Origin of the sequence: Variovorax sp. J22G73 (genome assembly GCF_030317035.1) — a bacterium.
Taxonomy (GTDB): Bacteria; Pseudomonadota; Gammaproteobacteria; order Burkholderiales; family Burkholderiaceae_C; genus Variovorax.
Genome location: NZ_JASZYK010000002.1, coordinates 840,124 through 895,593 on the forward strand (window position 1 = coordinate 840,124; position 55,470 = coordinate 895,593).

Below are 55,470 nucleotides of genomic sequence, written 5' to 3' on the forward strand. Positions count from 1 at the left end.
GTAGAAGGCCAGGTAGCTGTGCGGCGGCACCAGCTCGGCGTCGTGGTAGCTCGCGTAGTCGGCGGCACCTGATCCATTGGCGGCACCAAGCCCGCCAAGCCCACCAAGAGCGCGCGCGGGCTGGATGCCGACGAACACGCGGCCCAGCCGCAGCCCGGCGATCATGAAGCGGCCCTGGCGCACCATCGGGTCTTGCGCGGGCGTGCCCCAGCGCGCGTCGATGGCGGCGGCCATGCCCTCGGGCAGCGCCGCGAGCCGCGCGCTGTAGTCGGCCAGCGCGTAGCTCTGCCACGCGGGGCGCGCGGCCCATTGGTCGGGGTCGTTGGCAATGCCTTGCTGCAGCTTGCGCATGAGCGCGTCGCCGTCTTCGGGCACCGCATTCGCGGCGCCCAGCGCGTAGCCTTCGGCCTGCATCGCGCGCAGCAGGCCGACGACCGACGCGGGCGTGTCCAGCCCCACGCCGCTGCCGATGCGGCCTTCGCTGCCCGGGTAGTTCGCCAGGATGAGCGCCACGCGCTTGTCTTCGGCGCGCAGGCTGCGCAGCCTGCACCAGCGCCGCGCGAGCTCGGCCACGAAGGCGACGCGGTCGGGCTCGGGCTGGTAGTTGACCACCTCGGTCTGCGTGAGCTCGCAGCGGTGCGACAGCCCCTTGAAGCTGATGGCGCGCGTGACGATGCGCCCGTCCATCTCGGGCAGCGCGATCTGCATCGCGATGTCGCGCGGGCGCAGGCCCTGGCTGTCGGCCAGCCAGTCTTCGCGGTTGCCGCCGCTCACGATCACCTGCAGCACGGGCGCGTCGCCCGCCAGCGCGACGGCCTCGGCTTCGGCTTCGTCTCCATCGTCATCTTGCATGCCTTGCATGCCCTGCCCCAGCGCGGCGAACGCGGTGGTGTTCAGCACCAGCTGCACGTCGTGCGCGGCGCACAGCCCGCGAAAGGTCGACAGGCACAGAGGGTCCTTCAGCGAATCGAGCGCGACGGGCAGCGGGTTGAGCCCCTCGGCGCTCAGCGCGGCGGCCATCGCATCGAAAGCCACGGTGTTGCCCGACAGCAGGTGCGAGCGGTAGAACACCAGCGCCACCACCGGCGCATCCGCATGCCAGCCGGCGCGCAGGTCGTCGATGCCGGCCACGGTGTGCGCCGCGCCCATGCCGCCCATGGCGTGCGGCACGTGCAGCGCCACCTGCGGCAGGCTGCGCGGCGGCAGCGGCGCCTCGCCATGGCCCAGCCCGTGGAACGCCACCGAGCGCAGGAACTGCATCGCGTTGCCCGCGCCGCCGCTGCGGGTGTACTGCCACAGCTGGCGGCTCACGTCGCGCGGCACGGTGCCGCGCGCGAGCAGGTCTTCGTCTTCCTGCAGGTCGCCGGAGAACATGGCGAGCTGCTGGCCCTTGCGCTTGGCGAGCTTCTCGAGCTGCTGCAGCCCATAGGCCCATGCGGACTCGGCCCCCAGGTGGTCGACCACCACCACGCGCGCGTGCTGCAGCACCTCGTCGATGTACAGGTCGAGCGAGGCCGGCTGCTTCAGGTACATGAGGTTGGCCAGCCGCAGCGACGGGTAGCCGGGGTCGGTGGCCGCCAGCGCCGTGCGCGCCGCGGCAAGCAGCGCCAGCGTGGTGTCGGCCGAGCTGAGCACCACGATGTCGCCCGGCGTCTGGTCGAGCCGGGTGACGACGCTGTCGTCTTCGACGAAGCGGCCGGGCTGGGTGCTCAGCAGGTGCATGCGGTCAGGTAGTCAGGTGGCAGGTGGTCGGCTTTGAGGCCGTCAGGCAGCCACCGCGCTCACCTCGTCCAGCGCCTTGCGCAGCACCGCCTCGTCCAGGTCTTCGCCGATGAATACCAGCCGCGTGCGCTGCGCCTCGCCGTCGCGCCAGCGGCGGTCGAAGTGGTGGTCGAAGCGGCGGCCCACGCCCTGCACCAGCAGGCGCATCGGCTTGCCCGGAATGGCGACGAAGCCCTTCACGCGGTAGATGGTGTGCTGCTCGACCAGCGTGTTCAGCACGGCCAGCAGGCTGTCGCGGTCCACCGGCGGCAGCTCGATGACGAGCGAGTCGAACTCGTCGTGGTCGTGCTCTTCCTCGTGGTCGTGGTGGCTTTCGCGCAGGTGGATGGTGGCTTCGGCCGCGCGGCCCTGGCCCAGCAGCAGCGCGAGCGGCAGCCGGCCTTCGGTGGCGGCGACGATCTTGACCTCGGGTGGCAGCTCTTCGCGCACCAGCGCCTCGACCTGCGCGCGCGTGGCGTCGTCCATCAGGTCGGTCTTGTTGAGCACCACCAGGTCGGCGGCCGAGAGCTGGTCTTCGAACAGCTCGTGCAGCGGCGACTCGTGGTCGAGGTTGGGGTCGGCGCGGCGGGCCTCGTCGACCGCGGCGGGGTTCTCGGCGAACTGGCCCGAGGCCGCGGCGGGGCCGTCGACCACGGTGACCACCGAATCGACGGTGAAGATGTTGGCGATGTCCGGCCACTGGAAGGCCTGCACCAGCGGCTTGGGCAGGGCCAGGCCCGAGGTTTCGATGATCACCGCGTCGATGTCGCCGCGGCGCTCGGCCAGTTGCAGCATCACGGGCAGGAACTCTTCCTGCACGGTGCAGCAGACGCAGCCGTTGGCCAGCTCGTACAGCGCGCCTTCGCGCTCGTTGCCTTCGTCGTCGCAGCCGATGCCGCAGCCGCGGAGAATTTCTCCGTCGATGCCGAGCTCGCCGAACTCGTTGACGATCACCGCGATGCGGCGGCCCTCGGCGTTGCCGAGGATGTGGCGCAGCAGCGTGGTCTTGCCGCTGCCGAGGAAGCCCGTGACGATGGTGACGGGGATCTTGGCGTTGCTTGCTTGTGTCATGGGAGAAGGTCTTTCAGGTGGCTCGGGTCGCGGAGAGTCGCTGCGGCCGCCGCGATGAATGGCGAGAGCGCCCGCGGCAGTCGCCGGGGGCGCCCTCGAGAAGAGGAACGGTCAGCTTCGAAGGGTCAGACCGCGCTGTACAGCCGGCGCTCGACAAACGCCGAGCCCTGCAGGCGACGCCAGCCCTTGGCCGCGGCCAGCACGCCCAGGTCGACCAGCGGCTCGACCAGCACGACCGTCATGTAGGCGGCGCCGAAGCTGGCGATCTGGCCCAGGTTTTCAAGCCCCATGCCACGACCGTACAGCGCCCAGAAGCCGACCCACACCACGATGCCGCCCTGGTAGGCCACCGACAGCTTGAAGGCCTGCTGGTAGCTCAGGTCCACATAGGCCACGTTCTTCGGGATGATGCGGCGCGCCAGCGCGGCGGTGGCGAACAGCGGCACCAGCAAGGTGGTGACGTTCATGCCGAACTGGGGAATGTCCTGCGGCTCGAAGAACAGGCCCTGGATGAGCAGGCCGCCCGCCAGCCCGATGGCCGCGGGCGCCAGGCCGAACACCAGCAGCAGCGTGGTGCCCAGGATCAGGTGCACCTCCGACACGCCCACCGGGTGGTGCGGCAGCACCTCGAAGAAGCAGAACACCAGCGCCACGGCAATGGCCGAGCGCAGCGCCAGGCCGGCAAGGCCCTCTTTCACGGCGGTGTCGAAGGCCACCTTGCCCGTGTAGGCGAGCGCAGCGGCCGCCGTGGCGTAGCTGAGAAAAATCTTGGTTCCGTCGACGAGACCGGGTTCGATGTGCATCACGCACCTCCTGTAATGCACCGCAGTGCGAAAGTTGATTGTTCGTTCATGGGCTGGCTTGCGCAAGCCCCTTCGAGGCGGCGGCCGGCCCGGGCTTGCGCCGCAGCCGGCGCCAGCCGATCACCACGCCGCTGGCCGAGGCCACCGTGCCGACGATGGACAGCAGCCACACCACCAGGTCCCAGGCCGGCCGGTGCTGGATGAGCCAGGGAAAGTCCAGGCTGTGCGCCGCGTTGAAGAGCCAGCGGCGCAGGCGCGAATTGGCGTCGTTGCTGCCCGCGACCTGGCCGCTGGCGGGGTCTATGTAGACCCAGCTGCGCGCCGGGTCGTCGAACTCCACGCGCCACACGGGCAGCACGCGCTCGCGGTGGTGGCCGTACCAGTGGAAGTCTTCGCGGGTCTGCAGCACGGCCTGCGTCACGGGGGCGCCGGGCCGCAGGCGCGCGGCGGCGCGCCGTATTTCTTCCTTGCCGAACGACGCGGGCGCGCCCGTGGTGGCATCGACCACGCGCACGCGCGCCCTGGCGTCGCGCAGCTGCAGCAGCGGCTTGCCGTCGAACCACAGCAGCACGGCCTCGCGCGCGGGGGCGTCGCCCGTTTCCGTCGGCAACACGGCCGGCCGCCACGCCAGCGCCGGCGTGCCGGCCCCGGTGTAGCGCGCCATGGCCGCCGCGTCGAGCGGCCCGCGCTGGAACCAGCCGTTGGGGTTCATCGACAGCCAGCCGCTGATGATCCAGGTGAGCACGAAGAAGCCGCCGACCAGCCCGGCGATGTGGTGCCAGGCCATCCAGCCCGAATAAGGCGTGACCGCGCCGTTGCGAAACCGCCGCCGCAGGCGCACCCGCAGGATGCCGATGACGATGCCCGTCACCGCCGACACGATGCACGCCGCCGACAGCCACACCACCACCTCGTGCCACAGCGGCGGGTCGGCGCGCAGCGGCGTGAAGTAGATCCAGTGCGGCACCGAGCCCAGCCAGTTCCAGAAGCGCTCCGAGCGCGTGGTGTCGCGCACCACCTCTCCATTGCGCTGCGACACGTACAGCTCGGTGCCGGCCGCGTCGTTCAGCGCGATGCGGTGCAGCGGGCGCAGCGGGTTCAGGCCCTGCGGCACGGTCCACTGGTCGCGCTCCAGCGTCTCGGCCCAGCGCGCGTTCGCGTCGTCCGGGTGGCCGGAGAAGGCGCGCGCGATGACCTCGGCCTGCGCGGCATCGACCGGGCCGGGCACGTGGCCGTCGCGCGCCGACACCGTGTGCCGCCCGCCGCGCGCATCGACGATGCGCCACACCGGCCCCGCGTCGCTGCCGGCCTGCATCTCCAGCCCGATGCGACGCGGCTGCAGGGCGCGCACGTCCTCCGGCAGCACCTGCAGCGCGGCCATGGGCGACACCTGCGCCTGCTCGAAGCGCAAGGGCGCGAGCCCGGCCAGCCGCTCTTCGTCGGTGAGGTTCGGGTAGCCCACGTACATCATCACCACGCCCGAGACGAACCACATGACGAACAGCAGGCAGCCGCCGATGCCCAGCCACCGGTGCGTCCAGTAGAGCCAGTGCCGGATGCGCGGCCAGGCGCGGCGCCAGATGGATGTCATGCGGAAGCCATTCGGTCGTCGCTCAGAAGTTGACCAGCGCCGACAGCTCGAACGAGCGCGGCCGGCCCAGCAGCCACTGGTTGCCGCTGTTGGAGAACGACACCGGGTACTTGCGGTCGGCCAAGTTGTAGGCGCGCAGCGCCAGCTTGAGCGACGGGCTGGCCTGCCAGCTCACCGAGGCGTCGGCCACGGTGTACGAGCCGATCTTGCGCGTGTTGGCCGTATCGACCTGGCGCGGGCCCACGTAGCGCACGCCGAAAGCGGCCTCCCACTGCGGGCGAAAGCGCCAGCCGAGCCACAGGTTCGCCGCCTCTTCGGGCACGCCCGTGGGCGTGTTGCCCGCGCGCGAGACCAGCCTGCCGTTCACCACCTCGTTGAAATCGTCGTAGCGTGCGCGCAGCTTGGCCACGTTGGCCTCCAGGTTCAGCGTGGGCGTGAGCGCCAGGTCGAGCGTGGCCTCGATGCCTTCGGACGACTGCTGGCCGACCTGCTGCGTCTTGCTCGGGTCGTTCGCGTCGCGCGACAGCAGCTTGTTCTTCTCGATGCGGTAGGCGGCCACCGTCCAGGCGCTGCGGCTGTCGGCCAGCTGGCGCTTGTAGCCGACCTCCACCTGCCTGCCCGTGCTGAGCTCGAAGGGCACCTGCGTGGCCGAGGTGCTGATGAGCGAGGTCAGCGGGTCCGCCGCGCGCGCCACCTGGGCGTAGAACGACTGCGTGGCATCGGGCGCGTACACCACGCCGAGGCGGCCGGTGGCGTACTCGAAGGTCTTGCCCAGGCTGTTGGCGGCGTTCTGCAGGTCGGCGCGCGCGACCTTGGCGTGGTCCCAGCGCAGGCTGCCCACCACGGACCACTGCTCGTTGAAGGCCAGCTTGTCTTCGGTGAAAAAGGCGTAGGTGTCGGTCTTGGTCTTGTAGCGCGGCAGGTAGGCCACGGGCGAAGCGTAGTAGCCGGGGTTGAAGGTGAACGGGTCCACCACCGAGCGGCCGCCGAAGGGCGTGTCGCTGGTGTTCAGGAAGTCGATGCGGTTCACATCAAAGCCCGCCAGCACCTGGTTGGCCAGGCCGAACAGCCGGTGCTTCACGGTCACGTCGGTGCGGTTGCCGACCTGCTCCTGGTCGTGGCCGATTTCGAGGTAGTCGCCGCGCGTCACGCGGCGCGTGGTGGCGTTGAAGGTGTAGGTCTCGCTGTTGCGCCAGTGGCGCTTGCTCTCCAGGCGGTAGAGCTGGTTGCGCACCGTCACGGCGTCGTTGGGCGTCCATTGCGCGTCGAGCCGGGTCCACTTGTCGCGGTACTTGATCTCGGCGTCGTCGAGGTTGTAGTTCTGGCGCAGCGTCTGGCTGCCCAGGCGCCCGTCGATCAGCGGCACGCCGTAGTAGCGCTGCGGCGTCTGCCGGCCTTCGTCGTGCGACAGCGTGAACTGCAGCTGCGGCGACACGTCGAGCCGCACGGCCGCGCCCACGGCCAGGCTCTCGGCCTCGCCGCGCTGCATGAAGCCGTCGGTGGCGCGGTGGCTGATGTCGAAGCGGTACGAGAGCTTGTCGTTGATGGCACCGCCGCTGCCGAAGGCGACCTGGCGCGTGGCGTCGGAGCCCAGCGTGACGAGCGCCTCGTTCTGGATGGGGCCGCGCGTGGGCTTCTTGGGCACCACGTTGATGGCGCCGCCGATGGCGCCCTCGCCGTACATCACCGAGGCCGCGCCGCGCAGCACCTCGATGCGGTCGACCGACCAGGTGTCGAAGGGAAAGGTGACGGTGCCCGCGCCTGCGTACAGGCGCGTGCCGTCGAACAGCTGCATGACCGAGCCGTGGCCCGTGAAGCCGCGCGCGGCCATGGCGGTGCCGCCGTTGCCCGGCGCGGGCGAACCGGTGATGCCGGTGGCGCGGGTGGCCGCATCGACGACCGACACGTCGCCGCGCGCGCGGATGGTGTCGCCCGTCAGCACCTCGATGCTGGCCGGTGTTTCCAGCGGCGTGAGGCCGAGCCGGCTGCCGGTGGCCGTGGGCTCGTCGATGGCCAGCGGCGCGTGGCGGTCGGCCTCGACGCGCACCGGGTTCAGGCTTTGGGCGCCGGTTGCTTCCGTTTGCGCAAAAGACGCGCCGGGAGCGAAAGCCAGACCCAGGCCCAGCCCCAATGAAATGCCCGAAATGTGCGAAAGGCGCGCCCGATGAAGCTGCGCACCCCTTCCCGCGCGATGCCGCGCCTGTGTCGTTCGACCCATGTGACCTCTCCTCCGGCCTGCGTCCCCGCAGGCTCCCGACCGATGAAGGACGCAGCAGGGGAAAGGCGAAAGGGCTGCCACGGTGCGCGCGAGCGCCAAGCGGCGGGCCCGGACACGCACTCCCGCTGCGTCCGAAGGCGGTTGCGAAGGCCGGTATCCGGGCTTGCGGAGCGTCGTGGCGTGCCGAGTGAAGGCACACCGCGACCGAAACCCTCGCCTTCCCACGCCGAAGCGCAGTGACTGCCGAGCCCTCGATGAAGGGGCGCGTGCGTGAGGGTTTCCAGATCCGCTGACCGTTGCGGGGGCAGCGCAGGCATTGCCGCGTCATCGACGACGCGGCGCACCTGCTTCCCGTTTAACCCCTGGAGCCATGCGACATGGCGGGAGGGGCACCTTCGAACCGTGGTCTGGTGCGGTTAAGAAAAATTAACACACCAAAACCGGCGGAATTATAGGGAGCCGGGCTTTCCTTCGGGCCCGAACAGGCGCCGCATGACCGCCACGCCGGCCACCAGCGCATTGGAGTAGCTGGTGTAGGGCTCGAGCGCGGCTTCGAGCGGAAGGTAGACGTGGGCGGGGGCGCCGGCTGTGCCCGGTGTGCCCGGTGTGCCCGGCGTGCCAGGAATGGGCGAGGCACCTGGCGCCGAGCCATCGTCCACCGCCTCCATCAGCACCCAATAGAACTCGCCCGCCTCCAGCTCATGGACGGTGAGCGCGATGTTTCTGGGGTTGGGCATGGGCGTGAAGGTGGGCTGCTGTACGTTGAATGGCTGGAGGACAGGTGCGGTTGACAGCTTCCGGGCTTCTCCTACAGAGCGGGCCCGTGGCGCGGCCTAAGGTTTTACACACGGGGCGCCTGCGGTGACTGTGCGGTGACTGCGGCGGCTCCTCTCTCGCTAAAACCAACCCAGGAGGCAGCATGAAACCCTTCAGCCTTGACCCGAGCATGCGGGCGACCATCGGCGGCGCGTTCTACCCGACCGGCTATTCGATGGTGATGTTCCCCAAGCCCGAAGACGCCACCCGCGTCGGCCAGCAGCTGATCGACGGCGGCGTGAGCCGCGACGACATCTTCCTGCTGCCGCCGCAGGCCGTGCTCTCGCAGATTTCGCCGACGGTCGAACAGGCCGACGACCCGCTGCCTTCCGCCGGCACCGAAGGCGCCACCGTGCGCGCCTACACCAAGCTGGCGCGCGAAGGCCATGCGGCGCTGCTGGTGAAGACCGACGACAGCGACGCCGCCGAGCGGCTGATGGTGGCGGTGCGCACCGTGCCTTACGCCATTGCGCAACGCTACCGGGCGCTGGTCATCGAAGACCTCTGAGGCCCTGGAGATCGAAGAGCGGCGCGGCGCCTGGGTCAACGCGAGGCTCAGGCCGGCACGGCCATGGCGACGGCACGCTGCACCACGTCGCGGGCCATGGCCTGCGCGAGTTCGTGTTCGCCGAGGAACACGGTGGCCGATGTTTCCTGCGTCAGCAGCCGGGCCTCGTGCTCGTTGTGGCTGCGAATGACGGTCTGGATGGTGGGGTTCAGCGTGCGCGCGGTTTCCATCATCTGGCGCACGTTCATGGCGTCGGGCGTGGCCACCACCAGCACGCGGGCGCGCGCGATGTGGGCCTGGATGAGCACGGCGGGGTCGGCCGCGTCGCCCCACACCGCGGGCGTGCCCGCCTCGCGCAGCTTCTCGACCAGCTCGCGGTTCTGCTCGGCGACCACGTAGGGAATGTCGTGCGCGTCGAGCTCCTGCGCAATGCGGCGCCCGACCCGGCCGTAGCCCACCAGCACCACCTGGCGGGACAGGTACTTGGCCTCGGTGGTCATCGGCAGTTCGGCCAGCGGGTCGTCGCGCGACTCCAGCCCGCGCGCGAACGACGAATGGGCGTGCAGCCATTTCTGCATCGGCGTGATCAGGCTGAACCACAGCGGGTTGGTGGCAATGGAGATGAGCGCGCCCGCCAGTACCAGGCTCTGCCCTTCCACCGGCAGCAGGCCGAGCGACACGCCCAGCCCGGCGAGGATGAACGAGAACTCCCCGATCTGCGCCAGGCTGGCGCTGACCGTGAGCGCCGTGCCCAGCGGGTAGCGAAACACCAGCACCAGCGCGCAGGCCGCAATCGACTTGCCCAGCACGATGACCAGCACCACCGCCAGCACCTGCAGCGGCCGCTCGATGAGCACCGAGGGGTCGAACAGCATGCCCACCGACACGAAGAACAGCACGGCGAAGGCGTCGCGCAGCGGCAATGATTCTTGCGCGGCGCGGTGGCTGAACTCCGACTCGCGCATCACCATGCCGGCGAAGAAGGCGCCCAGCGCGAACGACACGCCGAACAGCGCGGCAGACGCAAAGGCGATGCTCACGGCCGCGGCCACCACGCACAGCGTGAACAGCTCGCGCGAGCCGGTGCGCGTGACCTGCCAGAGAATCCACGGGAACACGCGGCGCCCGACCACGAGCATCAGCGCCACGAAGCCGCCGACCTGCAGCAGCGTGAGGCCCAGCGTTTGCCACAGCGGATCGGCCGGGCCGGCCTGGGCGTTGTGGCCGCCGAGCGTGCCGGCCAGCGGCGGCATGAGCACGAGCACCAGCACCATGGCCAGGTCTTCGACGACGAGCCAGCCGATGGCGATGCGCCCGGTGAAGGAATCGAGAATGCCCAGGCTTTCGAGCGCGCGCAGCAGCACGACGGTGCTGGCGACCGACAGCGCGAGCCCGAACACCAGCGCGGCCCCGGGGCTCCAGCCCCACCACATGGCGAGGCCGCCGCCGAGCAGCGTGGCCACGGCGATCTGCGCGAGCGCGCCGGGCAGCGCGATCTTGCGCACGGCCAGGAGGTCGTCGAGCGAAAAATGCAGGCCCACGCCGAACATGAGCAGCATGACGCCGATTTCGGCGAGCTGCGCGGCGATGCCGGCGTCGGCCACGAAGCCGGGGGTGAACGGTCCGATGATCACGCCGGCCAGCAGGTAGCCGACCAGCGCCGGCAGCCGCAGCTTGGCCGCCAGGAACCCGAACACGAGTGCCAGCCCGAGGCCGGCGGCGATCGTGTTGATGAGGGAAACGCTGTGGGGCATCGCCGCATTTTGCAGGAACGATGCCTACCCCTTCGTGTCAGCCGGCCATCTGTTGCGCGTTCCTGGCGCTTGTGTTTCGGGGGTGGTTGTTCGGAGCGTATGAACAGGCCGCCGGGTGGCGGCCGATCAACGACCGCCTTGGACCTCAGCCCGACATCTTGCTGGTGCGGGCCCCCTCGATCAGCTCGGGCTCCTGCGCCTCCACCCAGGTCTCGTTGTTCAAGGCGGCCTGCAGCCGGGCCTCGTCGAGTTCGTTGGTCCACTTGGCCACCACGATGGTCGCCACGCCGTTGCCGATCAGGTTGGTCAGGGCGCGCGCCTCGGACATGAAGCGGTCGATGCCCAATATCAGCGCCAGCCCCGCCACCGGCACATGCCCCACCGCCGACAGCGTGGCCGCCAGCACGATGAAGCCGCTGCCCGTCACGCCGGCCGCGCCCTTCGAGGTGAGCAGCAGCACGGCCAGCAGCGTGATCTCCTGCACCAGCGTCATGTGCGTGTTGGTGGCCTGGGCGATGAACACCGCGGCCATCGTCAGGTAGATGGAGGTGCCGTCGAGGTTGAACGAGTAGCCCGTGGGAATCACCAGGCCCACCGTCGTCTTGTTCGCGCCGGCGTTCTCCATCTTCTCCATCATGCGCGGCAGCACCGACTCGCTGGACGAGGTGCCCAGCACGATGAGCAGCTCTTCCTTGATGTACTTGATGAACTTCCAGATGCTGAAGCCATGGAACCTGGCGATCAGCCCCAGCACCACGAAGATGAACAGCAGGCAGGTCAGGTAGAAGGTGCCCATCAGCTTGCCCAGGGAAAACAGGCTGCCCAGGCCGTACTTGCCGATGGTGAACGCCATGGCGCCGAAGGCACCGATGGGCGCCAGCTTCATGATGTAGTTGACGATGCCGAAGAGCACGTGCGAGCCCTTCTCGATCACGTCGAACACCAGCGTGCCGCGGCCACCGAAACGGTGCAGCGCAAAGCCGAACAGCACCGCGATGAGCAGCACCTGCAGGATCTCGCCCTTGGCGAAGGCGTCGACCAGCGTGTTGGGAATGATGTTCAGGATGAAGTCGACCGTGCCGGTCATCTTGCCGGGGCCGGTGTACGAGGCGATCGACTTGGTGTCCAGCGTGGCCGGGTCGACGTTCATGCCCGCGCCGGGCTGCAGCAGGTTCACCAGCACCAGGCCGACCACCAGCGCGATGCTGCTGACCACCTCGAAGTACAGCAGCGCCAGGCCCCCGGTCTTGCCGACCTTCTTCATGTCTTCCATGCCGGCGATGCCCACCACCACCGTGCAGAAGATGATGGGCGCGATGATCATCTTGATCAGCTTGATGAAGCCGTCGCCCAAGGGCTTCATGGCCTCGCCGACCGTCGGGTAGAAGTGGCCCAGCAGCACGCCGATGATCACCGCGGTGATCACCTGCACGTAGAGGGAGCGATAGATCGGGAGTTTCTTGGCAGGATTGGCGGGTGTACTTGTTGTGTTTTCCATGGTGCCTCCGGAGGGGTTTGAAACTGTAGGAGCGTGCGGGCCACTTTCCATTCGTAGAAGCCACATTCCGTGAACAAAAAAACCCGCCGAGGCGGGTTTCTTGTTCAGGTGAAGGTCAGCATGCTCAGTGCATGTGCAGGCCGCCGTTGACCGAGAAGTCGGCCCCCGTGCTGTAGCCGCCTTCGTCGGTCGCGAGCCACGAGATGATCGAGGCGATTTCGCTCGGCTCGCCCAGGCGCTTGACCGGGATGGTGGCCACGATCTTGTCGAGCACTTCCTGGCGGATGGCCTTGACCATGTCGGTGCCGATGTAGCCCGGGCTCACGGTGTTCACGGTGACGCCCTTGGCCGCCAGCTCCTGCGCCAGCGCCATGGTGAAGCCGTGCATGCCGGCCTTGGCCGCCGAGTAGTTGGTCTGGCCCGCCTGGCCCTTGGCGCCGTTGACCGAGCTGATGTTGATGATGCGGCCCCAGCCCTTTTCGACCATGTCGCCCACCACCTGCTTGGTGACGTTGAACATGCTGTTCAGGTTGGTCTCGATGACCGCGCTCCAGTCTTCAGGCGTCATCTTCAGGAACATGCGGTCGCGCGTGATCCCGGCGTTGTTGACCAGCACGTCGATGGCGCCATGCGCGGCCTTGGCGGCGGAGAAGGCTTCGACGGTGGATTGCCAGTCGCCGACGTTGCCGACCGACGCGTGGAATTCGAAGCCCTGGGCTTTCTGTTCGGCCAGCCACTTGCCGTGGTCGCGGGTGGGGCCGCAACCGGCGACGACGGTGAACCCGTCCTTGTGCAGACGTTGGCAGATGGCTGTTCCGATGCCACCCATGCCCCCGGTGACATATGCAACTTTCTTGCTCATGAGATTTCCTTTATGTACGTAGCAAAAGCCTGAACGGCCGCCTTCACTCTAGCGAGTTTCAGGCCACGGCTCTCTGAGGAAAACACTGAGCCAGGCTTGCAACCAGCTGTCACGAAGCGGCCTTTGCGAGCAGGCTCTATCCTCGCAGCAGTCCGTGTCACCGTGCCCCGCGCGGGGCTTCCTCGCATAGGAGTTCGAAAGTATGAGTTTCGGCATCATCGTGTTTCCCGACGTCGAGGAACTCGACTTCGTCGGCCCCTGGGAAATGCTGACCATGTGGAGCAAATTGGCCGGCGGCCCCAGCCCCTGCCTGATCGTGGCCGAGAAGCGCGAGCCGGTGGCCTGCGCCAAGGGCCTGTCGATCAACCCGCATGTGTCCTTTGCCGAATGCCCGCCGCTGGACTGGCTGCTGGTGCCCGGCGGCATGGGCACCCGGCGCGAGGTCGACAACCCCGCCATGACCCGCTTCCTGGCCGACCAGGCGCCCGGCTGCAAGGCGCTGCTGTCGGTGTGCACCGGCGCCTTCGTGCTGCACGCGGCCGGCCTGCTCTCGGGCAAGACCGCGACCACGCACTGGGGCTCCCTCGACCGGCTGCGCGCGCTGGGCGATGTGAAGGTGGTCGAGCAGCGCTTCGTGCGGGACGGCAACGTCTGGACCTCGGCCGGGGTATCGGCCGGTACCGACCTGATGCTGGCCTTCATCGCCCACACCGCGGGCGAGGAAGCCGCGGCCAAGGTGCAGCTGCAGGCCGAGTACTACCCGGCGGACACGGTGTACGGCAGCACGGCCAGCCACGAGCGCGCGCCCGCCTACGTGAAGCGCCCGGGCAACCCGGCGCGCACGCCATGAGCGCCCCCGCGGTGCTGGAACCCCTGGCCGTGCTGGCCGCGCGCGTCGGCGAGACGCTGCGCGCGCGCGGACAGACCGTGGCGGTGGTCGAGTCTTCGGCCGGCGGCCTGGTGTCGGCCGCCCTGCTCGCGGTGCCGGGCGCCTCGGCCTACTTCCGCGGCGGCGCGGTCGTGTATTCGCGCCGCGCCGGCCGGGCCCTGCTGGGCCTGACCGCCGAGGACATGACCGGCCTGCGCGGCGAGACCGAGCCCTACGCCCGCCTGGTCGCCGGCCGCGTGCGCGACACGCACCACACGAGCTGGGGCATCGCCGAGAGCGGCGCGGCCGGCCCGGTGGGCAGCCCGTACGGCGACGCGCCGGGGCATGTGTGCCTGGCCATCGTGGGCGCGGTCACGGTGAGCCGCACCATCGAAAACGGCGACACCGACCGGCCGCGCAACATGGACGTGTTCGCGCGGCAACTGCTCGCGCTGTTCGAAGAGACGCTGGCGGCCTCCCCGTCCTCGTCCGCTCCCTCCTCCTCGTCTTCCTTCTAGTTCAGCCGCAGCCCTTCGCCTGCCCACTCCTGCACGCGGCGCTGGCAGGCGGCGATCCATGCGCTGCGCGCCTTGCCCTTGCGCTCGGGCACGGTCGCCACCAGGCCATCGGGATGGCGCAATCCCGCCGCATAGCGCTTTTTCGCGTCTTCATTGGCCGGCGCGAAAGCGTAGTGCGTGCGCGAGAACTCGTCGAACTGCGCATCCCACGCATGGAACACGAGGTTGTACTGCGGGTCTTCGGCGTCCTCGTCGTAGCCCACGAGGTCCTGCTTCAGCGGCTTGCGCCCGCCGAGGCCCGGCACCGGCGAGCGCAGCGCGGTCCAGGCCATGCGGCCGTCGGGCGAGAAACGCACGACCAGCAGGCCGGGCTCCCACTCCACGCACCAGAGCAGGTCGTCGCCGTCCAGCACATAGCTGAACCGCGCGCCGGTGTGCAGGATCATGGCCGGGCCGTCGAGGTAGGTCGCGTCGTCGAGCGGCTGCAGGGTGGGCAGCACGCGCTCGCGAAGAAAGCGCGCGTCGTCCTCGGGCACCGGCGCCGTGTGCATCACTTCGCGGCCCCGCTTGTCCTCGACGAAGATGGCGTACTGGTATTGCGCCGGGCTGTTCTGCACCATGTCCCCCTCCCGAAAAAGGCGCCAGTTTAGTGGCGCCTTTTTCGGCTCTACGGCGCCTGACCGGCGCGCCAGCTCAGTCCGCCTGCACGCCCGCCGCGCGAATCACCTTGCCCCACTTGTCGACCTCCGCCGCCAGGTGCGTGCGCAGGCTCTCGGGCGTCTGCTTGTCCAGCGGCACGATTTCCGAGCTGAGCTCGGCCAGCCGGTGCTTGACCATGTCGTCCTGCAGCGCGGCGCGCAAGGCCACGTTGAGCTTGTCGATCACCGCCGGCGGCGTGCCCTTGGGCGCGTACACGCCGTGCCACACGCGCACGTCGAAGCCCTTCAGGCCCTGCTCGTCCAGCGTGGGAATGGTGGGCATGCTCGACAGCCGCCTGGGCGTGGTCACGCCGAACACCTTCACGCGGTTGCCGTCCTTGATGACCGGCGCGGTCTGCGTGGTCTGGTCGCACAGCAGGTCGACCTGCCCGCCCATCAGGTCGTTCAGCGCCGGGCCGGCGCCCTTGTAGGGCACGGTGGTGAGCTGCACGCCGATCTGGTTCATGAACAGCAGCCCGCACAGCTGCGACACCGCGCCCACGCCCGCGTTGGCCAGCGTGACCTTGTCCTTGTTCGCCTTCACGTAGGCCAGCAGCTCGGGGTAGGTGCTGGCCGGAAAGTCCTTGCGCGACAGCAGCGTCATCGGCACGTCGAGCACCTGGCCGACGTACTCGAAGTCTTTCAGCGGGTCGTAGTTGAGCTTCTTGTACAGCGCGGGCGCGGTGGCCATGCCCATGTGGTGGATGAGGATGGTGTAGCCGTTGGGCGCCGCGCGGGCCACCCGGGTGGGCGCGATGGTGCCGCCCGCGCCCACGGTGTTTTCCACGATCACCGTCTGCCCCAGCGACTTGCCCATGGGAATGGCCAGCATGCGGGCCACCACGTCGGTCGGCCCGCCAGCCGAGTACGGCACCACCATGGTGATTGGCTTGTCGGGCCAGGCCGGCTGCGCGCCGGCCGGTGCCTGCACGGCCAGCAGGCAGGCGCCCACCGTGGCGGCGATCAGGGCGTTGGACTTCCGGGTCTTCTTCGTTGCGCTCATCTCTTTGTCTCCTTGGGTTATGTGTCTTCGGTTGTCTCTGCTTGCGGGTATTCGGGGCCTGTTCAGGGCGCGCAAGGGGCCGCGTGCGCGGCCTGCGCCAGCAGCCGTTCGGCCAGCCGCACGACCGGCGCGTCGACCATCTTTCCGTCGAGGCTGACCACGCCGCCGCCCGATGCGCGAACGGCCTCGACCACGCGGCGTGCCCAGGCCAGTTCGTCGGCGCCGGGGCCCAGCGCGGCATGCACCGGCGCGACCTGGTCCGGGTGGATGCACAACTTGGCGCCGAAGCCGCCGCGCCGGGCGCGCGCGGTGTCGGCGGCCAGCCGTGCGGCGTCGCGCCAGTCGGCGGTCACGCCGTCGATGGGCGCGGGCAGCCCGGCGCGGCGCGAGGCCATCCGCAGTGCCAGGCGCACGGGCACCAGCTCGGCCTCGTCGGCGTCGCAGGCCAGGCCCAGGTCGGCCTGGAAGTCGAGGTTCCCGAAAGCAAGGCGCAGCACCTGCGGCGCGGCGGCGAGTTCATCGGCCGCGTCCAGCCCCGCCACGGATTCGACCAGCGGCACCAGCACGCCCTTGGCGCCGACGGCCTCGGCAAGCCGCGACAGGTCGCTCGCGCGCTCGGCCTTGGGCAGCACGACACCGGCGACCAGCCCCTGCGCCGCCAGCATGCCGACCTGCGCGCAGTCGTCGCCGTGCCACGGCGTGCCGGCGGCGTTGATGCGCACCAGCAGGCGCGCACGCTGCTGCGAAGCCAGCGCGGCGAACGACGCCGCAAGCCCCGCGCGCGCCGACGCCTTGCGCTCGGGCGCCACCGCGTCTTCCAGGTCGACGATGACGCCGCCCGCCCCCGTGGCCAGCGCGCGGGCGTGGCGCTCGGGCCGGTCGGCGGGCACGAAGAGAAAGGTGCGAGCGAGGGCGAGTGCAGTCGCGGATTCGTGCGTCACAGGCGCCCCGCTCATACCGCCTTCGCCTCGCGCAGCGCCGCGATGTCGGCGTCGCTCTTGCCCAGCCCGCGCAGGATGGCGTCGGTGTGCTCGCCCACGGCCGGCACCGGGTCCATGCGGTAGTCGAAGGCGCTCTGGCGCCCGGCCGGCAGCAGCGCCGGAATGTCGCCCGCGGGCGACCCCACCTGCCGCCAGCGGTCGCGCGCCCGCAGCTGCGGGTGCGCCCACAGGCCGGCCATGTCGTTCATGCGCGCATTGGCGATCTGCGCGGTGTCGAGCCGCTGCAGCACCTGCGCCGTGTCGAGCGCGCCGAAGGTCGCCACGATGAGTTCGCGCAGCGCCTCGCGGTTCTCGTTGCGCCGTGCGTTGCTGTCGAAGCGCGCGTCGCTTGCGAGCCCCGGCTGCAGCAGCACCTTCTCGCAGAACAGGCGCCACTCGCGCTCGTTCTGCAGGCCCAGCATCACCGTGCCGCCGTCGCCCGCGGGGAACGGGCCGTAGGGGTAGATGGTGGCGTGCGAGGCGGCGCTGCGCGGCGGCGGCGTGGCGCCTTCGTAGGCGTAGTACATCGGGTAGCCCATCCACTCGGCCAGCGACTCGAGCATCGACACGTCGATGTGCGAGCCCTTGCCCGTTTTGCCGCGCTGCAGCAGCGCGGCCAGGATGCCGGTGTACGCGTACATGCCCGCGGCGATGTCGGCGATGGAGTTGCCCGACTTGCACGGGTCCTCAGGCGTGCCCGTGACCGACAGGAAGCCCGCCTCGCTCTGTATGAGCAGGTCGTAGGCCTTCTTGTCGCGGTACGGGCCGTCGTCGCCGTAGCCCGAGATGTCGCACACGATGAGCCGCGGGTGCTTCGCCTGCAGCGCCTCGGCGCCCAGCCCCATGCGCGCCGCGGCGCCGGGCGCGAGGTTCTGCACCAGCACGTCGACGTCGGCCAGCAGCGCCTGCAGCACCTCGAGCGCGGCGGGCTGCTTCAGGTCGAGCGTGAGGCTTTCCTTCGAGCGATTCACCCACACGAAGTGCGAGGCCTCGCCGTTCACGCGCGCGTCGTAGGCACGGGCGAAGTCGCCCGCGCCGGGGCGCTCCACCTTGATCACGCGCGCGCCCAGGTCGGCGAGCTGGCGGGTGCAGAACGGCGCGGCAATGGCGTGTTCGAGCGAGACGACGGTGATGCCGTCCAGGGGTCGGGTCATGGGTGTTCTTTCGTCGCTCAGGCCAGCACCGCGGTGGCCTGCATGGTGAGCCAGCCGTCGGCGTCTTCGCCCCACAGGCTGAAGGTCTTGCCATCGGCGCCTGCCTCGGCCGGCTTGCCGTGCACGCGAAACGGCGCGGTGTCGAAGGTCGGGCGCACCGCGCGGAACTCGAAGCGCGCAAGCTGCGCGCCCGGCACGTTGCGCCGCAGCAGGTCGAGCAGCAGCGTCGCGATGAGCGGGCCGTGCACGATCAGCCCCGGATAGCCCTCGACCTGCGTCACGTAGCGGCGGTCGTAGTGGATGCGATGCCCGTTGAAGGTGAGCGCCGAGTAGCGGAACAGCAGCACGTCGTCGGGCACGATGTCGCGGCTGAAGGCCCCGTCCTTGGGCAAGGGGATGGGCGCGGGCGTGGGCGGCGGCCCGGCGTCGCCCGCCCCGCTCCGTGGGGCGGCGGCGCGGTAGACGATGTCGTGCTCTTCCGTCAGCGCCAGCCCGCGTTCGTTGCGCACCTCGTGGCGCACCAGCACGAACACCAGTTCGCCGGTGCGCCCGGCCTTGTGCGTGACCGAGGCGATGGTCGAGGTGCGCTCCACCTTGTCGCCCACCCGCAGCGGGTTGCCCGGCTCCCACGCGAGCCGCCCGCCGGCCCACATGCGGCGCGGCAGCGGCACGGGCGGCAGGAAGCCGCCGCGCTTCGCGTGGCCGTCCTCGCCGATTTCCGACTGCCGCGCGTGCGGCAAAAAGAAGAGCCAGTGCCACAGCGCGGGCAGCGGCGTGCCGGGCGCAGGCGGTGCGTCGTCGCGGTCTAGCGTGGCGGAAAGCGCGCGCACGGGCGCGGCGGTGATGTCGTCGGCCAGCGTTTCGCTGCGGCCTTGCCAGGCTTGCAGCCTGGCGAGCGCGTCGCTGTCGACCAGGGGTCGGGTGGTGTCGTTCATCGGCGTCTTTGGTTTCTTCATTCAGTCGACCGCGGCACCGGAGGCCTTGACGATGCGCGCCCACTTGGCGAGGTCGTCCTGCAGCAGCGCCGAGAACTGTTCGGGGGTGGTGGGCGCGGCAATCTCCACGCCCTGCTGGTCGAGCTTGTCGCGCAGGTCTTTCGAGGCCAGCGCCTTGCGCGTGGCCTCCTGCAGGGTGGCCAGCACCTCGGGCGGCACGCCGGCGGGGGCGAACAGGCCGATCCACAGCGTGCCGTTGTAGCCGGGCACGGCCTCGGCGATGGTGGGCACGTCGGGCAGCACGGCGGAGCGCTTGTCGCCGCTCACGGCCAGCGCGCGCAGCTTGCCGGCCTTGATGTGCGCCAGCGCCGAGGGCAGGCTCGCGAACACGATCGGCAGCTGGCCGCCCAGCACGTCGTTCAGCGCTGGCGCCACGCCCTTGTATGGCACGTGCTGCAGCGAAATGCCCGCCATGCTGTTGAGCATTTCGCCCAGCAGGTGGTTCAGCGTGCCGTTGCCGGCGGAGGCGTACTGGTAGTTGGCGCCCTTCTGCCGCGCCAGCTTCAGGAACTCAGCGAAGTTCTTCGCCGGGAACGAGGGGTTCACCAGCAGCACGTTGGGCACCGCGCCGACGAGGCCGACCGGCTTGAAGTCCTTTACCGGGTCGAAGCCCGGGTTCTTGTACAAGGCCGGGTTGATCGCCTGGCTGCTGCTGATGGTCATGAGCAGCGTGTAGCCGTCCTTCGGGCCCTTGGCCACCAGCTGCGTGCCGATGTTGCCGCCCGCGCCGGGGCGGTTGTCGACCACCACGCTGGCGTTGTGCATCACCTCACCGAGCTTCTGGCCGACCAGGCGGCCGACGATGTCATTGGTGCCGCCGGCGGCCTGCGGGACCACGAGGGTCACGGGGCGCGAGGGATAGGTGTCGGCGTGTGCCGGGCCGGTGCAGGCCAGGGTGGCTGCCGCGGCGAACGCAAGCAGCGCGCGTGCGCGAAATCTCATGTGGGGTGTCTCCATGGCCGCATGGTCGTTCGCCCTCCCCGCCCGCGCAATCTGCGAATTCGGAACCCAGCCTTCTGCAATTCCGAAGGCTGGGGCCTTTCCGGCGCCTACCATCGGCCATGCTTTTCGACCTCACCGACCTGCGCCTGTACGTGGCCACCGCCGAGCTCGGCAACCTCACGCGCGCCGCCGAGCGCCAGCACCTGTCGCTGGCCGCGGCCAGCGCGCGCATCAAGGCGCTGGAGGCGCAGGCCGGCCTGCAGCTGCTGCAGCGCGAAGCACGCGGCGTGCGGCTGCTGCCGCCGGGCGAGGCCTTTCTGCACCATGCGCGGCTGGTGCTGCACCAGACCGAGCAGCTGCGCGACGACCTGCTCGAATACGGCGGCGGCCTGCGCGGCCACCTGCGCGTGTTCGCGAACACCACGGCCGTGACCGACTTCCTGCCCGAGATCCTGCCGGGCTTCCTGGCGCGCAACCCGCGCATCAACGTCGACCTTCAGGAAAAACCGAATGCTCAGATCCCGCGCGGTGTGCGCGAGGGGCGCGCCGACATCGGCATCGTCGCGGGCGCGGTCGACACGCTGGGGCTGGAGTCGATCCACTTCAGCACCGACCGGCTGGTGCTGGTCACCGCGCGCAAGCACCGCTTCGCGAAGCGCCGGCGCATCGCGTTCGCCGAGACGCTCGACGAAGACGCCATCGGCATGCAGCAGGGCAGCACGCTGCAGGCCTTCCTGGCGCAGATCACCGACAACCTGGGCAGGCGGCAGAAGCTGCGCATCCAGCTCGGCAGCTTCGACGCCATGTGCCGGATGATCGGCAGCGGCGTGGGCATCGGGGTGGTGCCGGAGTCGGCCGCGCGGCGCAACCAGGAGAGCATGCAGCTCGCGCTCATCGAGCTGGCCGACGCGTGGTGCGTGCGCGAGCGGTACCTGCTGGTGCGCAGCCGCGCGGCCTTGCCGGTGTACGCGCAGGCACTGGTCGACACGCTGTGCAGGCACTACGCGGTGCCGGAGGCCGGGCCTGACGCGGCGCGATGAAAAGCGCCTGGGTAGGCCGTTTTTCAGCAGTTGTTATGCAAGTGTGTACAAGCCGGGTTAATCCCCATTTTCTGTGTACAACTTTGGGGGCAACTCAGGCGGAGCTTTGTAAAACGAACGCAAGTGGTTGTTTTATAAAGGGATTCCACACTTTGCCCAAAATTTAAGCGGTGAACAAGTTTCAAGGGCCTGAACGCCGTCGAATCAGGTCAAACCCTAGGTTTTGGCCAATTTTTCGATGCCCAGGCCTCGGTATCGGGCCAAAAACACGGGTTGACCCGTGTAGTCCCCACTTTCTGTGCACAACTTTGGGGACAACTGAGGTGGAGCCTTGTAAAACGAATATAAGTCGTTGTTTTATATGGCTATTCCACACTTTGCCCATTTTTTGAGCGGTGAACAAGATGCAACAGGCCTCACGAGGCCGCGCATCTTTTGTAGTCGAACGGCTTACAGCACCCGCTAGTACGGCGGTGCCTTGCGCGCCCGCTGCGCGCGCGCCGCCTCGGTCCACCAGGCCAGGTCGTCCGCGAACCGGCCAAAGGAACGGTCGAGCGACTCGCCCGCCGGCCCGGTCGGCTTGCCGTCGGCGTCCAGCGTCTGCGAGATGGGCCCGACGGCCAGCGTGCTCGACACCACCACCATGCCCATCTCGGACAGGATCGAATGCCACACCGTGCCCGAGCGCACGCCCGAGAAGCGCCCCGCCGAGTAGCTCGCCACCGCCGCGGGCCGCCAGAACCACTCTTCCAGAAAGTGGTCGGTGAGGTTCTTCAGCCCCGGCTGCGGGCCCCAGTTGTATTCGCCGGTGACGAACACGAAGGCGTCGGCCGTGCGGATCTTCTCGGCCAGCGCTTCCATGGCCGCGGGCGCGGTGCCCTTGGGATATTCCTTGTACATGCGGTCGAGCATGGGCAGGCCGACCGCCTTGGCGTCGATGAACTCGGCGTCGTCGCCACGCGCGCGCAGCCCCTCGACGATGTAGTCGGCCAGCCGCACGCCCATGCGGTCGGAGCGGTACGAACCGTAGAACACCAGGATCTTGTCGCTCATCGTTGCTCCGTGGGGCTGGGGACCGGCGGGGTCGGAAAGTACTGCGCCGCTCGGGGCGCTCGCTGCTCAGGAAGGCGTGGCCAGCTTGTCTTGCGTGCGCGTGTCGAAGTCGCTCGCGTCGTGGCGCTCGTGCAGCTGGCTGTCCGGCTGGCCCCAGGTGCGGTTGACCATGCGCCCGCGCTGCACGGCGGGGCGCTGCGCGATCTCGTCAGTCCAGCGCAGCACGTTCTTGTATTCGCCCACCGACAGGAACACGCCCGCTTCGTAGAGCTGCCCTTTGGCCAGCGTGCCGTACCAGGGCCACACGGCCATGTCGGCGATGGTGTATTCGTTGCCCGCCAGGTAGCGGCTCTCGGCCAGGCGGCGGTCGAGCACGTCGAGCTGGCGCTTCACTTCCATGGCGAAGCGGTCGATGGCGTATTCGATCTTCGTGGGCGCGTAGGCATAGAAGTGGCCGAAGCCGCCGCCCAGGTACGGAGCGCTGCCCATCTGCCAGAACAGCCACGACAGGCATTCGGCGCGGGCTGCGCGTTCGCTCGGCAGGAAGGCGCCGAACTTCTCGGCCAGGTACTGCAGGATGGCGCCCGACTCGAACACCCGCACCGGCGCGGGCTCGCCGCGGTCGAGCAGCGCGGGAATCTTGGAGTTCGGGTTCACCGCCACGAAGCCGCTGGTGAACTGGTCGCCCTCGTTGATGCGGATCAGCCAGGCGTCGTACTCGGCGCCGGCGTGGCCCAGCGCCAGCAGTTCTTCGAGCATCACCGTCACTTTCACGCCGTTGGGCGTCGCCAGCGAATAGAGTTGCAGCGGATGCTTTCCCACCGGCAGGTCCTTGTCCTGGGTGGCACCCGCGATCGGGCGATTGATGTTCGCGAAACGCCCGCCGTTGTCCTTGTTCCAGGACCAGACGGTGGGCGGCGTGTAGACGCTTTCGGGGGTCGTGCCATTCATGCGATGAGTTCCCAGGGGACAGAGGAGTTCGACAGACGATGATCATTCTCTACGACTGCGCCACAGCGCCGAGTCCGCGCCGCGCGCGCATCCTGCTTGCCGAGAAGGGCATTGCGCACGACACGGTGCAGGTCGACCTCGCCCGTGGTGAGCAACTGGGCGCGGCCTACCGCGAGATCAATCCGCAGTGCACCGTGCCCGCGCTGCGCACCGAGGAAGGCGCGCTGCTGGCCGACAACGCCGCCATTGCGGCCTACCTGGAAGCGCGCTACCCCGAGCCCGCGTTGATGGGCGTCACGCCGCAGGAAAAAGCCGAGGTCGCCAGCTGGAACTGGCGCGTGGAATTCGAGGGGCTGATGGCCATCGCCGAAACGCTGCGCAACAGCTCGCCCGCCATGGCCGACCGGGCGCTGCCCGGGCCGGTGAACTACGCGCAGATTCCCGAGCTCGCGCAGCGCGGGCTGGTGCGGGTGCAGAAGTTCTTCGAGACGCTGAACGAGAGACTGGCCGGGCGGGAGTTTCTCGCCGCCGACCGCTTCAGCCTGGCCGACATCACCGCCGTGGTGGCGGTGGATTTCGCGCGCGTGGTGCGGGTCAAGCCCGGGGAGCAGCACCCCGAGCTCGTGCGCTGGCGCGCGGCGATGGCGCTGCGGCCGTCGATGTCGCGCTGAGCGACACCAACGGCGGCGACGGCAGCGACCGCGGCGCCAAGGCGATCAACGTTCGATCGTCAGCGCCACGCCCATGCCGCCGCCGATGCACAGCGAGGCGATGCCCTTCTTGGCGTTCTGGCGCTGCATTTCGTGCAGCAGCGTCACCAGGATGCGGCAGCCCGACGCGCCGATGGGGTGGCCGATGGCGATGGCGCCGCCGTTCACGTTCACCTTGTTCACGTCCCAGCCCATCTCGCGGTTCACGGCGCAAGCCTGCGCGGCGAAGGCTTCGTTGATTTCCAGCAGGTCGAGGTCGGCGGCCTTCCAGCCGGCGCGCTGCAGCGCCTTGGTCGACGCGGGCACCGGGCCCATGCCCATGATGGCCGGGTCGAGGCCGGCGGTGGCGTAGCTGGCGATGCGGCCCAGCGGCTTCAGCCCGAGCGCGGCGGCCTTCTTGGCCGTCATGACCATCACGGCGGCGGCGCCGTCGTTCAGGCCCGAGGCATTGCCCGCGGTCACGCCGCCGGCCTTGTCGAAGGCGGGGCGCAGGCCGGCCAGGCCTTCGGCGCTGGTCTTGCGGTTGATGAACTCGTCCTTGTCGAAAACGACCGGGTCGCCCTTCTTCTGCGGAATGTTCACCGCGACGATCTCGTCCTTGAACTTGCCGGCGTCCTGCGCGGCGGCGGCCTTGGTTTGCGAGCCCAGGGCCAGCTCGTCCTGCGCGGCGCGGTCGATGCCGAACTTCTTGGCCACGTTCTCGGCGGTGATGCCCATGTGGTACTGGTTGTAGACGTCCCACAGGCCGTCCACGATCATGGTGTCGACCAGCTTCCAGTCGCCCATGCGCTGGCCGTTGCGCGAGTTGGGCAGCACGTGGGGCGCCATGCTCATGTTTTCCTGGCCGCCGGCAATGACGATCTCGCTGTCGCCCGTGGCCACGGCCTGGGCCGCCAGCATCACGGCCTTCAGGCCCGAGCCGCACACGGCGTTAATGGTGAGCGCCGGCGTTTCCTTGGTGCCGCCGCCCTTCAGCCACGCCTGGCGCGCGGGGTTCTGGCCGGCACCGGCCGCCAGCACCTGGCCCATGATGGCCTCGCCGACCTGGTCGGCCGTGAGGTTGGCACGCGCAATCACTTCCTTGATGACGATGGCGCCCAGCTCGGTGGCCGCGATGCCGGCGAGCGAGCCGCCGAACTTGCCGACCGCCGTGCGTGCTGCCGAAACGATGACGATGTCTTCCATGAGGTTCTCCGTTGAAGTGATTTGAAATCCGTTGCGCCCTGGCGCGCCGCCGTCAGGCCCTGGCCTTGACGTAGCGGCCGGGAGCCGGCTCGATGGCCTTGTAGGCCTTGCCGTTGCCATAGTCCTTGGGCGCCGCGACCTGCTTGCCCGCGTGGCCCTTGAGCCATTGTGCCCAGTCGGTCCACCAGCTGCCGGGGTGCTCCTTCGCGCCGGCCAGCCATTCGACCTGGGTCTTGGGGAACTTGCCGTCGTCGCGCGTCCAGTGGCTGCGCTTGTTCTTGGCCGGCGGGTTGATCACCCCGGCGATGTGGCCCGACGCGCCCATGACGAAGCGCTTCTTGCCCGGCAGCAGCTGCGTGGACGCGTAGGCGCCGCCAATGGGCACGATGTGGTCTTCGCGCGAGCCGTAGATGTAGGCCGGAATGTCGATGCTGCCCAGGTCGAGCTTCTCGCCGCACACGGTGAGCGCGTTGGGCTTGGCCAGCTTGTTCTCGTGGTACGTGTTGCGCAGGTACCAGGCGTAGAACGGGCCCGGCAGGTTGGTGGCGTCGCTGTTCCAGTACAGCAGGTCGAAGGGCGGCGGGGTCTCGCCCTTCAGGTAGTTGCCGACCACGTAGTTCCACACAAGGTCGTTGGGCCGCAGGAAGCTGAAGGTCGAGGCCAGGTCGCCGCCGGGCAGCAGGCCGCCCTTGCCGAGCTGCATTTCGCGGTAGGCCACCATGGGCTCGTCCACGAAGATGTCGAGGATGCCGGTGTCGCTGAAGTCGAGAAACGTGGTCAGCAGCGTGACCGACGCGGCCGGCTGCTCGCCGCGCGCCGCGAGCACGGCCAGCGCAGTGCTCAGGATGGTGCCGCCCACGCAAAAGCCCAGCGTGTTGATCTGCCCGGACTTGTTGGTCGGCGCCGTGATGTCCTGCACCGTGTGGATCGCCTGGATGGCGGCGTTCTCGATGTAGTCGTCCCAGGTGGCTTTTTCCATCGACGCGTCGGGGTTGCGCCAGCTCACCACGAACACGCGGTGGCCCTGCTCGTTCGCATAGCGAATGAGCGAGTTCTCGGGCTGCAGGTCGAGGATGTAGAACTTGTTGATGCACGGCGGCACCAGCAGGAACGGCCGCTCGTACACCTTGGCGGTGAGCGGCTTGTATTCGAGCAGCTGGAAGTAGTCGTTCTCGAACACCACCGCGCCCTCGGTGGTGGCCACGTTGCGGCCCACCTCGAAGGCGCTTTCGTCGGTCATGCTGACGTGGCCCTGCTTCATGTCGTGCAGCAGGTTCTGGATGCCCTTGGCAATGCTCTCGCCCTGCGTGTCGATGGCCTTCTTCTGGGCTTCCACGTTGAAGGCGAGCGAGTTGCTGGGCGACGACGCGGCCATCCATTGCTCGACCGCGAAGCGCAGGCGCGCCCGGGTCTTTTCGTCGGCGTCGATGGCCTCGGCCATGCTGAGCAGCGTGCGCCCGTTGAGCAGGTAGACCGCGGCCGAGAAAGCCGACAGCGGGTTGCTGCCCCAGGCATCTGCCGCGAAGCGCTTGTCGCCCTCGGGCCTGGCGTTGAAACCCTGGCCCCACAGCGCGGTGGCCTCGGCCAAATACTGCTGCTGGATGGACTGGAGCTTTTCGGGCGCGATGGAGAACTTGGGCAGCTCGGGCAGCTTCATGCCGCCGGGCAGGTCAGGCATTGACGGCATCTGGGGCAGTTGCCACAGCGGCGTGCCACCCGGCTCGAAGGCCGAAGCCCCTTGCGCGGCGGACTGCTGGAACGACGCCAGCGCCTTGCTCCATCCCTCGGAAAGTGCCTGCTGGAAGGGCGCGAACGCATCGGCCCCCGTGGGTTGCTTCATCATGTCTCCTGGTCCTCGCCTGAATCGGTACGGATGGCTTGCGTGTTTTGAGTATCCTGCATTCACAAGGCACCTACAACGCATTCCCCGGCCCTTTCCTGCCGTTCATTTACCAACTGAAACTCCGAGTGTTCATCCACCTCATCGTCATCGGCTGGTTGTACGTCGTCGTCATGATGGCCGTGGCCGAAGCCACCAACACCAATGGCACGGTGCTGGGCGCCATCTTCACATTTCTTTTGTACGGATTGGGCCCGGTGGCACTGGTGGTTTACCTGATGGGCAGCCCGGGGCGCCGGCGCGCCATCAAGCAGCGCGAGGCCGAGGCGCAGGAAGCCGCCCGGCGCAAGGCGGCAGAGGCAGCAGAAGCGGCCCATGCACCGGCCGCACGGAAACCCGCGGACTCAGGCCTTCCAGACCAGCGCGGCGAAGCGCCCGCTGACGCCGTCGCGCCGGTGCGAAAAGAACCGTGACGGGTTGTTGACGGTGCACCACGCGTCGCTGCCGTCGTTGCCATGAATCGAGGAGACGCCCACCGCCCGCAACCGCTGGCGCGCCAGTGCGGGCAGGTCGGCCAGCCACTTGCCCGCGGCGGGGGAACTGCCCGGCATGCTACGGAAGCACGACGCGGCTTCGGGTGCATGCGCCTCGAACGCCGCCTTGACCTCGGCGCCCACCTCGAAGGCCTTGGGCCCAATGCAGGGCCCCACCCACGCCATGACCCCGGCGGCGCCCGCGTCCCCGAAGGACTTCAGCGTCTGCTCCAGCACCCCGCCTGCCAGCCCGCGCCAGCCGGCATGCGCCGCAGCCACGCGCTGGCCGGCCGCGTCGGTGAACAGCACGGGCAGGCAGTCGGCCACCATGATGGTGCAGGCCAGCCCTGCGGTGGTGGCCGTGCAGGCATCGGCGGCGGTGCCGTCGCGGACCACGTCCTGCGCCGCATCGAGCGCCACCACGCCGGTGCCGTGCACCTGCTGCAGGAACACCGGCTGGGCGCCGACGGCTTCGCGCAGCAGCGCCCGGTTGCGCGCCACGTGCGCGGGCTCGTCGCCCACGTGGTCGCCGAGGTTCAGGCTGTCATAGCGGCCCAGCGACACCCCGCCGTGGCGCGTGGTGCACACGGCGCGCACGTTCGCCGGCGCGGGCCAGTCGGGCACCAGCCAATGCGCGTCCATCGCCTTCACCCTGCTCAGGCTTCCGCGTCGGGCGACTGCGAAGGCTGCGCGCGCTGGAAGGCGTCGAGCTCCATGCAGGCCTCGAAGGCGGCCATGCTGCGCGGCAGGCCGCTGAAGTCGCAGTCGAAGCGGCGGCCGTTGAACACCTGGGGCACCAGGCAGCAGTCGGCCAGCGTGGGCGTGTTGCCGTAGCAGAAGGTGCCGCCGGGGTGCTGCGCCAGCTGGCGCTCGAAGGCCAGCATGCCGTCGCGCACCCAGTGGCGGTACCAGGCGTTCTTGGCCTCGTCGTCGAGCTTCAGGTCCTTCACCAGGTACTTGAGCACGCGCAGGTTGTTCAGCGGATGGATCTCGCAGGCAATGGACTGCGCCAGCGCGCGCACATGGGCGCGGCCCACCGGGTCGCTCGGCAGCAGCGGCGGCTCGGGGTGCGTCTCGTCGAGGTATTCCATGATGGCCAGCGACTGCGAGAAGCGCTCGCCCTCGTCTTCCAGCAGCGGCACCAGCATATCGGCCGAGAGCGCGGAGTAAGGGCCGGTGCGGTGTTCGCCGCGCGCGATGTGCACGGGAACGTATTCGTAGTCGAGCCCCTTCAGGTTGAGCGCGATGCGCACGCGGAACGAGGAGGAGGAGCGGAAATAGTTATGCAGCTTCATGATTTTTCCAAGGATAGCGCCGTCGCGCGCCGGCTTCGGCAAGGGGTTTCAGCAGGTGTTTCAGCAGGTGTTGCTACAGGTTTTTTCAGGACCGCGGCGCGGCCTCCAGCACGCAGCGGAAGCCGTCCAGCTCGGCCTTCGGCGCGGTGGCGGCCCGCCATTCGTCGAGCACGCGGCGCGCGGCCGCCTCCTCGCGCGCGGCGATGCCCAGGCGCCACGGCCCGAGCGCACCGGGCGCCTCGTCGGCCCCGTGGTTGTGCTTGCCCTCGCCGAACGGGCGCCCTTCGGAGCAGGCGCGGCACAGCACCTCCATGCTGTCGGTCCAGTTCTCGGCGAAGGCGTCCACCGCCTTGAAGCGCTCGACCAGCGCCTCGATGTCCTGCGCGCTCGCGCCTTCCACCGACACCTCGTAGGTCGCGTAGGCCGAGGGCGTGATCAGCTCCAGCGCGTCGAACACCGGCACCTCGCGCTCGCCGCGCAGGCGGTAGCCGTTGGCCGCGCCGTCGTGCAGCACCAGGTCGCCGTAGCGGTGGCCGCAGGCCGGCGTGGGCACGTTGCGCAAGATGGCGCGCGCCGGGTCGATGCGGTCGGCCCAGACCACCTCGGTGCCCTCGTCGCCGTGCACGCGAATGGGCGTGAGGCCGACGAAGTAGTCGACCGGCCCCTCGCCGTCGGGAATGCCGATGCCGTATTGCCGCCAGGCGCGCCGCGCCGTGGCCCAGTCGCCCAGCGCGGTGGCCGCGATGCCCAGGTTCCACAGCGCGCCTTCGTTGCCCGGCTCGCACTGCACGGCGCGGGCGTTGGCCTGCAGCGAGGCGGCCCAGTCGCCGCGGTACTTGTGGATGAGGCCGGCGTTGTACCAGGGCGCGGCCCAGCGCGGATGCACGGCGCTGGCCTGGGCGTAGGCCTGGAGGGCGCCGTCCTGGTCGCCTTCATCGTCGCGCTGGCGACCGAGTTCGTTGAGGGCGTTGGCTTTGCCGGCTTTGCCGATTCGAAGGGGCATGGTGAAACGGGGAATTACGAAGGACAGCGGAAAACACGAAGGCCCGATATTGTGAGCGCCCCGGCCATGCCGGCAGTTGCTCTCACCCCCGCCGGCAACCGGCGCGGGCCTCTGGCACACTGCCGGCTTCCCCTTAGGTTTCGCTGAAAAAGGACACGTCGCCATGGCTTCCGAGTTTGTCTTCGCCCCGCCCGCCACCGTTTCGGTTCCCGTGGCCGGCCAGCCCGCCCGCTTTCCGGTGCACCGCATCTACTGCGTGGGCCGCAACTACGAAGATCACGCCAAGGAAATGGGCTTCACCGGCCGCGAGCCGCCCTTCTTCTTCATGAAGCCGGCCGACGCGCTGGTGGTGGTCGATGCCGGCCAGACCGGCACCATGGCCTACCCCTCGCTCACCAAGAACCTGCACCACGAGATCGAGCTCGTCGTGGCCATCGGCACCGGCGGCAAGAACATCAAAGCGGCCGACGCGCACAAGCACGTGTACGGCTACGCGGTCGGCCTGGACATGACGCGCCGCGACCTGCAGAACGACATGAAGAAGCAGGGCCGCCCCTGGGACATCGGCAAGAGCTTCGAACAAAGCGCGCCCATCGGCCCCATCGTGCCCGTGGCGCAGGCCGGCGAGGCCGAAAAGGCCGAAATCTCGGTGCAGGTGAACGGCACCGACCGCCAGCGCAGCAACGTGAGCAAGCTGATCTGGAACGTGGCCGAAACCATCGAGCACCTGTCGGCCGCCTGGGAGCTGCAGCCCGGCGACCTGATCTTCACCGGCACGCCCGAAGGCGTGGCCGCCGTGGTGGCGGGCGACACGCTGGTGGGCGAGGTCGCGGGCCTGCCCACGCTGACCGTCAAGATCGTCTGAAGACGGCGGCCGGTTCCATGCTCCTGCGCGTACCCATCAAGCATTGCAAGAACTGCGGCACCGCGGTGGTCTACCGCGTGCCGGACGACGGCGACACCAAGCAGCGCGCCGTCTGCCCGGCCTGCCACACCATCCACTACGAGAACCCGCTGAACGTGGTCGGCACCATTCCTGTGCTGGGCGACAAGGTGTTGCTGTGCAAGCGCAACATCGAGCCGCGCTGGGGCAAGTGGACGCTGCCGGCCGGCTTCATGGAGCTCGAGGAAAGCACCGCCCAGGGCGCGGCCCGCGAGACCGACGAAGAGGCCGGCGCCCACTACGAAATGGAGGGGCTCTTCTCCGTCATCAGCGTGGTGCGCGTGGGCCAGGTGCACCTGTTCTACCGGGCGCGGCTGCTCGACGACAAGTTCGACCCCGGCCACGAAACCATCGAGGCGAAGCTGTTCACGGAAGAAGAAATTCCCTGGGACGAGATCGCCTTTCGCACGGTGCGCGAAACCCTCGAGCGCTATTTCGAGGACCGCCGCCGCGGCAGCTTCGACCGCGTGCACGCCTTCGACATCATCTGATCGCTTTTTTTGATCGCTTTCTTACACCTGCCTCCTTCCACATGACACACCGCTCCCCACTGCTTCGCGCCCTCCTCGGCTTCGGCTTCGCCCTGGCCGCCACGGCGCAGGCGGAAACGGTGGGCGACGTCGACACCGCGTTCAAGCTCATCGGCCCCGACCACAAGATCGTGGTCGAGGCCTACGACGACCCCAAGGTCACGGGCGTGACCTGCTATGTGTCGCGCGCCAAGACCGGCGGCATCAAGGGCGCGGTCGGGCTGGCGGAGGACAAGGCCGAGGCCTCCATCGCCTGCCGCCAGGTCGGCCCGGTGACCGTCACGCAGCCGCTGCCCAAGCGCGAAGAGGTGTACAGCGAGCGGCTGTCGATCCTGTTCAAGCGCCTGCGCGTGGTGCGCATGGTCGATGCCAAGCGCAACACGCTGGTCTACCTGACCTACTCCGACCTGCTGATCGACGGCTCGCCCAAGAACAGCATCACCGCGGTGCCCATCGACCGCGGCACGCCGATTCCGCTCAAGTAGCGCCAGAGCCGGCGGCGTCCGAGCCCGAACCCGAGCCCGAACCGGCGCCGAAGGCGGCGCGCCACGGCCCGCCGCTTCAATCACCCCTTCGCCGCCGGTTTCTCTCGCTTTGTAAGCCGTCGCGTTGGTTTGCTAGCATTCGCCACCCTGGCCCGCCCCGGCAAGCCCGGCCGCAGGAACCCTCCGCAACGAATCCGTTCCCCCACAGCGCCATGCACCTTCAGACTTTTGTTTCCCGTACCGCCGCCCTGGCGCTGGTTGCCCTGGGCCTCGCGGCCTGCACGACGACCGAACTCAACACGCCGCGCACGGCCCCGGCGGTCACGCCGCCGGTGCAGCGCCCGGCCGCGCTGTTCGTGCGCCCCGCCGCCGGCGCCACCATCGCGCGCTTCGACGGCGTGCGCATCAAGGGCATCGACATCGCCGGCAACCTGGGCGACCCCGTGGTGTCCTCGGCCGACGGCCGCATCGTGTACGTGGGCGGCGAACTGCCGGCCTACGGCAACATGATCATCGTGAAGCACAACGAGACCTACCTGACCGCCTACGCGCACCTGCAGACCATCCTCGTGAAGGAGAACCAGGTGGTGCGCCAGGGCGAGAAGATCGGCGAAATGGGCAAGAGCAACACCGACCGCGTGAAGCTGCGCTTCGAGATCCGCAAGAACGGCACCGCCGTGAACCCCGAGCCGTACCTCAACGGCTTGCTGCAGCAGTAACCGCCCTCCCTGCTCGCACCCAAGAAAAAAGCCCCATCTCTGGGGCTTTTCTTTTTTTGCCTGGCACGGCGCCGTCGTGCGCCTGTGGCCCAGCGCTCAGTCCTGCCGGCGCAGCACCAGCTGGCGCCAGTTGGCGTCGCGCGTGCTCACGAACATGTAGCGGAACAACTGGCCCGACACGGCGGGCAGGCCGAACGTCTTCGACGCGGCGCCCGCGCTCGAGGGCGCGACGTCTGCCTGGTCTTCCACGCGCTCGGTGCCGTTGAACAGGCTCAGGTAGAACTCCGCCGCGAAGCCGGGGTTCAGCCCCGTGGCATTGATCGCGAAGTCGCCGCCGCCGTTGTAGGAAGACAGTGCGGCCGAGGTGGTCACGCTCGGAAACGCGGCGGCAGTGGCTTCGGCAAGCGTCAAGGCACGCCCGTGCAGGCGTTGCGTGTACTGGATGTCGAACGTGCTGCTGGTGATCTTGGCGATGGCGCCGCCGCTGGTGTAAGCCGTGAAGGTGTACTCGGGCGTGGCGGGCAGCGCGGCGATGGCGCTGTCGGCCAGGCCCGCGGAAGCGATGCCGCTGCAGTTGGAGGCCAGGTAGTAGTAGTTGCTGCCGTCGCCACCGGCAATGGGCCAGAAGCCACTGGTCTGCGGCCGCACGTGGCGCACGCCGGCAGGCGGCAAGCCCGGGCCGGTCACGACCACGGCGACGGCTGCATTGCTGTTGCCTGGATTGACGTCCTGGATGGAGAACTGCAGGCCCGTGCTCACACAGCCGCTGGCGCCGTCCTTCACCGCGTGCGCATGCGCATCGATGTCCAGCACGCGTCCGTCACCGCGCAGGCGCCATACGCCGTCGGTGCCCTTCACGATCTGCACGTTCTGGTTGTTGCTGAAGGCCACGCCGTTCTTGTCGCGGTGGGTGAACTCGACGTAGGCGCGCGGGTTGGTGTTGTCCGCGTCGATGGTGTAGTTGATCCGCTGGATCACCACGTCCGTGAAGCTGGCGCCCACCAGGTTGACATCGGCGGCCGTTTCGGTGGTGAACTGGGCTGCCGTCTGGTCGGCAAAACGGAAGTTGTAGCCGCTGGTGGTCGTGTCCGACAGCAGCGGCAGCAACTCGCCCGGCGCCGGCAGGCCGTTGGCGAACTTGCCCACGAAGTCCGACAGCACCTTGCGGATGGCCACGATGTCGTCGGCCGCGGTGCTCAGCCCGTTACCGCTCAGCGGCGTGGTGCCGGCGTCCTGCGCGGCCTTCACGGCCAGGTCGTCGGTGATCTGCTGCTGCGTGACGATGTTGGTGATGGTGGCCACGTTGGTCACCGGGTCCACGCTCACGCGCAGCACGTCGAGCGCCTTGTCCAGCGCGCTCGACAGCGGCGTGAAGGCGGTGCGCAGCAGGTCGATGCTCGCGTCCACGCCCATCGCCTGCAGCACCGGCAGCAGCTTGGCCTTCAGCGCGTCCGACTCGGCCTTGAGCTGCTCGGGCGACACGCCGGCGAAATCGCCGCTGTCGAAATACTGGTCGGCCAGGCGGCCGGCGATGTTCGCCACCACCAGGTCGGTCAGCGGCGTGATGTTGATGGTGCCGTTGGCGTCGGCGGCGGTCGCGGCCGAATGGATGACCGTGCGCTGGCCGCCCACCGTGCCTTCGGCGCGGAAGACGAAGGGGCCGGTCATGCCGGTCACGTCGATGTCGTAGTGGCCGTCCACCAGCGGCACGGTCTTGGTCGCGCCCTTGGCGTCCTTGACGGTGACGTTGCCCGACAGCGGCAGGCCGGCCGCGGCCGTGCCCGAGAACTTCGCTTCGGTGACGACGACAGGCGGGTCGGACGCCGGCGGATTGGTCGCGGGCGGGTTACCCCCCGCCACGGGGAAACCGGCAAACCCGCCACCGCCGCCTCCCCCGCCGCCGCAAGCGGCCAGCGAGACCAGGAGCGCCACCGCGCAGGCGGAGCGCGTCGTCTTGAAGAACGAATGGGGGACAGCCGGGGTTGCAGAGTTTGTTGTCATGGATGTTCGGGGGAAGAAGGGGCCTAGGGGCTTGGGGAGTTAACAAAAGAATCAACTCGTAACACGAGTGTTGCAATTCTTCTGTGCCCCTCGTTCCCCCGCCATCCTGTGTTTAGAGGATGCGAGCCGCTCGCCGTTATGTCTTTGGTCCTCACAAGGACCTGACGGCTCCCTCCCCGCCCCACCCTAGAGCAGGCTCTCCGGCACCAGCGGCGCCAGCAGGTTCAACCGCCAGCGCGCCCAGAAATCGGTCTCCGGCTCCTGGTGCAGGATGGTGTCGGCCGCGTCGCCCGAGGCCGGGCTCACCCATTCGATGGCGCCCGAGGGCCCCAGCTGCAGCTGGTACGCCCCGTCCAGCCGCATGAAGCCGACCAGGCTGGTGAGCTGCTGCGCGAGCTGCGGGCTGAAGATGAAGATGCCGACCTCGGTGTTGTGCAGCATGGAGCGCGGGTCGAAGTTCATCGAGCCGATGAACACCGTGCTGCGGTCGATCACCGCCGACTTGCCGTGCAGCCGCCCGCTGGCCGAGCCGTACATGCCGAAGCGCTTGGTCTGCTCCACCCGCTTGGGGCTCAGCTCGTACAGCTCCACGCCCAGGCGCAGCATGTCGGCGCGGTAGCGGCGGTAGCCGATGTGCACCAGCGACTCGTCGGTGGCCGCCAGCGAATTGATGACGATGGTGTAGCTCACGCCGTTGCCGCGCACCAGGCGAATCGTTTCCATGCCGCCGCGCCCCGGAATCAGGTACGGCGTGGTCTGCACGATTTCGTTCTGAGCGCCGCGCAGGTAGCGGCGCACGTTGTAGAGCACGCTGTCGTTCGCCTCGTCGGCCGGCAGGCCGCGCGCCGCCTCGGGCGCCAGCGCCTTGGCGGGCGCGTCGGCATAGGCCTCGGCGCGGGCCCACACCAGCTTCAGCGCGCCGGCGTCCAGGTCTTGCGCCAGCGGGTTGTTGCCCAGCAGGTCGGTGGACGCGGGCTCCTCGGGGTGCAGCTGGCCGGGGCCCGACGTGAGCCGGTCGAAACGCTCGCGCAGCTGCAGCGGGCTTTCGCCGGTGGGCGGCACCAGCGCGCCGATGGGGTACACGTACGGGCTGTTCCAGTACATGTCGAACAGCGACGACAGCCGCGGCACCACCGCGCCGGCGACCAGCGTGTCGATGTCGATGAAATTCGAGCCCCCGTCGCGCAGGAAGTACTCGTTGGCCATGTTGCGCCCGCCCATCACGCCGATGGTGTTGTCCACCACGTAGAGCTTGTTGTGCATGCGGCGGTGCACCCGGTCGAAGTCCAGGATCGACCAGGCCCAGCGCGTGCCGAAGCGGTCGCGCCCCGCCGGAAACGGGTTGAACAAGCGCACCTCCACGTTCGGGTGCGAGGCGAAGCTGGCGAACAGCGGGTCGGCGCCGGCCGTGTACAGGTCGTCCACCAGCAGCCGCACGCGCACGCCGCGGTCGGCCGCGTCGCGCAGGGCACGCAGCAGGTAGCGGCCGGTCTCGTCGTTCTGCACCAGGTAGTACTGCACGTCGATGGAGCGCTGCGCGCGGCGCGCGAGCTCGATGCGCGCGTGCAGCGAGAACTGCGGCATCGGCAGCAGCCGGAAGCCGCTGAGCGGTTCGCCCGGCGGCATGGCCGCCTGCACAAGGCGTCCGAGGGTGGTGTCCGCGCCGTTGGCGATGGCGGTGGACGGTGTGCGCTGCACGTCGGTGGGCAGGCCCGCGCAGCCCGCCACGCAAAACGCGGCGATGCCCAGCAGCAGCAGACCGACAAACCGGCGCAGCTGCAGCAATGACGGCAACTGCCGCCATTGCTGCTGTGGCCACTGAAGCCACTGGGCAGGCGAAATGTCGGCAGCCCGGCGGGTGGGGTTCGGCATGGGAGCGGGGGGGTGGAAAGAAGGCTTGAAGCGCGCGGCCCGGAAAGCTCGCGGTTTCTACCACGAGCCCCGCCAACGCGCTGCCCCGCCGCGCGAGAACTTCAGTGCCCGCGCCCCGGCCCCCACTGCCGCACGAAATGATCGGCCCGCAGCGTGGCGCGCTCCACCGCCGAGTCCCACGACAGCTGCTGCGTGATCACCAGCGCGCAGCGCGGAATGCCGCGCAGGCTCAGCTCGCAAATGCCGGCGTAGGTGCCGCTCGGGGTTCGCATGAGCTCGATCCAGCCCGTCCAGCCTTCTGGAACGCTGAGAGCGAGGCGGGTGCTGTCCACGATGGATTCACCATACGCCTTTTGTTTCGTAGCTTCAAGAATCTAAACCCTTAGCACTACTTATGGCCGATACGTCGGCCGCGATCCGCTCCGTGCCCGCTCAGCACCGTGACATGCCCGCCCGCGCGCAGATGGGCACGAAGATGCGCGCGCCGCCGCGCTGCACCAGCAATGCCGCCGCGCCGTCGGCGGCGTCCAGCCCCTGCACCAGCGCCTCGGCGCTGTCGATGGGCTGGCCGTTGAACGCCAAAATCAGGTCGCCCGCCTGCACGCCCGCGCGCGAGGCCGCCGCGTTCACGCGCTGCACCAGCAGCCCGCCTTCCACGCGCAGATACTGCCGCTCGGCCGGCGCCAGCGGGCGCACCGCGAAGCCCAGGCGCGACGGTGCCGAAGCAGATTGCCCACCCGGGGCACCCGGGGCACCCGCTACACCAGCGGCACCCGCCGGCAGCCGCGGCGTGTCGAAGCCCTCCACCCGCACCTCGAGCACCTGCTCGGCGCGCTCGCGCCACACGCGCAGGCGAATCGCCTCGCCCGGCACCTGCTCGGCGATGAAGCCCAGCGCATCGGCCGCCTGCACCACCTCGCGCCCCTGCACCGAAAGGATCACGTCGCCCGGCTTCAGCCCGCCGCGCTCGGCCGCGCCGCGCGGCTCCACGTAGTTGACCAGCGCGCCCGCCGGGCGCGGCAGGCGGAAGGTGTCGGCCAGCGCCTGCCCCACCTCCTGCACCGACACGCCGATGCGCCCGCGCGTGACGGTGCCGGTGGCCAGCAGCTGGTCCTTGATGCGCATGGCCGTGTCGATGGGAATGGCGAACGACAGCCCCTGGTAGCCGCCACTGCGGCTGTAGATGCGCGAGTTGATGCCGATCACCTCGCCGCGCAGGTTGAACAGCGGCCCGCCCGAGTTGCCGGGGTTGATGGGCACGTCGGTCTGCAGGAACTGCATGTACTCCGCGCCCGGCAGCAGCCGCCCCTTGGCGCTCACGATGCCGGCCGTGACCGAGTTGCCGAACCCGTAGGGCGAGCCGATGGCGACCACGCCGTCGCCGGGCTCCACGCCGGCCGCGTCGCCGATGCGCACCGTGGGCAGCGCGCCGGCGTCGATCTTCAGCAGCGCCACGTCGGCCACCGCGTCCAGCCCGACCAGGCGCGCGTTGAACTCGCGCCGGTCGGGCAGCTTCACGGTGATCTGCGTGCCGCGCGCGACCACGTGCGCGTTGGTGAGGATGAGCCCGTCGGCGCTCACGATGAAGCCGGTGCCCAGGCTGCTTTCGTCGGCCTCGGCCGGCGGGCGCGGCGCACCGGGCACGGGAAACAGCCAGCGGTCGCTGAAGCGGCGCGCCGCGGCGGATGGCCGCTCCACGCCGATGTGCACCACGGCCGGGCCGTAGGCCTTGACGAGCTGCGAGACGCCCAAGGCCGGCCATGGCAGGGCGGCGTGCAGCGGAAGCGTGGTGGCGAGGCAGGCGAGCGCGACGCCAACGGCGCCCCAGGCGCGCGTCACGACAACCGCGCCCCAGGCGCGCGAGTGCTTCATCGCCTCAATTGGCCGTGACGAAGCTCAGCGTCAGCTGCAGCACCATCGGCTGGCGCATGTCGCGCGGCGGCGGTTCGGCCAGCGGCTGCGCGGTGAGCAGCGCGCGCAGGTCGGTGTCGGCCTGCGCGTCGCCCAGCGAGTCGAAGGCCACGCGCTCGACCTTGCCGCTGGGCGCCACCCACACGCGCACCACCACCGGCGGCGGCGGAACGGGCTGGCCTTCTTTCAGCATGCGGGCCTGCATCCACGCGTGCAGGCGCACCACGGTGTCGCTGGCCGGGTCGCTCAGCGACGACTGCAGCTGGTTGCCCGCCAGGTTGGCGTAGCTGATCCAGTGCTGCGGCACCTGCTGCTGCGTCTGCGCGGTGGCCACCACGGGCGCGGCCGCGCTGGCCAGGCCGAGGCCGAGCCAGCCGAGCGCCAGCCGCAGGCGGCCCCAGCGAGGGGTGGGCGTTGGTTTGGAGGAAGGGTTCATGGGTCTTTCAAGAATCGGTAAAGAGCTCAGCCGCACAGCACGCCGACCGACAGGGTCGAGGCGCGCGCGGCCGGCGATTGCTGGGGGCCCAGTTGCGGGCTGCCGCTTTCAGAAAACGCGATGTCGTGCGCCCGAAGAAAGCGCCGCACCTGCGACGCGGGCACCGCGCGCACTTGCGTGGCGCCCGTGACCGGCGAAGACGAAGCCGCGCGGCTCAGCACCATGCCTCCGGCGTGCGGCGCCGCGGCCACGCGCTCCACCACCACGCCGAGCAACAGGCCGTCGGCGCCCAGCACCGCGCTGCCGCTGGCGCCGGGCTTCACGCCCGAGAGCAGCTGCAGCCCTTCGGCGCCCGGTACGGTCATGGCGTTGCTGAGCAGGTTCGCGCGTTCGGGCAGGCGCTGCAGCACGGCGTAGGCCTCGGCGAACACGCCCACGCTGTGGGTGGGCGCGGCGTCACCGAGCGCGAGCGTGGCGCTCAGGTAGGGCACGAGCGCGGTGCGCAGCACGGCCAGGTCCAGCTCGGGGCTCTGGGCGATGACCGTGGCCTGCGCCACGTGCGCGCCCTTGACGGCGTAGAGCGAGCGGCAGTCGGCCACGGCGTGCCGCGCGGTCAGCACGTCGCCCGCCGCGTTCAGGAAGACGCCGCTGGCGTTGGTGTCGGGCGGCGGTGCCTCGCCGGCATGCGCGGGCGCGAACGCGGCGACGAGCAGCGCGAGAACGGCAATAGCTCTGGCCAAGCTGTGGGTAAAAGCACGTGGCAACCGCGGGCAGGAAGGCAAGTGGGCGGGCGGCATAGGGAACATGGGGGCATGGGGTGCGAACGGTCGCGGGGCGTCTCCCGACAAGACGGAAACCGGCACGCCGGACTGCGCTTTGTCACAAAAATTTCATAAAAACCGCGTGCCGCCCCGGTCCGGCAAGGCTGGCGACAATGGGCCGGATGACGCTCGCACTGTTCGACGACCCGCCGCGCGAGGCACGCGAACCCCTGGGCCCCGGCGCCTTCGTGCTCCCCGGCTTCGCCCTGCCCTTCGTCGGCGCGCTGCTGCCGGCCATCGACGCGCTCGCGCAGCGCGCGCCGTTCCGCCACCTGGTCACGCCGGGCGGCTTCACGATGTCTGTGGCGCTCACCAACTGCGGCGCGCTGGGCTGGACCAGCGACCGCCGCGGCTACCGCTACGGCGCCACCGACCCCGACAGCGGCCAGCCCTGGCCGCCGCTGCCCGACGCGTTCGCGCGGCTGGCGCGCGAGGCCGCGTCGGCCGCCGGCTTCGACGGCTTCGCGCCCGACGCCTGCCTGGTCAACCGCTACGCGCCCGGCGCGCGGCTGTCGCTGCACCAGGACAAGGACGAGCACGACTACGGCGCACCCATCGTGTCGGTGTCGCTGGGCATGCCGGCCGTGTTCCTGTTCGGCGGCCTCGCGCGCGCGGACAAGGCCGTGCGCGTGCCGCTGGTGCATGGCGACGTGGTGGTCTGGGGCGGCGAAGACCGCCTGCGCTACCACGGCGTGTTGCCGCTGAAAGACCAACCGCATCCGCTGCTGGGTGCGCTTCGCATCAACCTCACTTTCCGCAAAGCGGGCTGACACGCATGCAGACAAGCTCCACCACGGCAATCTCCGATACCCCCGGCACGCTCCCAGACAAGCAACCCTCCCCCGGCGGCGCCATCCGCGCGCTGTATGCCGCGCTGTGGCACTTCGCCGAAGGCGCGCGCGGCCAGCTGCTGGGCGCCACCGCGTTGCTGGCGTGTTCGCAGCTCATCCGCCTGGCGCTGCCCTACCTGGCCGGGCAGGCCATCAACTCGCTGCAGCGCGCCGACCTGGGCGACGCCGGCCGCTGGATCGCCACGCTGGCCGGCGTGTACGTGGGCGCGTGGGTGCTGCACGGGCCGGGCCGCATCCTGGAGCGCAACGTGGGCATGAAGGTGCGCGAGCGGCTGGCCGACGAGCTGTACGCGCGCATCGCCGCGGCGCCGCTGGCCTGGCACGACGGCCACCATTCGGGCGAGCTGCAGCACCGCGTGCACCAGGCCAGCCGCGCGCTGTCGGACTTTGCGCAGAACCAGTTCATCTGGCTCACCAACGCCGTCAACTTCGTCGGCCCGCTCGTGGCGCTGGCGCTGCTGAGCCGCACCAGCGGCCTGACGGCGCTGGCGGGCTACGTGCTGATCGGCCTGGTGATCGTGCGCATCGACCGCGCGCTCATGAAGCTCGCGCGCGCCGAGAACGACGCCGACCGCCGCTACGTGGCCGCGCTGCTCGACTTCCTGGGCAACGCATCGACCGTGATCGGGCTGCGCCTGCAGGGCGCGTCGCGCCTGCTGCTGCGCCGTCGCATGGCGGCCATTTCGCTGCCGCTGAAGCGCACGGTGGTGCTCAACGAGGGCAAGTGGTTCGCGGTCGACCTGATGGGGCTGGCGCTGACCTGGGGGCTGGTGGTGGTCTATGTGTGGCAGGCGCGCGCGCCGGGCCAGGCGGTGATGCTGGGGGCCGTGTTCATGATCTACCAGTACGCGCAGCAGGCCGCGGGCGTGGTCACCTCGGTGGCGGCCAACTTCAGCTTCTTCGCGCGCATGCACACCGACTACAGCAGCGCCGAACCGATCTGGCGCGCGCCCTCGGGCGACGTGCTGGCGACGCCGCCCGAGCAGGTGCCCGAGCGCGAGCGCATCGTGGCCGATGCGCAGTGGCGGCAGCTGGACATCCAGAACCTGCAGTGGCGCTATGCCGCGCGCGGCGAGGTGCCGGTGCCCATGCCCGTGCCTGACATCGCCAACGGCAACGCCAACGGCGGTGGCAACGGCGCCGAGCCCGCGCGCAGCGGCCTGCACGACGTGATGCTCACGCTGCGCCGCGGCCAGCGCGTGGCGCTGGTGGGCCCCAGCGGCGGCGGCAAGAGCACGCTGCTGCGCGTGCTGGCGGGGCTGTATCCGCCAGGCAGCGGCACCCTGCTGTTCGACGGCCAGCCCATGGACTGGGCCCAGCTGCGCCGGCTGGCCACGCTCATTCCGCAGGAAACCGAGCTGTTCGAGGCCAGCATCCGCGAGAACCTCGCCTTCGGCCAGCCGCGCGACGACGCGCTGCTGCTGTCGGCGCTGCACACCAGCACCTTCGACGAGGTGCTCAAGGCCAACCACGGCAACCTGGACACGGCCGTGTCCGAGCGCGGCTTCAACCTGTCGGGCGGGCAGCGCCAGCGGCTGTGCCTGGCGCGCGGCGTGCTCGCGGCGCAGGGCAGCTCGCTGCTGCTGCTCGACGAGCCCACCAGCGCGCTCGACGCCAACACCGAGGCCCGCGTGCTCGCGCGCATCGCCGAGGCGTTTCCCGATGCCTGCGTGATCGCGTCGATCCACCGGCTGAGCCTGCTGGAGCGCTTCGACACCGTGGTGCTGATGGAGGCCGGCCGCGTGCTCGACCACGGCCCGCGCGACGCGGTGCTGGCGCGCCAGCCGCTGCTGCAGCGCATGGCGGCGCCCGCGGGTGGGCACACCTGACCGGTAGGTTGGCACACCCGACCGGCAGGTCGGCACGCCTGACCCGCGGGTGGCGCGCTAAGGAAGGTTCTCGCGAAAGATCACCTGGCTGCGCGTGGTCTCCACGCCGCTCAGCGCCTCGCGCTTGTCGCGCAGGTTGGTGAAGATGCGCACGCAGTTCATCAGCGTGGTGTGCGGGCTCTGGGTGATCACCGCGTCCAAGCTGCCGTCGATCAGCAGCGCGCGCGTGTCGGGCGTGAGCCCGTGGCCGATGAAGACCACCTTCTGCTCGCGCCCCGCCTCCTTCAGCGCGCGCGCCACGCCGTCCGACGCGCCGCCGATGTTGTAGATGCCGCCCATGTCCGGGTGCTGCTCGAGCAGCGCGCGCGTCTGGCGATGGTTCTTGTCGGCGTCGTCCTGCCCTTCGCGCAGGCCCACCACCTCCAGCCGCGGGAACATCTCGTCGATGACGTGCAGGAAGCCGGCCTCGCGCTCCTCGTGCGCCTTGTAGCTCAGGCTTCCCGCGATGAGCGCCACCTTGGCCGTGCGCGCGCCGATGAAGCGGCCGATGAGGTAGCCCGCGGTGCGCCCGGCCGCGCGGTTGTCCAGCCCCACGAAGGCCGCGCGCCCGGAGTTCGACAGGTCTGAAATGAGCGTGACCACCGGCAGCCCGCGCGCCGCCAGCGCGGCCACGGCCTCGCGCACCGCCGGGTGCTCCAGCGCCATCATCGCGATGCCGTCGCAGCGCTGGCCGTGGCGGCGCAGCGCGTCGGCCAGCTCGTGCGGGTTGAAGCTCTCGATGAACACCGTGCGGCACTGCACGTTGAACGGCGCCCAGTGCTCCTGCGAGTAGCCCACCATGTCCCCCAGCATGCGAATGAAGCGGTTGGTGCCCGCCGGCAGCAGGAACACCAGGCGCAGCGGCGGCGGCGTGAGCGCGGCGTACAGCGCGGGGCCCGGCAGGTAGTCGAGCTCGCCGGCGGCCTTGAGCACGCGCTGCACCGTGGCGTCGCGCACGCCGGGGCGGCGGTTGAGCACGCGGTCGACGGTGGCGGTGGAAACCTGCGCGGCGCGGGCGATGTCGACCACGCGCGCACGGCGTGCGTCGCGGGCGGAATCCGCAGGCGCCCCGGAAGGCTCAGGAACGAGTGAAGGGTTTTCCCGCATACATCAAAAACCATCAGCCAGAAGTTTGACCCGGATCATGCATGCTTTTATCTTCGCTGAGCCTTGAAGCCCATGGTGCATCAGATTGCATCAATTGCATAACGGAGACAGACATGACACCGCCGAACCGCATGAACCGCCGCGGCGCCCTGCGCGCCCTTTCCGCCCTCCCCGCCGCCGGCATCGTCACGGCCGTGCCGCGCATCGCGCGCGCCGCCGAGTTCTCGTACAAGTACGGCAACAACCTGCCGCTGACGCACCCGCTGAACATCCGCGCGCAGGAGGCGGCCGACCGCATCGCCAGGGAAACCAAGGGCCGCGTCGAGATCAAGATCTTTCCCAACAACCAGCTCGGCGGCGACACCGACATGCTGGCGCAGGTGCGCTCGGGCGGCATCGAGTTCTTCACGCCCTCGGCGCTGGTCATTGCCACGCTGGTGCCGGTGGCGGCCATCAACGCGGTGGGCTTCGCCTTCAACGACTACGCCCAGGTGTGGGGCGCCATGGACGGCAAGCTGGGCGCGCACGTGCGCGGCGCCATCGCCAAGTCGCGCCTGTACGCCTTCGAGAAGATGTGGGACAACGGCTTTCGCCAGACCACCAGCAGCAAGGCCGCCGTGGCCAGCTCGAAGGACATGGACGGCCTGAAGATCCGCGTGCCCGTGAGCCCGCTGTCGATCTCCATGTTCAAGGGCCTGGGCGCCGCGCCCGCCAGCCTGCAGTTCAGCGAGGTGTACTCCGCGCTGCAGACGAAGATCGTCGACGCGCAGGAAAACCCGCTGCCCATCATCCAGGTGGCCAAGCTGTTCGAGGTGCAGAAGTTCTGCTCGCTCACCAACCACATCTGGGACGGCTACTGGTTCATTGCCAACGGCCGCGCCTGGGACGCGCTGCCCGACGACCTGAAGACCATCGTGGCGCGCGCCATCAACGACGCCGGCATGCAGCAGCGCGAAGACATCAAGAGGCTCAACGAATCGGTCGTGGGCGACCTGCAGGCCAAGGGCCTCACCATCAACCGCCCCACCGCCGACAGCTTTCGCGCCAAGCTGCGCGAGTCGGGCTTCTACGGCGAGTGGAAGGGCCGCTTCGGCCCCGAGGCCTGGGCGCTGCTCGAAGGCACCGTCGGCAAGCTGGCCTGAGCGGCCATGGTGCATGAATCGACTTTCGAGGCGGCCGCCTTCGCGGGCGGCGGCGCGTCGGCCAACCCGCTGAGCAGCATCGCCTCGCGCGCCGACCGCGTGCTCGGCGGCGCCGTGGAGGCGGTGGCGGCGCTGCTGGTGCTGGCCGAGATCTGCGTGCTGTTCGCGGGCGTGGTGTCGCGCTATGTGTTCCATGCGCCGCTGGTGTGGTCGGACGAGCTCGCGTCCATCCTCTTTCTCTGGCTGTCGATGCTGGGCGCGGTGGTGGCGCTGCGCCGCGGCGAGCACATGCGCATGACCGCTCTGCTGCAGAAGGTGAAGCCTTCCACCCGCGCCATGCTCGACGCCTTCGCCATCGCGGCGTCGGTCGCGTTCCTGGTGCTGATCATCTGGCCCTCGATCGACTACGCGCACGAAGAGTCGTTCATCGTCACGCCCGCGCTGGAGGTCAGCAACGCCTGGCGCGCCGCCGCCATTCCGGCGGGCATCGGCATCATGCTGGCGATGGCGCTGCTGCGCCTGCTGCGCGTGTGCACCGGCCGGCAGATCGCGGTGGCGGTGCTCGGCATGGCCGCGCTGGTGGGCGCCTTCTGGCTGGCGGCGCCGCTGTTCGCCACGCTGGGCAAGTTCAACCTGGTGGTGTTCTTCGTGGTCGTGGTCGCGGCCACGGTGCTGTCGGGCGTGCCCATCGCGTTCTCCTTCGCGCTGGCCACCTTCGGCTACCTGGCGCTCACCACGCGCACGCCGCTGCTGGTGATGGTCGGGCGGCTCGACGAAGGCATGTCGCACCTCATCCTGCTGGCGGTGCCGCTGTTCATCTTCCTGGGCGCGCTGATCGAGATGACGGGCATGGCGCGCGCCATGATCCAGTTCCTGGCCAGCCTGCTGGGGCATGTGCGCGGCGGGCTGTCTTATGTGCTCATCGGCGCCATGTACCTGGTGTCGGGCATCTCGGGCTCCAAGATCGCCGACATGGCGGCCATTGCACCGGTGCTGTTCCCCGAGATGGTCAAGCGCGGCGCCAAGCCCGGCGACCTGGTGGCGCTGCTGTCGGCCACGGGCGCGCAGACCGAGACCATTCCGCCGTCGATCGTGCTCATCACCATCGGCTCGGTCACCGGCATTTCGATTGCCGCGCTGTTCACCGGCGGCCTGCTGCCCGCCGTGGTGCTGGGCGCCGCGCTGTGCGTGGTCGTGTGGTGGCGCTACCGCCGCGAAGACCTGAGCGGCGTGCAGCGCTACAGCAAGCGCGAGATCGGCAAGCTGCTGCTGGTCGCGCTGCCGGCCGTGCTGCTGCCCTTCGTCATTCGCGCGGCCGTGGTCGAGGGCGTGGCCACGGCCACCGAGGTGTCGACCATCGGCATCGTGTACTCGGCCGTGGTCGGGCTGGTGGTGTACCGGCAGTTCGACTGGAAGCGGCTCAAGCCGATGCTGATCGACACCGCCTCGCTGTCGGGCGCCATCATTTTCATCGTCGGTTGCGCCACGGCCATGGCGTGGGGCCTCACGCAGTCGGGCTTCTCGCAAGATTTGGCGCGCGTGATGGGCGCGCTGCCCGGCGGGGCCTACGGCTTCCTGGCGGTGTCGGTCGTCGCGTTCATCGTGCTGGGCAGCGTGCTCGAGGGCATTCCGGCCATCGTGCTGTTCGGGCCGCTGCTGTTCCCCATTGCCAAGGCCGCGGGCGTGCACGAGGTGCACTACGCCATGGTGGTCATCTTCTCGATGGGCATCGGCCTGTTCGCGCCGCCTTTCGGCGTGGGCTACTACGGTGCCTGCGCCGTGAGCAAGGTCAACCCCGACGAGGGCATCCGCCACATCTGGGGCTACATCGGCGCGATGCTGGTGGGCCTGGTGATCGTGGCCGCGTTTCCGTGGTTCTCGACCGGCTTCCTCAAGTTCTGAACACAACAACACACTCACATCACCGGAGCCAACCGCAATGAGTCGATTCCTCGGCGAGATCCGCCAGCTGGGCTATGTCGTGCACGACATCGAAGCCGCCATGGACTACTGGAGCACCACGCTCGGCGTGGGCCCCTGGTTCTACAACCCCAAGGTGCCCATCAAGAACTACCGCTACAAGGGCGAGGCCCACGAGCCGCACAACTCGGTGGCGCTGTCCAACTCGGGCTATGTGCAGGTCGAGCTCATACAGACGCGCAACGACGTGCCCTCGATGTACCGCGACTTCCTGCAGGCCGGGCGCACCGGGCTGCAGCACGTGGCCTACTGGACCGCCGACTACGACGCCGACCTGGCGCGCCTCACCGCGCAGGGCTTCAAGCCCGTGATGAGCGGCGAGGTGGGCGAGCGCGGCCGCTTCATCTACTTCGACACCGAGTACCACCCGGGCACCGTCATCGAGCTGTCGGAGGTCGCGGGCCCCAAGGGCAAGATGTTCGACCTGATTCGCAGCGCCTCCGAGGGCTGGGACGGCAGCGAGCCCGTGCGGCCCTTTCCGGACCTGAGCAGGCTGTGAGCACCGTGGGGACCGAACGCATCCAGCGCATCCACGCGCGTTACCTGATCGAGACGCCGCACGACCCGGCCGCCGTGGCCGAGGTGATGGCGGGCGAACAATCGTGCGGCACCTTCACCCGCGTGGAGGGAGAGACCGATGCGCTGCGCGCGCGGGCACGCGCCACGGTCGAGGCCATCACCGAGCTCGCGCCGGCATCGGCCCCGTCGCTGCCCAACGCCCTGCTGGAGCGCAAGGGAACGAAGGGGCCGTGGCGGCGCGCGCATGTGGACATCGCGTTTCCGGTGGCGAACATCGGCGCCAACCTGCCGACGCTGGCGGCCACCGTGTCGGGCAACCTGTACGACCTGGGCGAGGTTACGGGCCTGCGGCTCGAGTCGCTGCAGGTGCCGGCCGCGTACCGCGCGCGGTTCGAGATGCCGCGCGCGGGCATCGCCGGCACGCGCAGCGCGACCGGCGTGGCGAGCGGCGCGCTGGTGGGCACCATCCTCAAGCCGAACGTCGGGCTTTCAGCGTCGGAGACGGCCGAGCTGGTCGGCCGGCTCTGCGCCGCGGGCGTGGACTTCATCAAGGACGACGAGGTCTGCGCCGACCCCGCGCACGCGCCCCTGGCCGAGCGCGTGCCGGCGGTGATGGCGGTGGTGCGCGACCACCAGCAGCGCACCGGCAAGCACGTGATGGTGGCCTTCAACATCACCGACGAAACCGACGCCATGAAGCGCCACGCCGACCTCGTCGAGCGCGAAGGCGGCTCCTGCGTCATGGCCAGCCTGAACTGGTGCGGCCACTCGGGCATGCAGACCCTGCGGCGCCACACCGGGCTGGCGCTGCACGGGCACCGCAACGGCTACGGTGCGCTGTCGCGGCACCCGCTGCTGGGCATTTCCTTTCAGGCGTACCAGGTGCTGTGGCGGCTCGCGGGTGTGGACCACATGCATGTGCACGGGCTGCAGGGCAAGTTCTCGCAGCCCGACAGCGAGGTGACCGAATCGGCGCGGGACTGCTACACGCCACTCACCGACGCAGTGGACGACCGCGTGATGCCGGCCTTTTCTTCGGGCCAATGGGCCGGCACCGTGCCCGCCACGTGGCAGGCCATCGGCAGCGACGACCTGCTCTTCATGGCCGGCGGCGGCATCCTCGCGCACCCCGACGGCGCGGCCGCGGGCGTCACCAGCATCCGGCAGGCGTGGTCGGCCGCGCGCGCGGGCGTGCCGCTGGCCGAAGCGGCCAGGGAACAGCCCGAACTGGCGCGCGCCCTCGCCTTCTTCGGCAAGCCATGAGCCCTGAGAAACAGAGCACCGCCAAACCGGGCCCCGCCGTCGTCTACTACGGCGACGACTTCACCGGCGCGACCGACACCCTGGGCACCGCCGCGCGCGCGGGGCTGCGGGCGCTGCTGTTCCTGAAGACGCCCGACGCCGCGCGCCTGGGCCACGTGGGCCCGCTCGACGTGCTGGGCATCGCGGGCGCCGCGCGCGCGATGACGCCCGACGCCATGCAGGCCGAGCTGCGCCCCGTGGCCACCCTGTTCCGCTCGCTGGGCGCGCGCGTGCTGCACTACAAGACCTGCTCGACCTTCGACAGCGCGCCGCACATCGGCTCCATCGGCGCCGCCGTGCGCGTGCTGCGCGCGGCCGTCGAGCAGCCCTGGACCGCCATCGTCGGCGGCCAGCCCAACCTGGGCCGCTACTGCCTCTTCGGCAACCTGTTCGCGGCGGCGGGCAGCGGCGGCGAGGTGTTCCGCATCGACCGCCACCCCACCATGAGCCGCCACCCCGTCACGCCGATGGACGAAGCCGACCTGCGGCTGCACCTGGCGAAGCAGGGGCTGGCCGATGTGTGCTCGGTGCCGTACACCGCCGCGTCGCGCGGCGGCGAGGCGTTGGCCACGGCGCTGCGGCAGGCGCTGCATTCGCCGCCCGCGGATGCGGTGCTGTTCGACGTGGCGGACGCATCGCAGCTCGCGGCCATCGGCGAGGTGCTGTGGGCGCGCGCGCAGGCTTCGACGCTGCTGGCCGTGGGGCCGAGCAGCGTGGTGGATGCGCTGGCGATGGCGATGGCGATGCCTGCGCCGCGCGAAGAGAACAACGCCGCATCGACTGCGCACGCGCATGCGCATGCCGGCGTGGCACCCGCGCAAGGCCCCGTGCTCGTGCTGGCGGGAAGCCTCTCGCCCGTGACTGCGCGGCAGGTCGCTGCGGCGCAGTCCTTCGACATCGTGTGGCTCGATGCGCAGAAGCTGGCGCAGCGCGACGCCGCGGCGTTAGCCGATCACGCGGATGCGATCGCCCGAAGCCTCGCGCTCGGCCACAACGTGCTGGCGTGCACCCGCTCGCCCAACGCATCACAGCAAGGCAACGCACTCGATGCGCAGGCGCTCGCGCGTGCCGGCGGCGACCTGCTGGCGAAGGTGCTGGCCACCACGCCGCTGAAGCGCATCGGCGTGGCCGGCGGCGACACCTCCAGCCACGGCGTGCAGGCGCTGGACGCCTGGGCGCTGTCCTATGTCGCCGACATGGGCGCCGGCGCCTCGCTGTGCCGCGTGCACAGCGACGATGCCAGGCTCGACGGCATGGAGGTCATGCTGAAGGGCGGGCAGATGGGGGCGGTGGATGTGTTCGAGCGACTGGTGCACGGCGCGGTCTAGGCGGCGCCATCAGCAGGCGCCGCCTTCGCTCCCACCGCATGCGCAATGAAATTGCGCACCAGCGCCGACGTTTCCCCCCGCCGATAGGCCAGCGTCAGCCGCGTCACCGGCGGCTTGCCCTCGATCGGCCGGTACACCACCCCGTTCACCTGCAGCTGCGCCATCGACGCCGGCACCACCGACACGCCCAGCTCCGCCGCCACCAGCGTCACCACCGAGCCGATCTGCGGCGCCGATTGCCCCAGCACGGGCTCGAAGCCCGCCTTGCGGCAGGCCGAGACGACGGTGTCGAACAGCGTGGGCCCGACGGCGCGGGGCGTCATGACGAAGGCGTCGCCGCGCAGCCGGCGCAGGTCCACCGCCTGCGCGCTGGCGGCCGGGTGCCGCAGCGGCAGCACCGCGACCATCTGCTCCTCGGACACCAGCCTGAACTGCAGGCCGTCGCTGCCCACCGAGCCCGGCCGCAAGAAGGCCGCGTCGAAATCGCCCTCGCGCACGCCGGTGCCCAGCCGCGTGGTGTTCGACTCTTCCAGCGTCAGGTCGACCACCGGGTAGGCGCGGCGAAACGACCGTATGGCCGCGGGCACGGCCGGGTTGAAGATGGCCGAGCCGGTCATGCCGATGCGCAGCGCGCCCAGCTCGCCGCGCGCACCGCGCTGCGCCGCCTGCAGCGCCTTCTCGGCCTGCAGCGGAATGGCCTGCACGTTGTCCAGGAAGGCCTGGCCCGCCGTGGTCAGCTCCGCGCCGTGCGGCACGCGCCGGAACAGCTGCGCGCCCACCTCGGTCTCCAGGTCCTTGATCTGCTGGCTCAGCGGCGGCTGGCCGATGCCCACGCGGGCCGCGGCGCGCGTGAAGTTGCGTTCTTCTGCAACGGCCAGAAAGTAGCGGATGTGGCGCAGTTCCATGGGTATCTGTGAAAAGTATGGTGTTCAGCTGTGCCATATATTGGACTGGAGTGCCCGCAAGGCGTCAAATTGGGCCATGTCTTCTCCTGCTTCCTCGGCGCCTGCCACGTTGGTCACCCGCGGCTCCGACGCCTACCGTCGCATCGCCTTCGCCCTGTTCCTCGCCGGCTTCGCGACCTTCTCGCTGCTGTACTGCGTGCAACCCCTGCTGCCGGTGTTCACGCAGGAGTTCGGCGTGAGCCCCGCGCAGAGTTCGCTGTCGCTCTCGCTCTCCACCGGCTTCCTGGCGCTGGCCATCCTGTGCGCCAGCGCGCTCTCCGAGGCGCTGGGTCGGCGCGGCCTGATGTTCGCGTCGATGTGCGGCGCGTCCGTGCTTACGGTGGTCGTGGCCTTTGCGCCCAGCTGGCACAGCCTGCTGGTGGCCCGCGCGGTCGAGGGGCTGGTGCTCGGCGGCGTGCCGGCGGTGGCCATGGCCTACCTGGCCGAAGAGATCCACCCCGACGGCCTGGGCTTCGCCATGGGCCTCTACGTGGGCGGCACGGCCTTCGGCGGCATGGCGGGCCGCGTGGGCATCGGCGTGCTCGCCGAGATGACCTCGTGGCGCATCGCGATGGCCACCATCGGCGCCATCGGGCTGCTCGCGGCCGTCGGCTTCGTGCTGCTGCTGCCGGCCTCGCGCCACTTCGTGCGCCGCACCGGCTTCGCGCCGCGACGCCACATCGGCCATTGGCTCTCGCACCTGCGCAACCGCGGCATGGCGTCGCTCTTCATGATCGGCTTCCTGGTGATGGGCGCCTTCGTCACCGTCTACAACTACGCCGGCTTCCGCCTGATGGCGCCGCCGTACGACCTGAGCCAGACGCAGGTGAGCGTGCTGTTCACGGTCTACATCTTCGGCATCGTCGCCTCGTCGATGGCCGGCGCCATGGCCGACCGCCTCGGCCGCAAGCCGGTGCTGGTCACGGGCATCGTGGTGGCCGGCATCGGCGTGCTCGCGACCTTGCTCCACGCGCTCGCGGGCATGGCGCTGGGCGTGGTGTTGCTGACAGTGGGTTTCTTCATCGCGCACTCGGTGGCCAGCGGCTGGGTCGGCCGCATGGCCTCGCAGGCCAAGGGCCACGCGGCCTCGCTGTACCTGTTGGCGTACTACGCGGGCTCGAGCGTGATGGGGTCGATGGGCGGCTGGGCCTGGGCGCACGGCGGATGGCCCGCCGTCGCCGGGTTCACCGGCGCGTTGCTCGCGGCGGCGTTGGTGCTCGCATGGAACGTGGAGCGAGCCGCGCAGGGCAAGACGGCGAATGCAGGCGCACCTGCCGGGGGTTGACCAGCCCTAGGCCTCGCCTTGCCCGTCGCCCGTGCGGTCGTGCACCCACCGCACGGCCTGCTGCTCGGCATGGCGCAGCGCCTCGGCCTCGGTGCCGTAGGAAGCGTTCTCGGTGTCGTCGGGCAGTTGCGTGTCTTCACCGTCCGGCGTGGGTGAGCGGCACACCACCACGGGCCTGTAGGTCTGGTCGTCGAGCCGCTCGGCACGGCACAGAAAGAACCGACCCCGGTAGGTGAAGGTGGTGAGGCGTTCCTCGATGGCGGGTGTCTGGGTTTCCATGGCGCGGTTCCTTGATTCAGAGTTGTCATTCAATCTGCGCCCCCGCCGCTCGGGGTCGTGTGAGAGACGGCCCACGCTGCGCGTCGGCAATGAAGCACCTGCAACCTGCTGTCGCGTGGCTTAGCGTCACCTCATGCAAGACCTTCTCTCGCTCATTCAATGGCCGGCCTTCGCCGCTTCTGTCGCTGCAGCATGGCTCGTGGCATCGCGAGAGAAGTCCAGGCGCAACCTCGGGTTCTGGATCTTCCTGCTGAGCAATGTGCTCTGGGTCGCCTGGGGCCTGCATACCAGCGCGTGGGCCTTGATCGCGCTGCAGGTCTGTCTTGCGGCGCTGAACATTCGCGGGTTGTTCAAGACGGAAGACAAGTAAGTCGGCGTGAGTACACCGACAGCGTGCCCAAGTGAACAGGGCGTCGGGTGCTTCCCGCAGCGAAATCAAGGAGGAGGCCGCAGGCCGGGGGACATTCGCGGAGGGAAGTACCCGGCGGCCTGTTCACCCGCCCTGAACAGCCGCGCAAAAACGTCAACCAGCAGTGCCCTCAGGCCCTCCAGCAGAAGAAGAACACCCCTCCGCCCCATTCGCCCCATTCGCCCGCTTGTCCAGCGCATAGCGCAGCGCCGCCTGCAGCGCAGGCCACCCCGCGAACGCGAGCGCGTTGTTGAAAGAGTCCCACCGCGCGCCCAACGCTTTCATGCGTTGCGACAGCTCGGGGTCGCAGCCCACCAGCGCGGGGCGTGCGTGGCCGTGTCGGGGCACGGCCTCCACCAGCGTGCAGCCCAGTTGGCTCGCCAGTTGTGCGGTTGCTTCGTTGCCTTGACGAGGTCGGCGGATCATCGGTTTTCCTTTCGCAAGAGGGTTGAAGAAGGTCGGTTCGGTGCTGTCCATTCGCGCAGGTAGGGCGCGGTGCGGCTGCCCGCGGCCCTTGCCACCTCGCGCGGCGTGCCCGCCGCCACGATGCGGCCGCCCTCGCCTCCCGCGCCCGGGCCCATGTCGATCACCCAGTCGCACGCGGCCACCCAGCGCATCTCGTGTTCCACCACGATCACCGTGTTGCCCGCGTCGACCAGGCCGTTGAGCTGCACCATCAGCTTGTCCATGTCGGCCGGGTGCAGGCCCGTGGTCGGCTCGTCGAGCACGTACAGCGTGTCGCCGCGCTGCGCGCGCTGCAGCTCCGTGGCCAGCTTGATGCGCTGCGCCTCGCCGCCCGACAGCTCCGTGGCCGGCTGCCCCAGCCGCAGGTAGCCCAGGCCGATGGCGCGCAGCAGGCGCAACGGCCGCTCGATGGCGTCGTCGGCTTCGAAGAAGGCATGCGCCTCGTCCACCGTCAGCCCCAGCACGTCGGCGATCGTCTTGCCGCGCAAGCTCACCTTCAGCGTCTGCGGGTTGAAGCGCAACCCGTGGCACGTGGGGCACGGCGCGTACACGCTCGGCATGAACAACAGCTCCACGCTCACGAAGCCCTCGCCCTCGCAGGCCGGGCAACGCCCCTTGGCCACGTTGAACGAGAAGCGCCCGGCGTCGAACTTCTTCGCGCGCGCCGCCGGCGTCTGCGCGAACAGCTTGCGCACATGGTCGAACAGGCCCGTGTAGGTCGCCAGGTTGGAGCGCGGCGTGCGGCCGATGGGCTTCTGGTCGACGCGCACCAGGCGGCGGATGCCGTCCATGCCCTGCAGGATGCGCCCCGCCGTGCGCTGCGCGACCACCGGTGCCGACGATGCTTCCTCTTCCGCCGCCTCGGCCTCGGGTGGCTCGTGCCCCAGGTGCGCCGACACCAGCTCCACCAGCGCCTGCGTCACCAGGCTCGACTTGCCCGAGCCCGACACACCGGTCACGGCCGTCAGCACGCCCAGCGGAAACGCCGCGGCCAGCCTGTCGAGGTTGTTGCGCGAAATGCCCGCCAGCTTCAGCCAGCCGGTGGGCGAGCGCGGCGCGGCCGAAGGCGGAAGCGCCTCGCCGAACAGGTAGTTCGCCGTGTGCGACTCTTTCACGCCGCGCAGCCCCTCGGGCGGCCCGCTGTAGAGCACCACGCCGCCCTTCTCGCCCGCCTCGGGCCCCACGTCGACCAGCCAGTCGGCGCGCCGCATCAGCGACAGGTCGTGCTCCACCACGAAGAGCGAATTGCCGGAGCGCTTGAGCATTTCCAGCGCCACCACCAGCGCCTCGCCGTCGGCCGGGTGCAGCCCGGCGGAAGGTTCGTCGAGCACGTACACCACGCCGAACAGGTTGGAGCGGATCTGCGTGGCCAGCCGCAGCCGCTGCAGCTCGCCCGGCGACAAGGTGGGCGTGCGCCGGTCGAGCGACAGGTAGCCCAGCCCCAGGTCGAGCAGCGTGCCCACGCGCTCCAGGAAGTCGTGCGTCAGGCGCTGCGCGGCAATGCGTTTTTCTTCCGACTGGCGCGGCAGCTTGCCGGCCGCGATGGGCGCCAGCACGCGCGACAGTTCGCCCAGCGGCATCTGCGCGATCTCGCCGATGTCGTGGCCGGCCACGCGCACCGACAGCGCCTCCTTCTTCAGCCGCTTGCCCTTGCACGACGGGCACAGCGCGCCCACCATGAAGCGCGACACGCGGTTCTTCATGAGCGCGCTCTGCGTGGTCGCGAAGGTGTGCAGCACGTATTTGCGCGCGCCGGTGAAGGTGCCCTGGTAGCTGGGCTCCATCTTGCTGCGCAGCGCGGCGCGCGTCTCGGCGGGCGTGAAGCCCGCGTACACCGGCACCGTCGGCTGCTCGTCGGTGAACAGGATCCAGTCGCGGGTTTTCTTCGGCAGCTCGCGCCAGGGCTTGTCGACGTCGTGGCCCAGCGTGACCAGGATGTCGCGCAGGTTCTGCCCGTGCCATGCCGGCGGCCATGCGGCCACGGCGCGCTCGCGGATGCTGAGCGAGTCGTCGGGCACCATCGATTGCTCGGTCACCTCGAAGACGCGGCCCAGCCCGTGGCAGACCGGGCATGCGCCCTGCGGCGTGTTGGGAGAAAAGTCTTCCGCGTACAGCAAGGGCTGCCGCGCCGGGTAGTCGCCTGCACGCGAATAGAGCATGCGCAGCAGGTTCGACAGCGTGGTCACGCTGCCCACCGAGGAGCGCGCGCTCGGCGTGCCGCGCTGCTGCTGCAGCGCCACCGCGGGCGGCAGGCCCTCGATGCTGTCGAAGGCCGGCACGCCGACCTGGTCGATGAGCCGGCGCGCATACGGCGCCACCGATTCGAAGTAGCGCCGCTGCGCCTCGGCATACAGCGTGCCGAAGGCCAGCGACGATTTGCCCGAGCCCGAGATGCCGCTGAACACCACCAGCGCATCGCGCGGAATGTCGACGTCCACGCCCTTCAGGTTGTGCTCGCGCGCCCCGCGCACGCGCACGAAGCGGTGGGTGGAGTGGCTGTCTTCTTGCTTGCGTGTGTTGTGTGTGTCGCTGGCGCCCATGGTCGGGGCAGCGTAGGTGAGCGGGCGCTGCGCAACGGTCGTCTTGCAGCACGGCGCGCTGTAGGAAAGAACGAAAGATGAAA

The 55,470-nt window shown here is 69.6% G+C and carries 52 protein-coding genes and 1 riboswitch (1 of these 53 only partly in view); of the genes, 19 read left to right on the forward strand and 33 right to left on the reverse strand.

Annotation, left to right across the window (positions count from 1 at the left end; genetic code table 11):
- The 6 genes from cobN to QTI51_RS12000 form a co-directional block, all read right to left on the reverse strand.
- Positions 1-1,722 carry the 5' end (the start) of a cobaltochelatase subunit CobN gene (cobN, locus tag QTI51_RS11975; protein WP_116907179.1) on the reverse strand. The gene continues 2,157 nt to the left of window position 1, outside the view, so 1,722 of the gene's 3,879 nt are visible here — the first part of the coding sequence; the start codon lies at positions 1,720-1,722; the stop codon falls past the left edge of the window.
- A gap of 42 nt (positions 1,723-1,764) precedes the next feature.
- Positions 1,765-2,832, reverse strand: a complete 1,068-nt coding sequence (gene cobW, locus QTI51_RS11980; protein WP_116907178.1) for a cobalamin biosynthesis protein CobW — start codon at positions 2,830-2,832, stop codon at positions 1,765-1,767.
- Positions 2,833-2,957: 125 nt separating this feature from the next.
- Positions 2,958-3,635, reverse strand: coding sequence for an energy-coupling factor ABC transporter permease (locus QTI51_RS11985; protein ID WP_116907177.1), 678 nt, complete (start codon positions 3,633-3,635; stop codon positions 2,958-2,960).
- Positions 3,636-3,681: 46 nt separating this feature from the next.
- Positions 3,682-5,226 carry a PepSY domain-containing protein gene (locus tag QTI51_RS11990; RefSeq protein ID WP_116907176.1) on the reverse strand — a complete coding sequence of 515 codons (1,545 nt, stop codon included), beginning with the start codon at positions 5,224-5,226 and terminating at the stop codon, positions 3,682-3,684.
- Positions 5,227-5,248: 22 nt separating this feature from the next.
- Entirely contained in the window at positions 5,249-7,273 is a 2,025-nt protein-coding gene (locus QTI51_RS11995) for a TonB-dependent receptor (RefSeq protein WP_286515791.1), read from the reverse strand.
- A gap of 302 nt (positions 7,274-7,575) precedes the next feature.
- Positions 7,576-7,855, reverse strand: a riboswitch (cobalamin riboswitch).
- A 38-nt stretch (positions 7,856-7,893) separates the two neighbouring features.
- Complete coding sequence (locus QTI51_RS12000) at positions 7,894-8,181, reverse strand: hypothetical protein (protein ID WP_116907174.1); 288 nt, start codon at positions 8,179-8,181, stop codon at positions 7,894-7,896.
- 182 nt (positions 8,182-8,363) lie between these two features.
- On the opposite strand from QTI51_RS12000, the gene QTI51_RS12005 reads away from it, so the two are divergent.
- On the forward strand, positions 8,364-8,768 hold the full coding sequence (locus tag QTI51_RS12005) for a hypothetical protein (RefSeq protein ID WP_116907173.1): 405 nt from the start codon (positions 8,364-8,366) through the stop codon (positions 8,766-8,768).
- 47 nt (positions 8,769-8,815) lie between these two features.
- On the opposite strand, the gene QTI51_RS12010 is transcribed toward QTI51_RS12005, so the two are convergent.
- The 3 genes from QTI51_RS12010 to phbB all read right to left on the reverse strand — a co-directional run bounded on the left by QTI51_RS12010 (position 8,816) and on the right by phbB (position 12,882).
- On the reverse strand, positions 8,816-10,522 hold the full coding sequence (locus QTI51_RS12010; RefSeq protein WP_116907172.1) for a cation:proton antiporter domain-containing protein: 1,707 nt from the start codon (positions 10,520-10,522) through the stop codon (positions 8,816-8,818).
- A gap of 145 nt (positions 10,523-10,667) precedes the next feature.
- Positions 10,668-12,020: a dicarboxylate/amino acid:cation symporter gene (locus QTI51_RS12015; RefSeq protein WP_116907171.1), complete on the reverse strand. Its 1,353-nt coding sequence runs from the start codon at positions 12,018-12,020 to the stop codon at positions 10,668-10,670.
- 124 nt (positions 12,021-12,144) lie between these two features.
- A complete protein-coding gene (gene phbB, locus QTI51_RS12020) occupies positions 12,145-12,882 on the reverse strand; it encodes an acetoacetyl-CoA reductase (RefSeq protein WP_116907170.1) in 738 nt (245 codons plus the stop codon).
- Positions 12,883-13,084: 202 nt separating this feature from the next.
- Here phbB and QTI51_RS12025 point away from each other — a divergent pair, with 202 nt between their 5' ends.
- Together QTI51_RS12025 and QTI51_RS12030 are read left to right on the forward strand one after the other, a co-directional pair.
- Positions 13,085-13,732 (forward strand): DJ-1/PfpI family protein, encoded by a 648-nt coding sequence (locus tag QTI51_RS12025; protein WP_116907169.1) that lies wholly within the window; start codon positions 13,085-13,087, stop codon positions 13,730-13,732.
- Positions 13,729-14,268, forward strand: coding sequence for a CinA family protein (locus QTI51_RS12030; protein WP_116907168.1), 540 nt, complete (start codon positions 13,729-13,731; stop codon positions 14,266-14,268). The genes QTI51_RS12025 and QTI51_RS12030 overlap by 4 nt, the downstream gene beginning before the upstream one ends.
- Here the strand turns inward: QTI51_RS12030 and QTI51_RS12035 are convergent.
- From QTI51_RS12035 to QTI51_RS12060, 6 genes are all read right to left on the reverse strand, one after another.
- Complete coding sequence (locus QTI51_RS12035) at positions 14,265-14,888, reverse strand: hypothetical protein (RefSeq protein WP_116907167.1); 624 nt, start codon at positions 14,886-14,888, stop codon at positions 14,265-14,267. The two genes, QTI51_RS12030 and QTI51_RS12035, sit on opposite strands and share 4 nt — an antisense overlap.
- 73 nt (positions 14,889-14,961) lie before the next feature.
- Positions 14,962-15,969 carry a tripartite tricarboxylate transporter substrate-binding protein gene (locus QTI51_RS12040; protein ID WP_116907166.1) on the reverse strand — a complete coding sequence of 336 codons (1,008 nt, stop codon included), beginning with the start codon at positions 15,967-15,969 and terminating at the stop codon, positions 14,962-14,964.
- 62 nt (positions 15,970-16,031) lie between these two features.
- Positions 16,032-16,925 (reverse strand): HpcH/HpaI aldolase/citrate lyase family protein, encoded by an 894-nt coding sequence (locus QTI51_RS12045; RefSeq protein WP_116907165.1) that lies wholly within the window; start codon positions 16,923-16,925, stop codon positions 16,032-16,034.
- Positions 16,922-18,103, reverse strand: a complete 1,182-nt coding sequence (locus tag QTI51_RS12050; protein ID WP_116907164.1) for a CaiB/BaiF CoA transferase family protein — start codon at positions 18,101-18,103, stop codon at positions 16,922-16,924. Before QTI51_RS12050 ends, QTI51_RS12045 begins: the two co-directional genes overlap by 4 nt.
- Positions 18,104-18,120: 17 nt before the next feature.
- Positions 18,121-19,038, reverse strand: a complete 918-nt coding sequence (locus tag QTI51_RS12055; RefSeq protein WP_116907817.1) for an HTD2 family dehydratase — start codon at positions 19,036-19,038, stop codon at positions 18,121-18,123.
- Between the two features lie 21 nt (positions 19,039-19,059).
- Positions 19,060-20,040 (reverse strand): tripartite tricarboxylate transporter substrate binding protein, encoded by a 981-nt coding sequence (locus tag QTI51_RS12060; RefSeq protein ID WP_116907163.1) that lies wholly within the window; start codon positions 20,038-20,040, stop codon positions 19,060-19,062.
- 119 nt (positions 20,041-20,159) lie between these two features.
- On the opposite strand from QTI51_RS12060, the gene QTI51_RS12065 reads away from it, so the two are divergent.
- Positions 20,160-21,080 carry a LysR family transcriptional regulator gene (locus tag QTI51_RS12065; protein WP_116907162.1) on the forward strand — a complete coding sequence of 307 codons (921 nt, stop codon included), beginning with the start codon at positions 20,160-20,162 and terminating at the stop codon, positions 21,078-21,080.
- Positions 21,081-21,542: 462 nt separating this feature from the next.
- On the opposite strand, the gene QTI51_RS12070 is transcribed toward QTI51_RS12065, so the two are convergent.
- Positions 21,543-22,133, reverse strand: a complete 591-nt coding sequence (locus QTI51_RS12070; RefSeq protein WP_116907161.1) for an NADPH-dependent FMN reductase — start codon at positions 22,131-22,133, stop codon at positions 21,543-21,545.
- Positions 22,134-22,199: 66 nt separating this feature from the next.
- Positions 22,200-23,084, reverse strand: coding sequence for a glutathione-dependent disulfide-bond oxidoreductase (gene yghU / locus QTI51_RS12075; RefSeq protein ID WP_116907160.1), 885 nt, complete (start codon positions 23,082-23,084; stop codon positions 22,200-22,202).
- Between the two features lie 38 nt (positions 23,085-23,122).
- On the opposite strand from yghU, the gene QTI51_RS12080 reads away from it, so the two are divergent.
- A complete protein-coding gene (locus tag QTI51_RS12080) occupies positions 23,123-23,755 on the forward strand; it encodes a glutathione S-transferase family protein (RefSeq protein ID WP_116907159.1) in 633 nt (210 codons plus the stop codon).
- 45 nt (positions 23,756-23,800) lie between these two features.
- Here the strand turns inward: QTI51_RS12080 and QTI51_RS12085 are convergent, their stop codons facing one another.
- The gene (locus tag QTI51_RS12085) at positions 23,801-24,979 is read right to left on the reverse strand and encodes an acetyl-CoA C-acetyltransferase (protein ID WP_116907158.1); all 1,179 of its coding nucleotides are present in this window, start codon (positions 24,977-24,979) and stop codon (positions 23,801-23,803) included.
- 52 nt (positions 24,980-25,031) lie between these two features.
- Positions 25,032-26,822 (reverse strand): class I poly(R)-hydroxyalkanoic acid synthase, encoded by a 1,791-nt coding sequence (gene phaC / locus QTI51_RS12090; protein ID WP_116907157.1) that lies wholly within the window; start codon positions 26,820-26,822, stop codon positions 25,032-25,034.
- A gap of 125 nt (positions 26,823-26,947) precedes the next feature.
- Here phaC and QTI51_RS12095 point away from each other — a divergent pair, with 125 nt between their 5' ends.
- On the forward strand, positions 26,948-27,292 hold the full coding sequence (locus QTI51_RS12095) for a hypothetical protein (RefSeq protein WP_116907156.1): 345 nt from the start codon (positions 26,948-26,950) through the stop codon (positions 27,290-27,292).
- On the opposite strand, the gene pgeF is transcribed toward QTI51_RS12095, so the two are convergent.
- From pgeF to QTI51_RS12110, 3 genes are all read right to left on the reverse strand, one after another.
- The gene (gene pgeF / locus QTI51_RS12100) at positions 27,224-27,994 is read right to left on the reverse strand and encodes a peptidoglycan editing factor PgeF (RefSeq protein ID WP_116907816.1); all 771 of its coding nucleotides are present in this window, start codon (positions 27,992-27,994) and stop codon (positions 27,224-27,226) included. The genes QTI51_RS12095 and pgeF overlap by 69 nt on opposite strands.
- Positions 27,995-28,008: 14 nt before the next feature.
- The gene (gene maiA / locus QTI51_RS12105; protein ID WP_116907155.1) at positions 28,009-28,647 is read right to left on the reverse strand and encodes a maleylacetoacetate isomerase; all 639 of its coding nucleotides are present in this window, start codon (positions 28,645-28,647) and stop codon (positions 28,009-28,011) included.
- Between the two features lie 85 nt (positions 28,648-28,732).
- A complete protein-coding gene (locus tag QTI51_RS12110) occupies positions 28,733-29,650 on the reverse strand; it encodes a tetratricopeptide repeat protein (protein ID WP_116907154.1) in 918 nt (305 codons plus the stop codon).
- Between the two features lie 163 nt (positions 29,651-29,813).
- Between QTI51_RS12110 and QTI51_RS12115 the strand changes: the two genes are divergently transcribed.
- The 4 genes from QTI51_RS12115 (at position 29,814) to QTI51_RS12130 (ending at position 32,327) form a co-directional block, all read left to right on the forward strand.
- Positions 29,814-30,515, forward strand: a complete 702-nt coding sequence (locus QTI51_RS12115) for a fumarylacetoacetate hydrolase family protein (RefSeq protein ID WP_116907153.1) — start codon at positions 29,814-29,816, stop codon at positions 30,513-30,515.
- 17 nt (positions 30,516-30,532) lie between these two features.
- Positions 30,533-31,084 carry an NUDIX hydrolase gene (locus tag QTI51_RS12120; RefSeq protein ID WP_116907152.1) on the forward strand — a complete coding sequence of 184 codons (552 nt, stop codon included), beginning with the start codon at positions 30,533-30,535 and terminating at the stop codon, positions 31,082-31,084.
- A gap of 41 nt (positions 31,085-31,125) precedes the next feature.
- Positions 31,126-31,608, forward strand: coding sequence for a CreA family protein (locus QTI51_RS12125; protein ID WP_116907151.1), 483 nt, complete (start codon positions 31,126-31,128; stop codon positions 31,606-31,608).
- A gap of 212 nt (positions 31,609-31,820) precedes the next feature.
- Positions 31,821-32,327: a murein hydrolase activator EnvC family protein gene (locus QTI51_RS12130; protein ID WP_116907150.1), complete on the forward strand. Its 507-nt coding sequence runs from the start codon at positions 31,821-31,823 to the stop codon at positions 32,325-32,327.
- 96 nt (positions 32,328-32,423) lie between these two features.
- On the opposite strand, the gene QTI51_RS12135 is transcribed toward QTI51_RS12130, so the two are convergent.
- The 6 genes from QTI51_RS12135 to QTI51_RS12160 form a co-directional block, all read right to left on the reverse strand.
- Entirely contained in the window at positions 32,424-34,328 is a 1,905-nt protein-coding gene (locus tag QTI51_RS12135) for a hypothetical protein (RefSeq protein WP_132748693.1), read from the reverse strand.
- 186 nt (positions 34,329-34,514) lie between these two features.
- Positions 34,515-36,200 carry a phospholipase D family protein gene (locus tag QTI51_RS12140; protein ID WP_286515783.1) on the reverse strand — a complete coding sequence of 562 codons (1,686 nt, stop codon included), beginning with the start codon at positions 36,198-36,200 and terminating at the stop codon, positions 34,515-34,517.
- A 101-nt stretch (positions 36,201-36,301) separates the two neighbouring features.
- Entirely contained in the window at positions 36,302-36,532 is a 231-nt protein-coding gene (locus QTI51_RS12145; protein WP_116907148.1) for a hypothetical protein, read from the reverse strand.
- A gap of 100 nt (positions 36,533-36,632) precedes the next feature.
- Positions 36,633-38,072, reverse strand: coding sequence for a trypsin-like peptidase domain-containing protein (locus QTI51_RS12150; protein ID WP_116907147.1), 1,440 nt, complete (start codon positions 38,070-38,072; stop codon positions 36,633-36,635).
- 4 nt (positions 38,073-38,076) lie between these two features.
- Positions 38,077-38,547, reverse strand: coding sequence for a YbaB/EbfC family DNA-binding protein (locus tag QTI51_RS12155; protein WP_116907146.1), 471 nt, complete (start codon positions 38,545-38,547; stop codon positions 38,077-38,079).
- Between the two features lie 26 nt (positions 38,548-38,573).
- Complete coding sequence (locus QTI51_RS12160) at positions 38,574-39,287, reverse strand: S1 family peptidase (protein WP_165840250.1); 714 nt, start codon at positions 39,285-39,287, stop codon at positions 38,574-38,576.
- Between the two features lie 203 nt (positions 39,288-39,490).
- Between QTI51_RS12160 and alkB the strand changes: the two genes are divergently transcribed.
- The gene (gene alkB, locus QTI51_RS12165; RefSeq protein ID WP_116907144.1) at positions 39,491-40,138 is read left to right on the forward strand and encodes a DNA oxidative demethylase AlkB; all 648 of its coding nucleotides are present in this window, start codon (positions 39,491-39,493) and stop codon (positions 40,136-40,138) included.
- Between the two features lie 5 nt (positions 40,139-40,143).
- Entirely contained in the window at positions 40,144-42,048 is a 1,905-nt protein-coding gene (locus QTI51_RS12170; RefSeq protein WP_286515780.1) for an ABC transporter ATP-binding protein, read from the forward strand.
- 57 nt (positions 42,049-42,105) lie between these two features.
- Here QTI51_RS12170 and QTI51_RS12175 read toward each other — a convergent pair whose 3' ends face one another.
- Complete coding sequence (locus QTI51_RS12175; RefSeq protein ID WP_207786600.1) at positions 42,106-43,194, reverse strand: LacI family DNA-binding transcriptional regulator; 1,089 nt, start codon at positions 43,192-43,194, stop codon at positions 42,106-42,108.
- 113 nt (positions 43,195-43,307) lie between these two features.
- Between QTI51_RS12175 and QTI51_RS12180 the strand changes: the two genes are divergently transcribed.
- From QTI51_RS12180 to QTI51_RS12200, 5 genes are read left to right on the forward strand one after another with little or no spacing between them, the layout of a single operon-like run.
- Positions 43,308-44,336 carry a TRAP transporter substrate-binding protein gene (locus QTI51_RS12180; RefSeq protein ID WP_116907142.1) on the forward strand — a complete coding sequence of 343 codons (1,029 nt, stop codon included), beginning with the start codon at positions 43,308-43,310 and terminating at the stop codon, positions 44,334-44,336.
- Positions 44,337-44,342: 6 nt separating this feature from the next.
- Positions 44,343-46,238, forward strand: coding sequence for a TRAP transporter large permease (locus QTI51_RS12185; protein WP_116907141.1), 1,896 nt, complete (start codon positions 44,343-44,345; stop codon positions 46,236-46,238).
- A gap of 37 nt (positions 46,239-46,275) precedes the next feature.
- The gene (locus QTI51_RS12190) at positions 46,276-46,815 is read left to right on the forward strand and encodes a VOC family protein (RefSeq protein WP_116907140.1); all 540 of its coding nucleotides are present in this window, start codon (positions 46,276-46,278) and stop codon (positions 46,813-46,815) included.
- Positions 46,812-48,098 (forward strand): ribulose-bisphosphate carboxylase large subunit family protein, encoded by a 1,287-nt coding sequence (locus QTI51_RS12195; protein WP_207786599.1) that lies wholly within the window; start codon positions 46,812-46,814, stop codon positions 48,096-48,098. Before QTI51_RS12190 ends, QTI51_RS12195 begins: the two co-directional genes overlap by 4 nt.
- Positions 48,095-49,465, forward strand: a complete 1,371-nt coding sequence (locus QTI51_RS12200; protein ID WP_116907139.1) for a four-carbon acid sugar kinase family protein — start codon at positions 48,095-48,097, stop codon at positions 49,463-49,465. Before QTI51_RS12195 ends, QTI51_RS12200 begins: the two co-directional genes overlap by 4 nt.
- Here the strand turns inward: QTI51_RS12200 and QTI51_RS12205 are convergent.
- Positions 49,462-50,370: a LysR family transcriptional regulator gene (locus QTI51_RS12205; protein ID WP_116907138.1), complete on the reverse strand. Its 909-nt coding sequence runs from the start codon at positions 50,368-50,370 to the stop codon at positions 49,462-49,464. The two genes, QTI51_RS12200 and QTI51_RS12205, sit on opposite strands and share 4 nt — an antisense overlap.
- Positions 50,371-50,446: 76 nt before the next feature.
- Between QTI51_RS12205 and QTI51_RS12210 the strand changes: the two genes are divergently transcribed.
- Positions 50,447-51,694 carry an MFS transporter gene (locus QTI51_RS12210; RefSeq protein ID WP_116907137.1) on the forward strand — a complete coding sequence of 416 codons (1,248 nt, stop codon included), beginning with the start codon at positions 50,447-50,449 and terminating at the stop codon, positions 51,692-51,694.
- 6 nt (positions 51,695-51,700) lie between these two features.
- On the opposite strand, the gene QTI51_RS12215 is transcribed toward QTI51_RS12210, so the two are convergent.
- On the reverse strand, positions 51,701-51,973 hold the full coding sequence (locus tag QTI51_RS12215; RefSeq protein ID WP_116907136.1) for a hypothetical protein: 273 nt from the start codon (positions 51,971-51,973) through the stop codon (positions 51,701-51,703).
- Positions 51,974-52,106: 133 nt separating this feature from the next.
- On the opposite strand from QTI51_RS12215, the gene QTI51_RS12220 reads away from it, so the two are divergent.
- A complete protein-coding gene (locus tag QTI51_RS12220) occupies positions 52,107-52,343 on the forward strand; it encodes a hypothetical protein (protein ID WP_116907135.1) in 237 nt (78 codons plus the stop codon).
- 153 nt (positions 52,344-52,496) lie between these two features.
- Here the strand turns inward: QTI51_RS12220 and QTI51_RS12225 are convergent, their stop codons facing one another.
- Positions 52,497-52,859 carry a hypothetical protein gene (locus QTI51_RS12225; protein ID WP_132748690.1) on the reverse strand — a complete coding sequence of 121 codons (363 nt, stop codon included), beginning with the start codon at positions 52,857-52,859 and terminating at the stop codon, positions 52,497-52,499.
- Positions 52,805-55,387, reverse strand: a complete 2,583-nt coding sequence (locus QTI51_RS12230; RefSeq protein WP_286515774.1) for an excinuclease ABC subunit UvrA — start codon at positions 55,385-55,387, stop codon at positions 52,805-52,807. Before QTI51_RS12230 ends, QTI51_RS12225 begins: the two co-directional genes overlap by 55 nt.
- Positions 55,388-55,470: the final 83 nt, after the last annotated feature.

Bases quoted from the DNA above. Each gene is read 5' to 3' on its own strand.
- QTI51_RS12065 (WP_116907162.1), top strand. From the start codon at position 20,160: ATGCTTTTCGACCTCACCGACCTGCGCCTGTACGTGGCCACCGCCGAG.
- QTI51_RS12225 (WP_132748690.1), bottom strand. From the start codon at position 52,859: ATGGACAGCACCGAACCGACCTTCTTCAACCCTCTTGCGAAAGGAAAA.
- QTI51_RS12140 (WP_286515783.1), bottom strand. From the start codon at position 36,200: ATGCCGAACCCCACCCGCCGGGCTGCCGACATTTCGCCTGCCCAGTGG.
- QTI51_RS12085 (WP_116907158.1), bottom strand. From the start codon at position 24,979: ATGGAAGACATCGTCATCGTTTCGGCAGCACGCACGGCGGTCGGCAAG.
- QTI51_RS12060 (WP_116907163.1), bottom strand. From the start codon at position 20,040: ATGAGATTTCGCGCACGCGCGCTGCTTGCGTTCGCCGCGGCAGCCACC.
- QTI51_RS12200 (WP_116907139.1), top strand. From the start codon at position 48,095: ATGAGCCCTGAGAAACAGAGCACCGCCAAACCGGGCCCCGCCGTCGTC.
- QTI51_RS12170 (WP_286515780.1), top strand. From the start codon at position 40,144: ATGCAGACAAGCTCCACCACGGCAATCTCCGATACCCCCGGCACGCTC.
- QTI51_RS12190 (WP_116907140.1), top strand. From the start codon at position 46,276: ATGAGTCGATTCCTCGGCGAGATCCGCCAGCTGGGCTATGTCGTGCAC.
- QTI51_RS12130 (WP_116907150.1), top strand. From the start codon at position 31,821: ATGCACCTTCAGACTTTTGTTTCCCGTACCGCCGCCCTGGCGCTGGTT.
- QTI51_RS12010 (WP_116907172.1), bottom strand. From the start codon at position 10,522: ATGCCCCACAGCGTTTCCCTCATCAACACGATCGCCGCCGGCCTCGGG.
- QTI51_RS12155 (WP_116907146.1), bottom strand. From the start codon at position 38,547: ATGAACCCTTCCTCCAAACCAACGCCCACCCCTCGCTGGGGCCGCCTG.
- QTI51_RS12055 (WP_116907817.1), bottom strand. From the start codon at position 19,038: ATGAACGACACCACCCGACCCCTGGTCGACAGCGACGCGCTCGCCAGG.
- QTI51_RS11990 (WP_116907176.1), bottom strand. From the start codon at position 5,226: ATGACATCCATCTGGCGCCGCGCCTGGCCGCGCATCCGGCACTGGCTC.
- QTI51_RS12115 (WP_116907153.1), top strand. From the start codon at position 29,814: ATGGCTTCCGAGTTTGTCTTCGCCCCGCCCGCCACCGTTTCGGTTCCC.
- QTI51_RS12070 (WP_116907161.1), bottom strand. From the start codon at position 22,133: ATGAGCGACAAGATCCTGGTGTTCTACGGTTCGTACCGCTCCGACCGC.
- QTI51_RS12205 (WP_116907138.1), bottom strand. From the start codon at position 50,370: ATGGAACTGCGCCACATCCGCTACTTTCTGGCCGTTGCAGAAGAACGC.
- phaC (WP_116907157.1), bottom strand. From the start codon at position 26,822: ATGATGAAGCAACCCACGGGGGCCGATGCGTTCGCGCCCTTCCAGCAG.
- QTI51_RS12120 (WP_116907152.1), top strand. From the start codon at position 30,533: ATGCTCCTGCGCGTACCCATCAAGCATTGCAAGAACTGCGGCACCGCG.
- pgeF (WP_116907816.1), bottom strand. From the start codon at position 27,994: ATGGACGCGCATTGGCTGGTGCCCGACTGGCCCGCGCCGGCGAACGTG.
- QTI51_RS12110 (WP_116907154.1), bottom strand. From the start codon at position 29,650: ATGCCCCTTCGAATCGGCAAAGCCGGCAAAGCCAACGCCCTCAACGAA.
- QTI51_RS12210 (WP_116907137.1), top strand. From the start codon at position 50,447: ATGTCTTCTCCTGCTTCCTCGGCGCCTGCCACGTTGGTCACCCGCGGC.
- QTI51_RS11985 (WP_116907177.1), bottom strand. From the start codon at position 3,635: ATGCACATCGAACCCGGTCTCGTCGACGGAACCAAGATTTTTCTCAGC.
- QTI51_RS12030 (WP_116907168.1), top strand. From the start codon at position 13,729: ATGAGCGCCCCCGCGGTGCTGGAACCCCTGGCCGTGCTGGCCGCGCGC.
- QTI51_RS12220 (WP_116907135.1), top strand. From the start codon at position 52,107: ATGCAAGACCTTCTCTCGCTCATTCAATGGCCGGCCTTCGCCGCTTCT.
- phbB (WP_116907170.1), bottom strand. From the start codon at position 12,882: ATGAGCAAGAAAGTTGCATATGTCACCGGGGGCATGGGTGGCATCGGA.
- QTI51_RS12050 (WP_116907164.1), bottom strand. From the start codon at position 18,103: ATGACCCGACCCCTGGACGGCATCACCGTCGTCTCGCTCGAACACGCC.
- QTI51_RS12005 (WP_116907173.1), top strand. From the start codon at position 8,364: ATGAAACCCTTCAGCCTTGACCCGAGCATGCGGGCGACCATCGGCGGC.
- QTI51_RS12045 (WP_116907165.1), bottom strand. From the start codon at position 16,925: ATGAGCGGGGCGCCTGTGACGCACGAATCCGCGACTGCACTCGCCCTC.
- QTI51_RS12230 (WP_286515774.1), bottom strand. From the start codon at position 55,387: ATGGGCGCCAGCGACACACACAACACACGCAAGCAAGAAGACAGCCAC.
- QTI51_RS12025 (WP_116907169.1), top strand. From the start codon at position 13,085: ATGAGTTTCGGCATCATCGTGTTTCCCGACGTCGAGGAACTCGACTTC.
- QTI51_RS12080 (WP_116907159.1), top strand. From the start codon at position 23,123: ATGATCATTCTCTACGACTGCGCCACAGCGCCGAGTCCGCGCCGCGCG.
- QTI51_RS12040 (WP_116907166.1), bottom strand. From the start codon at position 15,969: ATGAGCGCAACGAAGAAGACCCGGAAGTCCAACGCCCTGATCGCCGCC.
- yghU (WP_116907160.1), bottom strand. From the start codon at position 23,084: ATGAATGGCACGACCCCCGAAAGCGTCTACACGCCGCCCACCGTCTGG.
- QTI51_RS12000 (WP_116907174.1), bottom strand. From the start codon at position 8,181: ATGCCCAACCCCAGAAACATCGCGCTCACCGTCCATGAGCTGGAGGCG.
- cobW (WP_116907178.1), bottom strand. From the start codon at position 2,832: ATGACACAAGCAAGCAACGCCAAGATCCCCGTCACCATCGTCACGGGC.
- alkB (WP_116907144.1), top strand. From the start codon at position 39,491: ATGACGCTCGCACTGTTCGACGACCCGCCGCGCGAGGCACGCGAACCC.
- QTI51_RS12185 (WP_116907141.1), top strand. From the start codon at position 44,343: ATGGTGCATGAATCGACTTTCGAGGCGGCCGCCTTCGCGGGCGGCGGC.
- QTI51_RS12135 (WP_132748693.1), bottom strand. From the start codon at position 34,328: ATGACAACAAACTCTGCAACCCCGGCTGTCCCCCATTCGTTCTTCAAG.
- QTI51_RS12215 (WP_116907136.1), bottom strand. From the start codon at position 51,973: ATGGAAACCCAGACACCCGCCATCGAGGAACGCCTCACCACCTTCACC.
- QTI51_RS12180 (WP_116907142.1), top strand. From the start codon at position 43,308: ATGACACCGCCGAACCGCATGAACCGCCGCGGCGCCCTGCGCGCCCTT.
- QTI51_RS12125 (WP_116907151.1), top strand. From the start codon at position 31,126: ATGACACACCGCTCCCCACTGCTTCGCGCCCTCCTCGGCTTCGGCTTC.
- QTI51_RS12175 (WP_207786600.1), bottom strand. From the start codon at position 43,194: ATGCGGGAAAACCCTTCACTCGTTCCTGAGCCTTCCGGGGCGCCTGCG.
- QTI51_RS12150 (WP_116907147.1), bottom strand. From the start codon at position 38,072: ATGAAGCACTCGCGCGCCTGGGGCGCGGTTGTCGTGACGCGCGCCTGG.
- QTI51_RS12035 (WP_116907167.1), bottom strand. From the start codon at position 14,888: ATGGTGCAGAACAGCCCGGCGCAATACCAGTACGCCATCTTCGTCGAG.
- maiA (WP_116907155.1), bottom strand. From the start codon at position 28,647: ATGAAGCTGCATAACTATTTCCGCTCCTCCTCCTCGTTCCGCGTGCGC.
- QTI51_RS12015 (WP_116907171.1), bottom strand. From the start codon at position 12,020: ATGGAAAACACAACAAGTACACCCGCCAATCCTGCCAAGAAACTCCCG.